Here is a 57671-nt window from a genome sequence, read left to right as displayed (position 1 = left end):
GTATGTGGCTTAGGAGAAAAGGGAGAAAGAGATATATTTAGCTGTGCCCCTCGAGTATGTTTCTGTAGAATTTTTTGTATATCTTCTATGAGATAGATCATCTCATCCATATCATCCATGGTTTCCGTGGGAAGTCCCACCATAAAGTACAGCTTAACTGTTTTCACCCGGGTTTCACAGATCTTTCGTACAATAGAGAGAATCGTCTCGGTGGTAAAATTTTTATTTATCACTCGACGCAAACGTTCGCTCCCGGCCTCTGGTGCTATGGTTATGGAGGAGCTTCCCGCAAGGGAGTCAAACAGAGCAAACTCATCTGAGGTGATAGCATCAATACGAGTTGACGGCAGAGAAAGGGAGGTTCCATGCCGCTGTTTTATATCTGCCACACGACACAGAAGGTCTCCAAACTCGGAATAATCCACCGTGGACAGGGAAAGACACGTGACAGTATTCCACCCCGTTTCATCTACCCCATACTCAATTTGATCGACAATACCAGAAACAGCTCGTTCACGCACGGGACGATAGTACATTCCGGCACTGCAGAACCGGCACCCCTGTGTGCATCCCCGCATCACCTCCACAGCCATGGTATTATGTACCACCTCAGCCAGGGGAACTATTTGTTTACGCGGAACATCCTCTTCACGGAGGGTCGCAATACGCGCAGAGGGAATTGGCCGATCTGTAGCGGTAATAGCAAAGCATCCGTTCTGTCGTACCTCATGGAGCGCGGGCACATAGGCATTTCCATGTTCCCGGGAAAGCCGTGAAAGAATTTCCCTACGCGACATTCCCTTTGACTCTTCAAGGATTCTGCAAAAACGAGGCAAGGACTCCTCTCCGTCACCGGGAAGAAATACATCAATAAAATCAGCAACGGGCTCTGGATTTGCAGTAACCGGTCCACCTGCAATAATAAGAGGATCATCCTCTCCCCGCTGGTGAGAAAAGACGGGGATTCCGCTCAGTTCCAGCATAGTTACAAGATTACTGTACTGCAGTTCATACTGCAAGGAAAAGCCAACCCAATCAGCATCACGCACAGGAACCCGATCTTCCAGGGCATACAAAGGGATATCTTCCCGACGCATGATGGCTTCAGCATCTTCCCACGGCATATAAGCCCGGGAAAGAAACCACGGTGACTCCCGATTAATCAAATGATATAATACCTGGCTTCCATAGTGAGACATACCGATATCATAGACTTCGGGAAAACAAAGTACACCACAAAGGGATGACGCAGCCCGATTTTTTTTGGCAATATTCAGCTCGCCCCCGCTGTAACGGGAGGGGTTTTCTACAAAGGGAAGGAGTAATCGGCCTATTCGTTCAGAAAGTGTTTCCATACCCTACCACCGTCGCTTTTTCTGTTTACGGGGCACATGAGCTAAGGCAAATCCAAGCAGCACCATGCCACCCCCGACCAGAACCCACACCTTGCTACTATCAGCCTTAAGACGGTTGTTTTCATCCCGTAATTCATTATTTTCTTGCAGGGTTTGTTGTAACTCCTTGTGCGCCTCTTCATGCTCATGTTGCAAGGTAAGATACTCCTGTGATCCATCACGAAGGGCATGATATTCTGTATCAAGAGAATCATAGGCTCCTTTCAAGCGGGTAAAAGAGCGTTGCACCGCATCAAGCTCACTGGTAGAAACACGAAGGGAATCACGTACCTTCTCCAGTTGCTTCGCATACCGTTCACGCTGTCGTTGCTGTGCAGCAGCTTGATTCTTCCATGGTGCACGAGAGATAATATATCGATGAAGAACCCACCCTTCGCGTCCTGAAGCAGTTTGCACCCGACTCCATTCATCTTGACGCTCACGTATTTCAAGAGCTTCACCTGATGGCAACATTTGAATAATACGCCCGTTAGAAGCAGGAGTACTCCGCAAGTTTATGGTAAATGAGTCTGTTACATAAGTAGATGCGAAGAGGGGAAACGCCAATACAAAAAAAGAGATATATTTTGGTATACCGTGGAGCATACACACACCTTTCAATAATAAATGTAGGGGAAAATATATCCTCAACGACAGAAAAAGAAAGCGCCATACCGTAGTTTTATAAATTTAGAACAGCACTTCCCATACCGGAAAATCTATTTTTATCCAAAAAAAGGAAAAACCATGAATCAACGCAGTTGGTGGAGCAGCCTCCCCGAGCAGATAGATCCCACCTTTATTACCATAGGTGGAGAAAACATTCTCACCTTTGGCAGCAGTTCCGGCGGAGGATTTCCCGTACAATACTATGGACTTATGTACATACTTGTATTTCTTACAACCTACGCACTCATTGGACAGCTTCAGAAAAAAGAAGAACTCTCCATCTCCCCAAAGCAGTGGGAGGATATCTTTTTCTACGGTATCCTGGGAGTTATTTTGGGGGGACGGCTCGGGTATGTTCTTTTTTATAACTTCTCCTACTACGCCACAAGCCCCGGTGAAATTTTCATGCCCTTTCGCAACGGATCCTTTGTAGGTATCTCCGGGATGTCCTACCACGGTGGACTCATCGGAGCTGCCGTGGCAATTTATTACTATACAAAACGAAACAATCTTTCTTTCCACACCATTTCTAACAACCTTGCCTATGCCTTTCCCCTGGGATATACGTGGGGACGACTGGGCAATTTTATCAATGGTGAACTCTATGGAAGGGTAACCGATTCCCCCCTGGGCATGTATTTCCCTGCTGCGGAAGGAGACCACCTTCGTCATCCATCACAGCTGTATGAAGCGTTTTTCGAAGGCGTGTTTCTCTTTGGTGTATTACACCTGTTCCGCAAAACCAATCGATTTAAAGAAAAAATGCTCCCCCTCTACTTGATCGGCTACGGCCTTGCCCGATTCAGCATTGAATTTCTCCGTGAACCCGATCCGCATATCGGCATGAATATACTCAACCTTTCACGGGGACAAACCCTCAGTGGAGCAATGATTCTATTCGGCAGTATCCTCTTGTTTTGGTATAACCGCCGCCAAGGCACACCCCTCCCCACCTCTTCCCGCCGTACGACATAGGAGATTTCATGGACTGTTTTTATACAGAAAATAGTATTTCCGGTGATTGCCTCAATATGGTCCTGGAAACCATGGCAGAAGCAGTCATCTTGGTTGATCGAGAAAACACGATCCGCTACTGCAATAAAAGCTGCGAACGCCTCAGCGGGTTTTCCCGGGAAGAGATTATCGGAAAAACTGCATGCGACTTTCTCCGATGCAGCAATAAAGAAGACTGCAGCCTTTTTGAAAACGGCAATATCCATAACGCCGAATGTGCGATACAACGACGTGACGGAACCCTCATTCCAATTCGCAAGAGCGGACGGGTAATTAAAAAAGAGGGGAAGATTGTCGGTGCCGTGGAAACCATAACGGACATGTCCGTGGAAAAAGCACACGAAGATAAAATACGTGAACTTGAACGTCGTCTCCAACGGCACAACCACATGGAACTTCCCGATCTAATTGGAAAAAGCAGTGCGATGCAACGCGTATTCCAGCAAATTCAATTTGCGGCGAATTCCCAAGCAAACACCCTTATTCAAGGCGAAAGCGGAACCGGAAAAGAGCTTGTTGCCAGGGCAATTCATACCAATAGCGATCGAAAAGACGGCCCCTTTGTCGCAGTAAACTGCTCAGCCCTTCCGGAAAACCTCCTTGAAAGCGAGCTTTTTGGGCATGTAAAAGGAGCATTCACCGGAGCAATTCGTGATAAACATGGACGCATAGAACGAGCACGGGGGGGAACGCTCTTTCTTGATGAGATCGGCGATATTTCACCCCTGATTCAGGTAAAACTACTTCGGTTTATGCAAGAAAAAGAGTTTGAACCAGTGGGAGACAGTACGCCCATACAGTCCGATGTCCGCATTATCGCAGCGACAAATCGGGATCTTGATAGATTGGTTGAAGAAGAGCTTTTCCGGGAAGATTTTTATTATCGATTAAAGGTCTTTCCTCTCTACATACCTCCTCTTCGTGAGCGAAGAGACGACATTCCCTTTCTCATCAATCATTTCATTGAGAAATACAATAGATATACGGGAAAAAAGATACGGGGTATTACGGACAATGCCCTCGAATTTCTTCTCTCATATTCATGGCGGGGAAATGTGCGAGAATTGGAGAATGCCATTGAGCATGCCTTTGTCACTGCTGAGGGTGCTCATATCGATATTTTTAATATCCCCATGGATATTCGCAAAAAAGGACTTGGGGGAACCTCCAAACCGACACCGGGTACCGCACGACCCGACAAAGAACGGGTGGAGGCAGCTCTGCGACAGTACGGCGGAAATAAAAACGCCGTGGCAGAACATTTTTCGGTAAATCGCAGTACCCTCTGGCGATGGATGAAAAAATACGAACTGCTTTAGAGCATATTCTGCATCTCCGCTAAGGTGTTTAAGGCATCTAAGGGAGTGAGACGGGAAACATCAATCTGACGTATTTTTTCAAGGAGGGGATGCTCTTCCCCAACTCCTTGCAGAAAATCAAGTTGCATCTCCGCACGATCTTCCGCTGCCGAGGGAACTGTCTCAGTTTCCTGAGCAAGGCGTGGACGGTGATATGAATCAAACTCCATGGATTCTAAATTCTGCATAATCTCCTGCGCACGATCGGTCACTGCTGCGGGAATGCCCGCAATAGAGGCAACCTCAATGCCGTAAGAATGAGAACTGCTCCCCTTTTCAATTTTACGAAGAAAGAGAATCTTGCCTTCATGTTTTCGTACAGCAATATGATAATTTTCAACTCGTGTAAGGAGCATGGCCAACTCCGTAAGCTCATGGTAATGCGTGGCAAAAAGGGTACGAGGACGTCTTCCCGGAGTATTGTGGAGATACTCCGCCACAGCCCAAGCAATACTAATACCGTCAAAGGTTGATGTACCCCGGCCAACTTCATCAAGAAGAACAAGACTCTGATCCGTAGCATTATGGAGAATATTTGCTACTTCAATCATCTCAACCATGAAGGTACTCTGCCCCCGCGCGAGCTTATCCGAAGCACCAATCCGCGTAAAAAACTTATCCACCAAGCCAACCTCAGCTTTCTGCGCTGGAACAAAGGACCCAACCTGTGCCATCAGGGCAATAAGGGCATTCTGACGAAGATAGGTAGATTTACCTGCCATATTCGGTCCTGTAATTACAAAAAACTGACTCGTATCTTCGATGAAATGGGTATCATTGGGAACAAAGGCTGCGTCGGTCATTTCCTCAACAACAGGATGACGTCCCCCAAGAATATGAAGATCTCCCGTTTCACGAATAGAGGGACGGATATACTGATTCTCCATGGCGAGATGTCCCAGGGTAGAAAAAAGATCAAGCCGGGCAATACCTTGAGCTGCCCCCTGAATAGCTTCACAGCGCGTGGCAATATACTCACGTAGCTCGGTAAAAAGCGCATATTCAAGATCGCCCCTCTTCTCCTCAGCCGTTAAGACCTTCTCTTCTACTTCTTTCAGCTCAGGAGTAATATATCGTTCTGAATTTGCTAAGGTTTGCTTGCGTATAAAGTAGTCGGGCACTTTTGCAATATTTACTTTTGAAACTTCCAGGTAGTATCCAAAGACCTTATTAAACCCCACCTTTAGTGAGTCTATACCGGTTTTCTCCTTCTCTTCCTGTTGTAAACGTGCAATCCAATCTTTTCCATTATGGGAAATATCGCGATACTCGTCCAGTACAGAATCAACCCCCGCACGAATAAGCCCTCCCTCACGCAAAGAAACAGGTGGATCATCTACAAGGGTGGTACTAATATATTCACATAATTGCTCAAATCCAGACAGAAGAGAGGTACATTTTTGTATTTCTCCACAGGGAACATCCTGTAGGGCATCACACAGCTGGGGAAACTGCTCCAGGGAGATTCGCAAGGCAACAATATCTCGGGCTGACGCACGCCCTAATACAATACGGGTAATACATCGTTCAAGATCATATACTCGTCGTAACAACTCCCGTATTTTCGTCGTTACCATGAGAGTATCCTTAAACCACTCCACCGCATCTAACCGCTCTTCTATTTCACGGGGAATACGCAAGGGACGTACAAGCCACTTTTTTAAAAGGCGCGCCCCAAGAACAGTTACGGTTTTGTCTAACACAGAAAGAAGGGTTCCCCCTTCCTGTCCCCCTAAAAGAGGATGTATAATTTCAAGATTCCGAATAGAGGCAGGATCAAGTTGCGCATAGCGGGAATCACCCATAAATTCAATCTTTGAAATATGCTGTAGAGGGTTCCGTTTCATATCGCGAAGATACTCCAGCAATACTGCAGAAGCGATAAGCAACTCATCACGACCTTCAAAACCAAGCCCATGAAGAGAAGAGAGGGAAAAATGCTCCTGCATAACCCGCTGTGACCGATCTACCCGATATCGTCCTGTTTCTGCAAAGGAAAGTGTGGCCTTGGGAAACCATTCTGTTAATCGCTTCTCATGGGCAGAATCTGCCATTCCTTGTGGAATAAGAATCTCCGCAGGATCGACCCGCATAAGACATTCTTCAAGGAGTGAAAATTCACCGTCTTGGCACTGAAACTCCCCCGTGGAAATATCACAGATAGCACAGGCAAACCCCTTCGTATGAAAATACAGAGAGACGATGTACGTATTCTCCCGATCTGCCACATAGGTCTGATCCATACCCGTACCGGGCGTAACTATCTCAACAACATCCCGCTTTACAACCCCCTTGGCCTTTTTCGGATCTTCCATCTGCTCACATACGGCAATACGCTTTCCCGCTTTCACCAGTTTATGCGCATATCTATCAAGGGCATGGTGTGGAAACCCTGCCAAGGGGGTATCTGTTGTTCCGCCATGATTTCGCTTTGTGAGGGTGATTCCGAGAATACGAGCAGCATCTTTTGCGTCATCACCAAACATTTCATAAAAATCACCAAGACGAAAGAGCAACATAACACCGGGATTTTCCCGTTTTATCTTATTGTATTGAGCCATCATGGGTGTTTCTTTTTTCATATATCCTCGGCAATCAGGGTAGAGTAGCAAAATACATACTTCCCCGCAAAAAGAAAACACCGCTATTTTGTTTACAAAGTGAAAAAACCACGCTTCTCGATAAGAGATTGCTTAAAAAGGCTGTCTTTTTGTACGATATGTTCCAGCACCCAAGCATTTACAAAAGCCCGCATTTTTTCTTGAAGCACTCGTATATCCCGGTTCGTACGAATCAACTCCTTCATAGTATCAATGATATGACGATGTGTTTTTCGATGCTCCTTTATATGCTCCCACTCAATCTGCCGTAATAAATCTTCTTCATGACGAAAGTGCACCTGCGTATACTCCAATATGAGCTGAACATACTGCTTAACTTGTTCAGCCGTGAGGCGCCCCTCTTGTTCACGGAGGTGCTGGGCAAGGGTAAAGAGAATCTGATGTTCAGAATCAATAAATACATCGCCTACACAAAATGAATCATCCCACTTCAACATAAGGGTAGACATGTATCTACTCCCCACGGCGTAAGATAAATTTACCCACCAAGGCCTTTAGCTCCTCTGCCTGAGAAGATAGCTCCTGTGCTGCAGAAGCGGTCTCTTCAGAGCTGGCCGCATTCTGCTGGACAATATCATCTACATCATGCAGAGATGCCCCAATCTCCTCAACCCCCGTAGACTGTTCCTTCGATGCTTCAGATATTTTTCCAATAACCTGAGAAAGCTCTCCTACCCCTGTTACGATCTCGTCAAGCATGGTAGATGTTTTCTCTGCTATCTCACTCCCTCCACGAACCTTTTCTCCAGAGCTTTCTATAAGCTCACGGGTTTCACGGGCCGCTTTTCCACTGCGTGAAGCGAGGCTTCGCACTTCCTCGGCAACCACGGCAAACCCCTTGCCATGCTGCCCTGCACGGGCTGCTTCCACGGCAGCATTAAGGGCAAGAAGATTAGTCTGAAAGGCAATATCTTCGATAATCTTTGTTACTTTTCGTATTTTCTCACTGGAGATTTCTATCTCTTCCATGGAGGAGACCATATCATTCATCCAGCTGCTTCCCTCTTGGGCTTTTGTATTGGTATCTTCTGCAATACTGCGTGCTTTTTCTCCATTTTCCGCATTTGTTTTGGCCTGGGAACCAATCTCTGTGATGGATGAATTTATCTCTTCAATGTTCGCAGCAGAATTGGTGGCTCCTTCGCTGAGATCCTGCGAGGCTTCCGATATCTGCGCAGAGCCGCTTTGTACAGTATCTGCAGAACTTTGAATATCCTCAAAAAGAGCCCTCATACTCTGAATTAATGTCTCAAGGGATTTACTCACCCTATCATCCTGAGAAGCAAAGGGTGCCGAAACTGACCAGTCTCCCGCAGAGAGAGCTTCAATACAGCGTGATTTTTCCTGTAAGGCGGCCTGCATCGCCTTTACTGAAGATATCATTATACCAATTTCATCTTTTTTTCCACTATCGTCAATAGATACCGCAATATCTCCACCGGAAATACTATCTATTGATGTGGAAAGAAGAGCAATTCTTTGTATTATGGATCGTGATACGAAGCGTATAGTCAATACAGCAAGAAAGGGTATAATGAGCATTACAGCTAAAAAACCGCCCCTTCCGTATTCAAGAAACACTGATGAGTAAAATATGGAGTTTTCCACTCTCTGAGAAGAAATATCAAGGCGCCGTTCTATAAGTTTTTCCAGGGGGCGTAAAAGGGCGATCCTTTTCCTGTGTTCTCTCCTACCCTCTCTGCCAAGGGCGATCTCTGACCTGTTAAGCAAAGGGGAGAGTTCTTCCTGATTGTATTCATAGCCCAATTGAGCAGAAACCATCATATTCAGGATATCATGATGCTCTTCTACTGCCGGTATAAAAGACTCCTGCATATACGCTATATATTCATCGCCTTTTTCCAGTACTAAATACAGAAGTATCTGCTCAAGATTCTCCTCTTCATAGCTGTATCCCCTATGAGCTGTTTTTTTATAACTATCTGAAAGTTCTTTTAGATATACGGGAACATCATGGCTGGTCTGATCAACATATTCATCAAGAACACCATTTATGTTTTCTACGGCATCACGTATATCAGTATATTGTTCCAATTCTTCATTGGTTGAATAAATACTATCTATTGCAGTAGACAAATGATACAGGAAAAAAAACTCAGGGCAAAAAAAGACAGGACAAAAACTATTGCACTAAAAAGAAAGACATATAATTTTGATTTGATCGTCTTCATACCTCCCCCTTTTTATCGGCTTCGGGGGGTATGAAGAGGCATATCTGCCGTAATCCAACCGTTATTCATTCCGCCCCGTAATGATAATACCTCATACCCAAGCAGATATAGTACACCCAGAACCTGACCTGCCGACTGACCGGAATAGCACGCAACAACTATTTCCCTGTCACGGGGCAGCTGGTCCAGATGCCTCCCGATATCAAACCACCAAATATTTTCTGCACCGTAAATATGAGATTCCTCATAATCCGATGAACGACGTATGTCGAGAATAAAAATATCATCCCCATTATCAATTCTCTTTTGAAGTGTTTCAGGGGTAATAAGATTATTGCTTTCGGAAGAAAGATTATCAAAATATTCCATAGCATAATCCTCTAGAATATTATCTGCTCCAACAACACGCGAAAGATATGTAAGGATCTCATCTTCAGTAAGAGCCTCATCCCTGTGGATATTGCCGCATGCAACAAAAAACAAACAAAGTATACATAATAATAAGAACCTCATACGTACCCCCATAATCTGTACATCAAAATAGTACCCTCACATACCTGAAAAACTTGAGTCACCGTGCTACACCGTTCTTCTAAAAAAAGGAAGCAACTTACGCCGCTCCCCGTGCATTTACAAAAAACAACCAGTTACGACAATTTAAATTTCCCCACCAGAGCCTTCAGCTCCTCAGCCTGAGAGGATAACTCCTCCGCAGCGGATGCGGTCTCTTCAGAGCTTGCGGCATTCTGCTGTACTATCTCATCAACATCGTTGAGGGAAGCGCCGATCTCTTCCACTCCCGTGGCCTGATCAGATGAGGACGCTGAGACTTCGTCTATGACAGTCAAAAGCTCCTCCACTCCTGTGGTGATCTCCGTAAGCATGGCGGAGGTTTTATGGGCGATCTCACTGCCCTGGCGTACCTTTTCACCGGAACTTTCTATGAGTTCACGGGTTTCCCGGGCAGCCTTTCCGCTGCGGGACGCAAGGCTGCGCACCTCTTCGGCAACCACGGCAAAGCCCTTGCCGTGCTGCCCTGCACGGGCTGCTTCCACGGCAGCATTAAGGGCAAGAAGATTAGTCTGAAAGGCAATATCTTCGATAATCTTTGTTACTTTTCGTATTTTCTCACTGGAGATTTCTATCTCTTCCATGGAGGAGACCATATCATTCATCCAGCTGCTTCCCTCTTGGGCTTTTGTATTGGTATCTTCTGCAATACTGCGTGCTTTTTCTCCATTTTCCGCATTTGTTTTGGCCTGGGAACCAATCTCTGTGATGGATGAATTTATCTCTTCAATGTTCGCAGCAGAATTGGTGGCTCCTTCGCTGAGATCCTGCGAAGCATTAGATATCTGTGCCGAACCGCTTTGCACTTGGTCTACGGAGTTACGCACATGACCTAAGGCATCACGAACTTGTATAATCATTTTATTTAAAGATACAGCAAGTTCATCCTTAGGAGACTTCTGTTCCAACTGAACCATCCAATTTCCCTGAGCAAGTTCACGTACATACGCAACCATCTTACGCTGAGATTCAACAATATCTTTCACGGCAGTACCGAAAAGATGCATCTCTTTTGTTACTGTTTTTCCAGAAAAAGCATGCTCTAAGTCTATGGTTAGATCACCGCTCTCTGATATACCTTGAAGTATACCAACTCCCTTGCGAACGGGAGCAATAACAATGAATCGAAGCAGAAAGTATATTGCAAAAAGAACCACAAAGAGTATTCCTGCAAAGAGACCCAAAAAGGCAATTCTTTGCCGTTGCCGTTCCCGTACAATACGATTCTCAGACGCCCTCCACTGCTCTTCCAAACGATGAGTTGAAAAATAGATTTGAACACTTCCAAGATGCATCTCCACACCAAGCTGTTCTTCATCTGTAATAATATCACGCTCAAAAAGAAGATAATCATGCATTCCCTCTCCCTCTTCATTGGAGAGAGAGAGAAGCGACGCCTCTGTAGTATCAATAAAATCAAGTCGAAACACATCCTCGTCTCGTAGCAATTGTGATGCATAGGTTTGCAGAGTGTACTGATCCATGCTCATTATAGCTACGGGAGATATTTGAGAAATAAGCCCCACAAGTAGTTCTCCCTTTTCTTCATAGGAACGGTTGATTAGTTCCATTTCCCGATTCATGTTTGACTCCATAAGATAGTTATTTCTCTGGAGCAGGCCTACAAACAGCCCCCCCAGTATAAGAGATACGACTATCGTTATGGAGATCAAAAAACGTTTTTGAAGTGACATCTGCTTATTTCTCAAAGATTCCTCCTATTTTAACTCAATTACCTTCACTCGTTCATCAACCTGATCTGCAGGAAGATACCCAATAGCCCCCGGAACAGTGTTAACCATTCCAATAATAGCATCAAAACTACCGTGAACCATGGGGGCAGATCCTTCTCCTCGTATTTGGCGATCCGACCAATCTTGACGATACTGAGCGGGGGAGCGTCGAACAACTTGAGACAAAAATGCTTCGGCAAGCTCAGAATCAAGGGTGAAATTTATGGGAACCGCTCGCTTTCCATCAATCTCATTTGCTCTTCCCGTGTAATAACGACGAAGCATAGCAGGACTAATGCTTTCTTTTGTATTGCCCGGATGTACAACCACAACAAACTCTGTTGCAAAAAGAGAAACACTCAGCATAAGTAAAATAATAATATGTTTCATAGTATACTCCTTAATATGCCACGGTAAACTGAAGACTAAGAACACCAAAGTTCATGGCATCATTATCACTTGAAGAATTCACATCACGATTCATATTTATGTGGGTATACTGACACTTAATATTGCTTCTTCCAAAAATGTTCGCATTTACACCCAAAATGAGTCCGTGAGCCTGATCGGCATATCCGCTTGAAAAAAGACCATAATCATGGAACTGATTTATCTGCCTGCCATCGTAGAAGACTGCATTTGAAGGAAGAGAGGAATCGTACTCATACAAATCATTTGCCTGAATATACTCAAAAAGAGCATAGGGCATGAGGTTGAAATTTGGATCTATATGAAAGGTATATCCACAGAGAAAATATGTTCCAAAAACAGAAGATTCTTCATCACCTGCAAGTTGATTTTTCAAGAGATTGTAATTGAATTCACTCTGAAAAAGGAAATTGTTAAATTCAAATTTTGCATCTACACCAAAGGCATGCTCACGAGTTTGTTGGTGCATCTCTGTATCAAGACGTACGTGTCCATCGGGAATAAAAATCGGTTCATTGGCATCATCAAGAATGGGATTTCCCTGCGGGTCAACCAACATGGTAAGCCCCATATCAGCCCATTGGCTTTGAGCTCGATCAATCCCCGTATACGCTGAGAGGCCAAACTCAAACCCCTCCCCCCAGTCTATGGCTCTAAATTTCACATTTCCACCAATTGAAATATCTGCCAGTTCATCTATGGGTTGTACATCTCTCCCGGATGATACATAGATCTTGTAATCAAGGTCGTACATATCTAGATAAGTACGACCATAGTACATAAGACCTGTCTGTGCCGTGGGAAAGACTTCAACAAAACCCGTACTATAGGGCTGCATGGCGGTGACAATCACAGGAGAGCCATGGTCAACGTTCCAAATACCGACAGGAGTAATAAAACGGCCAATACGAATATTTGAATATTGTGATAAGTTATATTCCATCCAGGCACGCTGGAGCGACACAGAAGTAGCAGGGGTTTCTCCTCTTCCACTTTCCCGCAGATCTAGCAGATTTTCATATTCAACAGGGTCTTGCGCAACATCAACATCTTGACTGTTTAATACCATACGCTGCCCTGTTTCAAACCGACCATGGGGCTGCCAGTGAAACCCCACCTCAGTTAAGACACGCATATTATCATGGGGACGATAATCAAAATATTTATGCAGCCTCCCTTGACGAAACATAAAGGAATTGTCATGAGAGTTGAGCAACATGGGGTTATCATCGTCGATAAAATGTAGATCGGCATCAACATCAAGAAACCCATACAAATTAAAACCATCCTGTGCGGATATAATACTCGTGGCTAAAAAGAACGCAACCAAAGCCACCATACTCCATCGTTTCATAGAAATCTCCTCAGATAAATGAAATACTATCAGTACTAATTGTATGATATGTTTTTTAAATAACAACCTGGACCTTCTCAAAAAAACTACACACACCGCTCCCCTGAAACATTCACAACATCAATTCTACGACAATTTGAATTTTTCCACCAAGGCCTTTAAATCCTCTGCCTGAGAAGACAATTCCTCAGCCGCCGAAGCAGTCTCTTCAGAGCTTGCCGCATTCTGCTGGACAATCTCATCCACATCATGGAGGGATGCCCCAATCTCTTCAACTCCTGTGGCCTGATCTGATGAAGAAACAGACACTTCATCGATAACGGTTAATAGCTCCTCCACTCCTTCGGTAATCTGTGATAGCATGGCAGAGGTCTTCTGTGCAATCTCATTGCCCTTGGACACCTTTTCTCCAGAGCTTTCTATAAGCTCACGGGTTTCACGGGCGGCCTTTCCACTGCGTGAAGCGAGGCTTCGTACTTCCTCAGCAACCACGGCAAAGCCCTTGCCGTGCGTTCCTGCACGTGCTGCTTCCACGGCGGCATTAAGGGCAAGAAGATTTGTCTGAAAGGCGATATCTTCAATAATTTTTGTTACCTTACGTATTTTCTCACTGGCGGTTTCTATCTCTCCCATGGAAGAGACCATATCATTCATCCAGCTGCTTCCCTCATGCGCTTTTGTATTGGTATCTTCGGCTATGTCATGCGCCTTTTGGCTGTTTTCGGCATTCTTTTTTGCCCGCGAGCCAATCTCCGTAATAGAGGAGTTTATTTCCTCGATGTTAGCAGCAGAACTGGTTGCTCCTTCACTAAGGTCCTGTGAGGCATCTGATATTTGCGTCGATCCGCTCTCCACTTGCGTAATCACATCGCGAAGCTTACTTACCAATTGTCGTAGCCCCGCAACCATCTGATTTCCCACAGGGACAATCTGGTCTTCTGGATCATCCACGGGAAATTCCACCGTAAGATCTCCCTTACCAACCGCATCAAGGGCCATCATAAACTCATACAGATTGTTTCTCAACAAATTCACACTTTCAGCAATTCGCCCTACCTCATCCGTTCCATATACAGGACACTCATCACGGAAATTACCTACAGCGATTTTTTGTACAACCTCATGAATGCGAATAATAGGAAGGGTTAAACTTCGTGCGGTTAAAAAGGATACTGCTCCTCCGATCACAATAATAAGCAGAGCAAGAAAGATAAAGTTTCTCCGCATTGCATAGAGGCTGGCCAAAACCTCATCACGCTCTGCACCTATTGCAATAGACCAATCTGTACCCTCTATGGGAGCATAACCAAAAAGACGAAAAGAACCTTGAAACCAGTATTCGTCATACCCGGCATTTCCGGCAATCATGGATCGTTTTTGATTTGCCAAGGGGAGCAAGGACTCATCGTGTTTGCTCTCTTCTATTATATTAAGCCCCTGTCGCACAAAATCTCTGTTAGGGTGAGCGATTACCGCTCCCTCTCCGTTAATAATATAGGCATACCCACGATCTCCAAACCCCATATCATCAGTGTATCCAGAGAGAATAAACCCATCAAGCCGTGCAATGAGAACCGCTCCGATCTCTTCAGTGGTATCACGCACTGGTACCGCAAGCATGACCACGGGATCACCGGTTACGCGACTGATAATTACATCAGACATATTTGCTTCTCCCGCAAAGGCATTTTGCACATACTCTCTATCTGCCAAATCAGCAGTGGTTCCATCTGCATACTGGGTCGTTCCGTCGGGGAACACAATGCCAATCCCTAAAAAACCCCATCGCTCGCGTTGTTCTCTTAAAGCAGGCAACTGAAGCTCCCAATCCATACTGCGAATGTGATTGCGTTCCGCCACTGCCTCAAGGGTGAGGAGATGATTTTGAATGTGCAAGGTAATTTCTTCTGAGTTTTCCCGTGCAAAGGTGGTGAGGGTTTCTGCTAAGGTTGTCCGTACGAGATTTGCTGCAACACTGTAAGCAAGAATTCCCAAGACTAAGCAACTCAGTGTCAGAAGAAAGATAATACCTCCGGCAATTTTCTTCTGTATTCCCATATTTTTTACATACCCCTGTACTTTCTGTATCATTGAAGATCTCCCGAAAAGTTATATATCACGAGTTTCATTCATGGTACCATAGAAGAGAAACACTTTCAATTATTTTCACAACCATTTCAATAAATTAGCGAAATAAGCACTCCCTCCCTCGTTGTACCCCAGCTGTTGTATCTGGAGACACGAGAAGGAAAACCTGTAATAACAGAACATAGCCCGTTTTTTTTCAATAGCATAGAACACTTCTTGCATTCCCGTAGCGGGTATGATAGACTGAGTAAAACCTATCTTCAGAGGAGAACAACCATGAAAAAAATCGCATCCATTCCATTTCGACTCTATGCCATGCTTTCAAGCATCCTGATTATTTTCGGCATACTTTCAATCAGTTCTACCCAACTATGGAATAGAATACACCGTATCAACTCCGTAGTAAGTGATATAATTACCGTAGAAACCCATCTGGAACGGGGACGCATGTATGGATATGCCTACCTCCATGAAAAGGACACACATCTGTTGCAACAAGCACAAAAGCAGTATCGCCACGCCCAGAAAAACATCATACCTATATTTGACTATTTCACCGAGACCGTCTCGAATGAAGAAGAACGTCACGCTGGCGTCTTCTGGCAACTCGGCGAAGGCGTACACACAAAGGCTGATACAGCCATTGCAGCTCTCCATACCATACAGAATAATCACGAAGACAGGGCCTCGTCATCTGCTTCTTCGGCCATCCAAGAGGCGGTACTTCAGGTTGACTCTCTCGCCCATGCCGCAACGAAGCTTACCCAGGAGGGGGTCTCCGGAGCACGGAAGTCAATCCCGGGGTTTGTTAGCCGTATACGGCGCATTACGACCATAGCACTCATACTGCTTATTGCCCTTTCTGTGTTTGCAGGACGCTGGATCATTCGAACCGTGACGGTGCCTATCTCACGCTGCTCAGGCATTCTTCACACCTTGGCAAAGGGGGATTTCTCAAAACGGGTTCCGCAAGAAAGAAATGACGAGATAGGAGAAATGATTCGAGCCTTAAACCATCTTGCCCACGGACTTGAAGAAAAAACGGGACTTACCGATACTATTGCGAAGGGAGACTGGACGCAAAAAGTTCCCCTCTCTTCTTCCGTAGATACCTTAGGAGACTCCCTCAACCGTATGGTAACAACCGTGGGAGAAACCTTGAAAAAGGGAGCATCCCTCGTGAATACCGTAACACGGGGTGCCGAGTCCATACAGGGTGAAGCAGAGAAACTCAGTGAACGTGCTACAAATACCGCGGCAAACCTTGAAGAAATTAGCGCCACGGTAACGCAAATTGGAAGTCAGGCACAAGAAAATGCCCGTATCACCACGACCGCAACAAAACAGGGGCGTGAAACAAGTAGTATTGTTGTAGAAGGACAGCAACATATGCATGAGATGGTTACATCCATGGGAAATATTGAAAAATCGAGCGCGCAGATACGAACGGTCTCAAAACTTATTGAGGATATTGCCTTTCAAACAAATCTTCTTGCCTTAAATGCTGCTGTTGAAGCTGCTCGTGCCGGTCATCATGGCAAGGGATTTGCCGTGGTTGCCGAGGAAGTACGGAGCCTCGCCTCACGCAGTGGAAAGGCCGCCCGTGAAACACGGGAGCTTGTAGAAACCTCGACCAATACTGTTGAAGAGGGAAGTCGTATTGCCAAGGAAACCCAGGAAATGCTGGATACGGTAACACAACAAGTGGAAGGGCTCTTGGCAGAAGTTGAAAAGGTATCACACTACTCCCATGATCAAGCTCAGGGAGTACGGGAAATTAGTACAGCCTTACAGGAAATTGATGAGATTACGCAAGAAACAGCCGCAAGCTCAGAGGATATCGCTTCATCAACGGAAGAACTCTATCAAGAAGTAGAAAGCCTGCACGCCCTTATGGGCAAATTTCAGTTGGCTCCTTGATCAAGGAGCCATAGGAATTACTCGGAAATATCCCGGCGCATTTGCTCAAACTCTTTCCGGGATATTTCACCCAGAACATACCGTTTTTTTAAGAGCTCCAAGGGAGATTGTACGCCCGCAGACTCTCCGTGCTCTTGGTTGACATTTCCATTTTTACACAAGCAGGAATGGTGTCTACACCGTCGAATAATCCCCCCAATCAAAGCACTTCCCAAAAGAAACGATGCGGTTTTACGTATAAGGCAGAAAGAAATACGCCCCTGTTTCATACAAACTCCTCTTTAAGATTCATCCTATTCATCACACTCACAATATAGGTATATTTCTCTGCATACTGTACTACTTGTTTCTCTTTTTGTCATATGCCAAGGGGACACGTAGAGATTCGACACCCACACCCTGCCGTTCTCCAAAAAAAATTCCTTACACTCTCCTGCGAAGAGATACAGAAAAAGGTAGGGAACCCCCTACCTTTTTCTGCACTATGATGTCTGCTCTTATCGCACAATGGTTCTCTTCACCGCCTGGATATTAGAGCCCTGTACACGGACAATTGCCGGGCCACGTGCCATGGTATTGTCTAAGCCAACCGCATTTTCTCCACGAGACAGTTTGACCTCACGCAGTGAGAGTAACTTACCATCTACACTGTGGATTGTCACTGTATATGTTCCTGCAGCTGGAACATTGAGGTTCAATCGAGTTCCACTAATTCCTGCAATGGAAATTTCTGAATCCCGAACTCTCTGGTGATCCGTAGAGATACGAGACGTTTCCTCGTCTGTGAGAAACTCGGCTCCAAAGAGTCTCATGCTTGTCACGGTAAGAGTAAGCTCTTCCCCGTTATCGGTGTGGTAAAAGGTAATACCCTTCACCCCTTCGGGAGATACGGAGGGAAGTCCCTTTCTTACATCTTCTATGGAAAGGGTTGCAGTGCGCTCTTGCCCCGCAGGCAATACAACACCACAGGGCTCCCAGCCACCATCTTCATAGGAGGTGGTATCTGAAAGAACAAGTCGGAAATCCCGATCGGCAGAATAGGTAACCTCCATGCCCGTAGCATCTGAGAAATCAACACTCTCTTCCAGCCAGAGAAGTAACCCAAGATATGAATTGCTTTCTCCACGATTTAAATCAGCCACAAGATCACCTTCTGTACCATCAGAGTGTATCTCTACCGAGGAAGTGGTATCAGCGTAGCCATCCCATTGTGCCCACTCCCAAGGAAGCAGCGCAATATACGAATCATCATCACCACCAATTGATTCCCAGACTGCCTCAATAACAACGTTGGATGTACCAACTTCAAAAGAGTTATCCGTAATAGAAATATCACCTGAAACAACACGCCATTCTAAAAACCGCTTTCCTTCGGGGGCTGTACCCACCGTGAGATCTACGATCTCTCCCTCCTGGGCCCGTACGGCGCTTGCAGATCCGCCATCAACCTGTATTGTGTAGGTTGTAATTTCATCATCGGAATCGCCACTGTCATCATCGAGATCTCGTTCCCATGGGGGAGTAGGGTTGGTCCACCAATCATTTTCCCACCACGTATCATGGTCGGGCCAGAAATCAACATGGCTGTATCTTCCACTATTGTCGTCTGCGTCAAAGGGTACCCGTGGATTGGGGTTCCACGTATCCCGGGGAATAAACAATTCAGGCTGCATTTGTTTCATGGCAAAAAGCTCTCGCACTGTCACAAACACATACCCTCGCTCAACCAGCTGGGGAATAAAGTGTTGCAACGCATCAACCGTACCCTGTCTTCTTCCAGCAGGGGCATCATGCATAAGAATAATGGTACCACAACGAACCCGATCACTGGAAAGAAGCTCCGCAGCCATCCCTTCGGGATCTTCTTGGTTGCTAACACTCCAGTCATTTGTATCATAAATAGCATGTACAAAGGGCATATTGAGCTTTCTGTCAAGGCCTTCCAGCTGGCTTCCCCACTCAAAAAAGGGCGCGCGGAAAGAAAAGGGCCAGTACCCCGTTATGTCATAAATCAATTCGGAATTTCGCTGAATATTCTCCCGAGCCTCTTCGGGCGTTTCCAAGATTACTTGGTTGCCCTGATCATCCCTCGAATCGGAATGAGCTCCGCCATGAGAGTAGTGGTAATAGCCATGATTGTCTACATCATGTCCTTCTGCGGTAGCACGCCTCATTACAGGTATGGTTTCATCATTCACCTGATCACCGTTAATATAAAAGGTTACCCGAGCCTCGGGATCAAGACGCTTCACCTCATCAAGAATCTGAACCGTTTCATTGGTATTAGGTCCATCATCAAAGGTTAAGGCAATATATTTTTTCCTGTGGGTATACTCGAGATAGGTCTTCGGCCCATACTCTCAGCCACAACACTTGCCACAAGGGCTGCCACCAAAATAAGTAGCACCGTACATCTTACATGTCTCATCCGAATCATCCTTTTTAAAGGTCGTTTCTTCGCATTTTGCAGTAAGGTACTATAGAATTTTCGAAAATTCCAAAAAAAATAGTTATCCCCCTATCTCAAGGATACTCGTGGAATTTTGCATATAAAACGACAAAAACGTGACAAGAAAAAACGCCTCTCATGGAATGCAAAGACGACGGATATCTTCACAGCTGTCTTTCCACAGGCTTTGAAATCATCGGAAAATTAAACGAAGATAGACACGAATCAATAATAGTCAAGACTCCCCAATTCCCTTGCGCAGGAAACCACGGGTGAAATTAGTTGTGAAAAACCAGAGATCTTTTTGTAAAGATAAACCTGTACAGTGGAACGATGACTTCTCTTGTTATTTTTGGAAATACGGATGAGGTGGTATAGTGACACGTTCTGTAATATGGTCTACTTTTACATAGCAATCCAGTGACACCGCAGAATAGAGCCATTATGTTCATTGCTTTCATCTATTGATTATTTGAGTTCTACATGCCCCCCTATGCCGATTTTGTAAATAAGGGGGGGGCACAGTACTAACATAGATTGGTAGAGTATCCCCACGAACCTTTTTTTAAGAGTGCAAACATTTTTTTTAATTTAGAGAAAAAAATGTATATCTTATATTCAATCCCGATATGCTTTCATACACCTTCTTTTTACCATCGGGGCAGTTTCTATTTTAATTTTTTAAGGAGTACTATCATGAAAATCATGATCCCTAGGTGGTGTAATCCCGGTATGGCACTATTTCTCATTCTTTGTCTTTTTCCAACGGCTTCTTTGGCCCAATGGGAGCATATTACTGAAGCAGAACCCGGTACGAAGATAACCGCTGTTTCCGGCAACACAAACATGATTCTTACAGCCCATTCAAATCAGAGCGGTTCCATGATACGCCGTTATTCAAGAGAAACAGAACAAGCCAATGCTGTGCTTTTTACAGGAAATCCCGTAGTAGAATTTTCTCTCCTCGATTCCCTGTTTTTTGCGATTGAAGACAAGAGCGACTCGCGAATGTACTACTCAAGGGACGATGGTGAATATTGGTCTGAAGAGTGGTCTCTCTCTCTGAAACCAGGGTCTAAAGTCCTACGAAACGGCTCCACACGAATTCTTTTTTCAAGTACTGGTAAAGGTAACATCTCAAAACTTGATAGACATTTACGACATTTCGACACCCTTGTCGATTCTATCGTAGGAGGAGGAATAGGATTTATCCAGTTTATAGATCCTTTGGTATTTGATGAAGGAGTGCTCTTTCTATTTTCATTATGGGGAGGTGGAGGAGGTCAGGGACATGCATCAATTTCCGGTGGCCGAATCCTTTGGGATACGAACAACACCTCCCTAAAAAAAGCTGACCCCCTCGGTGTAAAACATCCCGAGCGATTGGCAATACATGAGGATACGCTCTATTGTTTTACCACCACAGGATCACTCTACCTTTCCCCTGATATGGGGAACACATGGATTGCCTCGGATAGAGAAACCGACGGGTATATCTTTCTTGGAAAAATGGGTGATACCTTTGTGGCAGCACGAGGGGATACCGATGACGCTCTTTTTCTAAGCAAGGATGGTGCTCGTTCATGGGAAAGAATACCTACTCCGACACCACTGCCTCATGAATCTCTTTATCTAATACGTCGGTTTGGAGTGCATATTCTGGATGATGCAATCTTGCTCAACACAGGAGAACAAGTATACCTTTTCTCTGAAGGTGCGACCAATACCATAGACTCTGATTATGAACCCCGCAGCGATGTTACAAAAATCACCCATGGCCCCGGATTCTTTACGGTTGCTTTGCATGACAAATCCCCCTCCACGGTACGCTTGATGACATCGGCGGGGCGACAGATTGCAATTTCTCAAGGACAAAAAGAGCACCGTATTGCCACAAAAACGCTTTCCCACGGGGTATATTTTGTACGAATTGAATCAGGAAATATTCACAAAAATTTTCAGCTACGCATTCCTTAAATACAGAGCAAACCTGCCCAATTGGGCAGGTTTAAATTACTCTATCTTACTCCAAATCCGTATTACTATTTATAGGGAACCTTGTAGTAGAAGCATAATTCTTACGTAATTCACAACCATTACCGTTATGAAAGTCTCATATTAGAACTCCCCAGTATATATTGAAAAGAAGAACCGATCCCTCCACCCTTTTCCGGAGGTTTTCATGACTTCTGAATTTAGATTTCATACAACGTACACCCATCAGGATCCGGCCCTTTTTTCCTTTGTAACGCCGGCTAAAATGCTCCATCCGAAACCACTGCTCTTTAATACGAATCTCCAAAAAAAGTATGCCCTCCCCGATGAATCTTACCTTATCACGATGTTGCGTCGGGGCGAATATGTAGAACCTCCTTTCGCCCAAGCCTACGCGGGCCACCAATTTGGTAATTTTACAATACTGGGAGATGGGCGCGCAGCCCTCTTGGGGGAACATATTGATCCCCGGGGTATTCGCCATGACATTCAGCTAAAAGGTAGTGGTCCTACTCCGTACTCCCGTGGGGGGGACGGTAAAGCCACAACCAGTGCCATGCTCCGGGAGTATATCTACAGTGAATGCTTGGCACATCTTGGTGTGCGCAGCTCTCGCAGTCTTGCCGTTATCGAAACAGATACGCCAGTATATCGACAAAAAAGAGAGACCGGGGCGGTGCTGATACGAAGCATGCACAGCCATATTCGCATCGGAACATTTCAGTACCGCGCGGCAACAGGAACAGAGCAAGAATTACGCCAATTCACAGATTACGTCATAGACCGACTGTATCCTGAACTAACAGAGAGGAAAGATTCCTACCTCCTCTTTTTTGAGAAAGTGATGCATGCACTCATGGATATGGTGATAGACTGGTACCGTATCGGTTTTATCCACGGTGTTATGAATACGGATAACATGAGCATCTCCGGGGAAAGTTTTGATTACGGCCCCTGTGCATTCATGAATGCCTATGATCCACAAACGGTCTTCAGCTCCATAGACAGACACGGGAGATACTCCTTTAAAAACCAACGACAGATACTTCTCTGGAACCTCGCTCGCTTTGCCGAAACCATTGCCCCTCTCGTAGGAACACACCCCACAGAGGGAGTACACCGGCTTACCAAGGTGCTTCAGTCTTTCAATGCAAAGTTTACCAAAAAGTATTTCCATATGATGCAGGAAAAACTCGGAATACCGCCTGAGATTGACGGACGAAAAGAGGTTGAAGACATTCTTCAGTGGCTGGAATATTCTGCTGCAGACTACACAAACACCTTTCTTGAACTGCGCCGTCCCGGCACTTTTCATGACTCAATCTACGGCACCACTGAGTTTCAACGAATACGTCGTACTATTGCAAAAATAGGGTTGCAGGAGGAACGTATGGACCGAGCAAACCCCACATACATTCCGCGAAATTATCTCGTTGAAGAAGCCTTGGATCAATATACCCATGAAGGTTCTCTTGCAAAGGTGCACCGTCTACTGCAGGTAGTACAAACACCGTGGAGAAAAGAGCCTGCGTATCCAGCATATCAAACACCGCCAGATCCAAGATATGACCGTAGATACACGACATTTTGCAACACCTAACGACTGCCATAACATGTTCGTAAAAGGAGACATAAATACTATAAAACAGTACATTTTGGGCAATGGGAGAGGATGAGGAAGTACACCCTAGAGGATTCGAACCTCTGACCTACGGATTAGAAATCCGTTGCTCTATCCAGCTGAGCTAAGGGTGCAACCAATTTGGCGATAATATATATCAAACTCCCTCCCACAACAAATTCTTTTATAATTTTTATCCACCGTAGAAAAGTGGATTTTTTTGAAGCCCTGTAGTATTTTCGATAAAAAGGAGGAACGCATGAAAATAACTGTTCTTGATGGACACGCTCTCAACCCAGGAGACCTCTCGTGGGACCAACTACGTACATTTGGAGAGGTTGACATATACGAAAACACTACACAGGACATGGTTATAGCACGCCTCAAAGAAAGCGATATCGCTATTATCAACAAAGTAATTTTGTCTCCGGAGATTCTTCAAAAATTGCCTCATCTTAGCCTTGTGGCAGTCACTGCAACGGGAGTGAACAATGTGGCTCTGGAAACAGCAAAGCAACTGGGTATTACCGTATGTAATGTTCCTGCCTATAGTACAGACTCCGTGGCACAAATGGTATTTGCCCACATACTTGCCAGTACAAACCGCGTTCGGGAACACTCAGATTCCGTAAAACAGGGTGAATGGGAACGGGCAGAACAATTCTCCTACTGGAAATACCCACTTATGGAGCTTGCAGGAAAACAAATGGGAATCATCGGTTTTGGAAATATCGGAAAAGCCGTAGCCACCATTGCGAAGGCCTTTGGTATGCACATTTGTTGCCACACACGCACCGTGCCAGAAGAGGATGTACCGAATGTAACATTTATGGACAAAGAGTCTTTATTCGCTCACAGTGACATTGTGGTATTAACCTGCCCCCTCACAGAAGAGACACATCACATCATTAATTCAGAAACCTTGAAACAGATGAAAAAAACCGCCCTTCTTATCAATACAGGTCGTGGAGATCTCATAGATGAAACAGCCTTGGCACAAGCCCTTACCCATGGAGAGATTGCCCACGCCGGCGTTGATGTACTCCATGAAGAACCTCCCGTGTCAGGATCCCCCCTTATCTCAGCGCCCAATACCATGATAACCCCCCATATTGCGTGGGCCAGTTTTGAAGCACGCACGAGAGCTATGGAAATCACCTGCAAAAATATCGAACAATTTTGCGCCGGAACCCCTCAAAACAGCGTCGTATAAGGAATACACTACTTATGACACATGCGGAAAAAGAAATTCTTGTAATCGGAGACAGACTTCTCATTGCACCAGCACGTGACGGAGAAAAGACATCTGGCGGGCTATACCTTCCCCAAAGCGTAGAAAAAAAGAACGCCGTAAAATCCGGTATCGTTGTACAAACAGGTCCCGGCTATCTCATCCCCGCTTCTCTGGAACAGGATGAATGGCATGAACATGAGGACGCTCCCCGGTACATACCGTTACAGGTTCAGAAAGGAGATTTCGTACTGTTCCTTAAAAAACAGGCCATTGAAATAGAGTACGATGAAAAAACATATATGATTGTTCAACAAAGTGATATTCTGACCATTATCCGGGATAAAATATTGGGATCACTCTAAAAGGATTTCTATTTATTTTGAGGTATGATAAACTTTTAATTGAATTATGTACTATCTATGATTATATTTAGTTTTAGATTAAACCAGCGACAGGATTGTCCTACTACAGACTAGAGGAGTATACGTATGAAATTTGGAAAGAACCTGGTGAAGCTTGTTACCATCAGTGCAGCCCTGTCTGCATTTATGTTAACCGGCTGTACGCAACGTCCCGATGAAGAGCAACTCCACCGATTGGAAGAAGCTCGCGGTGCTGCACAGAGTGCAGAACAAACTCGATACGAAAAAGTTGAAGAGCGACGCCTTCTTGAGCAAGAGGTGAGTGACAAAGAGGGAACACTGCAACGCCACGAAGAAGAACGTAATGATATTCAGCAGCAGATGGACCAACGGGAAAACTAATTGAAGGGGTATGCAATGAAATATAACCTAGTCGCACTAGTAGCCGCCCTTTTTATTACTGCCACCAGCGCAAGCGCTGCATGGCAATATGAAAAGGTCCCCGGCGAGTATGACACTATGACCATCGAAACGTACAATCTTGAATTACAAGAAGCGCTTGATGAAGAGCAGCAGCTTCGTCATCAGATTGGGGAAGAACAAGCAAAAATTGATAGCTTACGACAGCTTTTATCTGATCTTGACGAAGGCATTGCGGCGGTTATCCAAGAAAAATATGATATTCTGGGTATCACCGAAACTGACGTTGAAGCTGCCAAGGAAGAAATTGCGGATATTCGTCGCAACCTGGAGTTGCTTCTTGGTATCACACCGGAAGAGCTGCTTCGAAGAAAAAGCGAAATTGCAGAAAATGAAGATCGTATCATGGCACTTAAAGAGCAACCCGTATCCCTCCTCTGGGAAATACGTGACAAAATTGCCGAATTAGACACCTTGCTTGAACGGGTGAAGAATCACCTTCCTGATCAAGTAACAAGCTATGTTGTACAGGATCGTCCCGGTAATCGTGACTGTCTCTATCGTATTGCAGAATTTGAGAAAATTTACTCAGATGCAAGCCGATGGCCTGAAATATATCGGGCAAATAGACAAACAATTGATCGCGACTACGAACGGTATCGTCGTCTTGTGGATGAACCGAAGTATGATCGTCCAGAAGACTTGATCTTCCCCGGCCAGGTTTTTGAAATACCTCGATAAGACAGGTATGTACCACACAGAGATCCCGGTATTTCTTCCGGGATCTTATTCTTCATCATGAAACAACAAAAAAGATCCACCAGAACTATTACACATCTTAACAAGTCGCGTCCCCCCTTTGAAGGACGGAACTATAAGTTTGTCCTTGCAATCGTTCTTTTTATAGCGGCGCTTATTCTCACCTTTCCCTATGAACAGGGTGCACAAAAGAGTAGCTATCCCACCGTGGGAGAAGTTTCTCCCAAAACAATTATTGCCCCCTATACCTTTGAAGTTTTAAAAAATGACACCCTTCTTCGTCTTGAAGAACAACGTCTTCTTGCTGATGCCTATCCCGTATACACCTACGATGAGAAAAAACGACAACGGGCACAAAACCATGCACTCTACATTTTCTCACAAATTGATACCATCCTCTCCTTTGATAGCATTGAACACAAAGAAGCGAAATCATTTCTCGACAGCCTCGGCTTGTTTACGTACAGAGAGGCAAAGGCTCTGCGAGCAAATCAGGATGCTGTAAAAGCTGCGCAACAGCAAATATCTTCAATGATTGACCGTGGCATACGTGCTCCCATGCCGGAAACACTCCCCACCCCTGAAGATGATCGGTTATTAGATAAGTTACGAAAAAACACTATCCATCGAGATATCCGTGTATATACAGGTGATGACACAACCGTAGTTTCAAAGGATTCCCTATACAGCAGGCCAGAAGTGTATGATGCGGTCTTGTCAGAGCTGCCTTCCGTGGACCAATCAAAAAACATGTACTTTACCTCTGCATTGTATAAGATAATGGACCAGATTTTTTTGGACACCTACACCTTTGAACCCGCTAAGACCCTGCACACAGTGGAAGAAGCACTTGAAGAGATAGATTCAGTAAAAACAAAGGTCATTGAAAATGTTGAAATAGTTCGAAAACATCAACGGGTAGATCATCATACCCATGAAATCCTTTCTACGCTACAATCCATGGAGGAACAAACAAGGGCAGAAGATTCACGGCAGCAAATATTGAAAAATATATCTGCCTTGCTCCTCTTATCTCTTCTCTCCGTGCTCATAATCACCTTTCTTCGCCAATTCATCCCCTTAGACCTCACCGCCGACACCTATTTTCTTCTGCTATCGTGCATGACTGCTCTCCAGCTTTTTATTATCCGCGGTGCCTACCTTTTCTTTCCAACCCTTTTTCTTGAAAACAGTACCACAGCAACAACCTCTTTGGAAATTCTTTTTAACGGTGTTCCCATGTTAGTGGGAGTATTTCTTGCATCAATGCTCTTTAATCGTGAAACAGGACTTCTTATCAGTGTTTTTTTTGCAGTCTACCTTGGTATTGCCACGGAGTTCAATTTTATTTCAGTCATTAAAATCCTTATCACGGGAGGAATTGCCTCACATATGGCTCATTCCATCCGATACAGGAAAGATTATCTGCGCATTGTACTTCTTCTCACCCTCATCAATACGGTTGTGGTATCTTTAGCCATCTACTACAATTATGAATTAACTCCTCATCTTACCATGATCGCCGCCGCCTTTGCCTTCTCCGATGTATTCTTTTCCGTAATTATCACCATTCTTCTTCTTCCTCTCATTGAATCTCGATTCAGTATCACCACGGATATGAAGCTCCTTGAGCTTGCTGATATGAGTCATCCCCTTATGAAACGGCTCTCCATTGAAGCACCTGGTACATACAACCACTCCATACTAGTAGCTAATTTGGCAGAATCTGCCTCAGATGAAATTGGTACAAACTCACTGCTCTGTAGAGTAGCAGCGTACTACCACGATATCGGGAAACTTGAAAAGGATCCCCGTAATTTTATTGAGAATCAGGGTAATTGTGAAAACCCCCATGACCATATGCCTCCCCATGAGAGTGCACGTCTGATAATTGACCATGTAGAAATGGGCGTACGCCTTGCAAAAAAACATCAATTACCGGGAAGTATTATCTCTGCCATACAGGAGCATCATGGAGACGCCTGTATGCAGTATTTCTACAATAAGGCCCTTCATACAAATCCTGAAGAGATCCCTGCACGGGAAACCTATTATTACACCGGTCCGAAACCGCAGACGGCAGAAACTGCAATTCTTCTTTTGGCAGACTCTCTCGAAGCTGCCTCACGCAGTTACTCTGGTGATTCCATGGCCAATCTTGATGGGTTTATTAAGAAAATCATTTATGAAAAAATTCGTCTCGGTTTATTAGAAGAATCAACCCTGACCTTTGATGACATACACAAAATGACCCGGGGATTTTCCCGTATTCTTGAAGGAGTCTCTCACAATCGTCGATAAAAAATGTTTCTTTCTTCTCCTTATGCTTGTGTTGCAGATGCATGCCGAAGACCTACGTATTGTCTCCTTATCCCCTGCCATTGATAACTACTTGGCATCCTTAGGAAAAACTGAATACATCGTAGGTACCACCTCGCACTCCACAGTGGAAGATGCACAGGTTGTGGGGGATGTGCTCTCCCTCAATGTTGAAACGGTCTTACGCTTGCAACCGGACTATATCCTAACTACGCCCATCACCCCCCAAAATAAACGTACTCTCTTAGAACAAGCCGGAGCAACTGTGCATGTTTTTGATACTCCTCGTTCTTTTTCAGATCTCTGTCGACAGTATATTGCCGTTGCCTCTCTTGTGGGAGACTCCCTCAGTGCTGAAAAGCTCTGCGACTCTCTCTTAGCACAAACAGACTCTCTCAACAAAGTAAGTGCTACGCACGATGGCCCCACGGTTTTTTTTCAAATTGGGAAAGATCCCCTTTTTACCATTACACAGCACTCCTTTATCCATGACTACCTATCCCTTTGTGGTGCCAAAAATATTGCTGCCGACGCGGTGCGGGGAAACTACTCCATGGAAACTCTCTATCGGCATAATCCCGATGTTATTATCGCCACAACCATGGGGCAAAGCCAGGAGAAAATACGGCAGTATTGGCAGGACCACCCTTCCCTGAAAGCTGTTGCAACGGATAATGTTTTTATTATGGATGCTGATTCTGTTTGCAGTCCCAGCCCGCCCATGTTTATGGATGTGCTATTTCGGATTAATCGTATTTTGGAGACACACCAATAGTATGGTCCGTCAAAACTCATTGCTTCTGATTTCTGGCAGCATTCTGCTCCTCCTTGTCACGGGGATCGTACTTCTTTGGTCTCTCTCTTCTGGAGAGTACCCCCTTTCTCTTAGAGAAATCCTCTTTCATAGAAACAGCTTTTCGGAAATTGATACAACAATTCTTTATACCCTTCGAATGCCCCGGAGTATGCTCGCCTTTTCCGTAGGTTCTTCCCTGGCTACTGCTGGAGTAATTCTTCAAGCGGTGTACAGAAACCCCATGATTGAACCCTACACCCTGGGCATTTCCGGTGGAGCCTCTTTTGCCGTGGCCATGGCGGTTATCCTCCCCATACCCCTTATTCCTCCTCAGATACTGCTCCCTGTAGCTGGATTTATCGGCGCCATGGGAGTAACCCTTCTTCTGTATATTCCAACCCCGGGCCAAAGCCTTGTACAGCGACATACAACAATTCTCCTGCGGGGCATCATGATTAGCTTTCTTGCGTCATCCCTCGTATTGCTCATTATCTCTCTTTCTCCCGCCCACACAATCTCAGAAATACTCAACTGGCTTATGGGGTCCTTGGAGCAACCCTTTCGTCCCCTTGTATATCTTTCGGGAATTACCTCGATACTTGGTCTCCTACTGGCCCTTCTCTCTACAGCATCAATCAACGCCCTCTACCTTGGCTTTGATGAGGCTCACACCTTGGGTATTTCTCCGCAACGAATTCTCCCGCTTCTCTTTTTTCTCGCAGCAATTCTCACGGGAGTTTCCGTAGCTGCAACAGGTATTATCGGATTTGTCGGTCTTGTTATTCCTCATACCGTCCGAATAGTTACGGGAAATGACCACCTGCCGCTTCTGCTCTTTTCGTGGTTTGGAGGTGGTATTTTTCTTCTGGTATGTGACACCTTAGCACGAACACTCTTTGTTCCCATAGAGCTTCCAGTGGGAGTACTTACGGGCATTATCGGTGCAGTGGTCTTTTTGTTCCTCCTCAAAGACACAAAGGGAGAGTATTCCCTATGAATAGGGGGATTTTCGCAACCAATCTCTCCGGAGGCTACGGAGCACATACGGTACTGCATAACCTCTCTTTCTATGCCCATCCCGGTGAAATAGTTGGAGTCATTGGTCCCAACGGCTGCGGTAAATCAACACTTCTGAAAATGTGTACGGGCATACTCCCCCATACGGGCACACTGCTGCTTGGCGGAAAATGCCTCACCAGCCTCACGCCGAAACACCGAGCACAAACAGTGACACTGATTCCCCCGCGTATGGCAGCGCTCAATCTTACGGTGTTTCAATACGTCTCTCTTGGAAGAACCCCCTATCATTCCTCCCATGCCCCCCTATGGCCTCGAGGAGAAAAAAAACGAGTAGAGAAGATCCTCACAGAAGTGGGTATTCTCCACTTGGCACATCGAAAGACAACAACCCTTAGCAGTGGAGAACAACAACTTGCCCAATGCTGCCGCGCCCTCTGTCAAGACCCGGATATCTATCTATTTGATGAACCCTTGGCCCATCTTGATATTACCCACCAAGGAGATATTCTCTCCTTAATGCACACCATGGCCCATAGAGGGAAAACAGTGGTTGTGGTTATTCATGATCTTACCGTGGCCGGACTCTTTTGCTCACGCCTTAACCTCCTCAATCATGGACGTATTATTGCCGAAGGACCTGCGGAGGAGGTCTTACAGGAAAAACATCTTCATCAGGTATATCAGGGAAATGTCTCAGTCGGGAATCCTCACATGACGACCCCCGTAATCCTTCCACGAATACCGTAAATACACGTCTTGGCACTCTAAAAAAGCTTCCAAGGGATTGGGAGCTGTCCAGAGAGCTCCCATGAGAGCGACTCCGTTGAATCCCAGAGAAGCCATGGATGGAATATGCGCAGAGGTAATCCCCCCAAGGGCGATAAGAGCAGCCGATCGCTTTCTACGAAGAAAGTCCTGCACGGACGCATCGTCAAATTGTTGCTCATACCCTTTTTTAGAGATACTATCTCTCATGGGACTGAGAAAAAGATACTCCATTGAATGCTCTAAGACACTCACTTCTCGAAAGGTATGACAAGATGCACTGCGCCCTTTTTTCCCGTCCTTTACATCCCGTCCAGTCAAATGTAAGGAGATATCCGGAAAAAGAGGCAGAAGATCTGCCTTCCCATGTACAGAGATATGGGGATATGTCTCTCTTGGAAGAGCGCGCAAAAGATGTGCCACCGACTCCGTAGAAACGTTAGGTTTACGGATATGATAACGACTTAACCCTGCTCTAAGGAGCGCTGTAATCAGGGAAGCCTCTTCGGCAAAAGAGGTCTCCTTAGAAATTGCGACGATCACGCACACCCCACTGCAAAATCTTCTCTCGAAGCATATTCGGTTTCACTGGCTTTGCAATATAATCATTCATGCCGCTCGTTACACATTTTTCACGATCACCCTGCATGGCATTAGCAGTCATGGCAATAATGGGTATCTCACGCTGCAACACCTCAGGATCACGGCGAATGGCGCGCGTTGCAGCATAGCCGTCCATAACAGGCATCTGCACATCCATAAAAACCACGTTCACCCGGTTTTCTCGTAAATAGCACAAAGCCTCTTCACCATTACTGGCAACATCGGCTGTAACACCAATTTTCTTACACATCATTTGGGCCACCTTCTGATTCACCGGATTATCCTCCACAATAAGAACAGAGAGGTCTTCAAAATGACGAGCCGCTCGCTGCTGCGGCGCTGGTTCCTCTGGCACCGAAGTGTCTTGGTTTCCCACAAGATCTATGAGGGAGTTACATAAGTTTGTTGCCCGGAGAGGTTTCAGTAGCACCGCAGAAAAAAGATCTGACCATGTCCCTTCCTGCTCTTTCTTCCTGTTATAATTAACGGAGGTCATGAGAATAAGAGCAAGGCTGTCATATTCTGAACGTTTACGAATCCATCGAGCAAATTCAACGCCTGTTTCGTAGGGCATTTGCAAATCAAGAATTGCCACGGTAAAGGGAGTACGCCGTGTATGAGAACGTGCCAGGATCTCACGGGCCTCCTGAGGGTTTTCCGCACACTCCACAGAAACACCACAGCTTTGGAGATTTTTCTTTACCACCATTCGATTAGTACCGTTATCATCAACCACCAAGGCATATACGCCCCGCAGATGATACTCTTGAAAACTCTTTGTATATGTTTTACGTGACTTTTCCAGAGCGATGGTAAAACTAAAGGCAGTACCCTCTCCCACGGTGCTCACAACAGAAATGGTTCCATCCATAATTTCAATAAGCCGTTTTGAAATAGCCAAACCAAGGCCTGTCCCTCCAAACTTACGTGTTGTAGAAGCATCGGCTTGGGAGAAACTGTCAAAAATTGCCTCCTGTTTCTTCTTTTCTATGCCAATTCCTGTATCAACCACATCAAAATCAAGAAGGATGGTTTGTTCCATATCCTTTTGCACCCGACAAAACACAGATACTTCACCCGCATCGGTAAATTTTATGGCATTTCCCGCTAGATTCAGCAAAATCTGCCGAATACGGCCGGGGTCCCCCACTAAAAAGCCCGGAACCCCCGGGGCTACGGAAAGGATGAATTCAAGCCCTTTTTGTTCTGCCTTAAAGGCAATGGTTGCCGCAAAATCATCCAGCATTTCCCGTATATCAAAGGTAATATTTTCAAACTCCATCTTCCCCGCTTCTATCTTGGAAAAATCCAAAATATCATTAATAATCGTCAAGAGTGCTTCCGTACTGTTACGTACCACCGTCACATACTCACGCTGTTCGGGATGGAGTGCTGTTTCAAGAAGTAAGTCATTCATACCAAGAATGCCGTTCATGGGGGTACGAATTTCATGACTCATATTTGCCAGAAAATCACTCTTTGCACGGCTAGCTGCATGAGCTCGTTGTGCCATCTCCTGTGAGCATCGACTTTCTTCGCTCAGACGCTGGTTCAGTAAAAGCACCTTTTCTTTCGATTTTTGCGACTCTGCAGCAACACGCTGTGACTCGCGAAGAGCCCAGGCAAAATCCTTTTTAAACTCCTCATATGATTTGATGAGTGAATTATATGCTTCTATCATATCAGCAATATCGTCCCCCCCTGTATCTGAAACAAGAAGGGCTCCATGGGGATTGTCCTTCGCTGACAAGAGAGAGGAAGAAAGTTTACGGAGCCGTTGAAAAAGAATACGACGGAGAAGAACAACGGTATATACCCAAAAAAAGCCTCCCATACCAAGGATACATACCAAGCCCCCCATTGTCGAGCCTTCGGAAAAAAGGGGCGGCTGCACAAAGAGATAGGCAAGAACACCTACGCCAAGTGGAGCAAGAAGAAAAAGGGCACAACGGGTTTCAACAGTTCGAACGGGAAAAATCATGTGGTCTCACTCATCAAAGAATCCCCCTCATTCTACCATGATGTTATGGTAAATTCAATCCAAGCTCCACAGAAATTTCAGTGGAAGCTCCGCATGAGGCAGAAATGAACAGAGAGAGTTTCTGAGAAAGAAGCTCGTGCTGCTCTCGCCCTTCTGCAAGAAAGTGTGCAAAATCTGTTGCACAGTGTACCACCCACGTAAGGTTTTCTTCTGCCAGAGTAACCGCTTCATCAAGAAGCGTATAGCGGGGGCCGTATGCGACGGGCAGAGCATAGACAGCCGGCTCTATAACAGAGTGAACCCCTGCTCCAAACCCGGCTCCAACATAGGCCCAATCACCATATGCATACAGCTCAGCAAGAATTCCCACTGAATCAATAATAACAGCGTCACTTCTACCAAAACAAGGAGATTCACTATAGCGATGACTGGTAAAACCATGATGAGAAAGAGCTTTTTCCGCTTCTCTCAGGGCTGCGGCATCTACCTCGTGAGGGACCACGATAATATGGGCCACCTCACCACCGTTTCTGCGGTACTGAGACACCCCCGTGAACACCGGAACATAGTCTGAGGAAATAAGAGAACCCAGGACAAGCACCGTTCCCTGTGGCTCATCGTTGAAATGCCTTCGAGAATTTTGTTCCGCCCGAGCACGAACCCGCTCAAAACGAGTATCCCCCACCACAGAAACTGCCATGCGTGGTTGTACCTCATGGAGAAGATGCCTTAAACGATCTGATCCCGTAAAAACAGTATCAAAAAGACGAAACACCGCTGCATAAAACGGGCGGGCAATCCGCGCATATCGCACCGACTCCGGATATATATTAGCATTAACATAGGCGGTGGTACAGTTGAAAAGCCGCGCAACCCAAAGATGCGCCGGCCATACGTCATGACGATTTGTGATATAGAGTCCCGGACGAAAAAGAAGAAAAAAGAGCACAGCAGAACAGAGTGAGTCGGGGGGGTGGTAGAAAGTCACGTCACTCATGTCAGAAGCATGAATTTTTCGGAATATGGTCGGCGAGAAAACTGTTTGGATAATAATATATTGGGAACGATCAATTCGCGCAAGAAGCGGAGCAACCTGTTCGTACTCTCCTCCCGAGGCAGCATGAATTACCACGGGAGTCCGTCCATCCCGTCGCAGCTTTGAGACGGTTCTCCACGAAGATACAAAACAACCATACTCCGAAAAGAAACGCTCACGACCCTTGCTGGTTATCAATGAGAAAAGGCGAAAAACACCCCAGATAAGAGGAGATACAACAAGGTAGATCCTCAGAAGTATCATCCCCTGCTCCGAAAGCTCAATAAATAGTCAGTAAACTCACGAAACGCCCCGGCACCTCCCCCGCAACGAGTGGTGTAATGGGGAGTAAAAATATTTTGAATAGGACTTGTATGAGGCATAGCAGCACATCCTACCGCCTGCAGAAGGGCAAGATCATTGAGATCATCGCCAATGTAGGCCACTTGATCAAGGGAGATACGAAGATCTTTACAGATGCTTCTCATTCTCAAAAGCTTCTCTTTTTCACCGGGATAATAGTGCACAATCCCCAACTTCTTCATTCGACCATGTACCGCCGAAGAATTTTCCCCTGTTAAAACAGCACAGTGAAGCCCATGCTCGCGCAAACGGGCCACGGCCATTCCGTCATAGGTAGAAAAACGCTTCATCTCCTCGCCAGATGAACCGTAATACATACTCCCGTCAGTCCAAACACCATCAATATCTGTTGCTACCAACACAATGTGACGGAGCGTCTCCATGGAACAAATCATTCTCTCCCCCGTTCTTCTTTTGCCAATGACTCGAGGAAGAGAAAATCTGCCTCTGTATCTATTTCATAACTGTACTCTTCTCCCATACAATAATACCCGATCGTGCCACCAAGACGATTTTTTTTCTCTTCAAAAAGGGCTTGAGTGAAAATATAGAAGGACCCATTCTCCACATAGGAGAGGTCCTCTTCCTTCATATCCTGTCGACGAGGACGCCGAGTGTAGTCATACTGGGCAACAGCACGATCATCCTCAGTAGTCCAAAAGAAGCGATGCGTAGGAGACAGGGATACCAAGCTATCATACCCATTTTGATGAAACTGCTCCAATGCAGCATCAAGGCATGCGGGAGGACGAAGGGGGCTGGTGGCTTGCAATAAAACGACTCGATCAACCCCAACACCCCGCTCCTGCAGGTATGCAAGGGCGTGCTCCACGGCACTTTCTGTGGTTGCTGTATCACCGGCAAGACGCTCTGGACGGTGAATAACAGAAGCTCCCGCATCACGGGCAACTTTTGCAATAGCAGCATCATCAGTGGATACCCACACAGAGCAAATGTGATGGCTCTCTTGCGCCGCCTTTATAGAATGTACAATAAGGGGGACACCGCAAAAGGGACGTATATTTTTACGAGGAACTCCTTTACTTCCTCCGCGAGCAGGAATAAGAGCTATGGTATTCATAGACAGATCCTTACAGTATTTTTTCAAAGAGGATTTTCTCTTTCTCCATCCCGATAATGGCATACTCTTTTTTAACAAGCAGACGTATCATGGAGGGGAAACAGTTTTTCGATTTAACAAACAGAGTCGTTGCTCCTGCTTGGGTAGCCTCCTGGGCAAAAGCGTCTAAGAGAGCAGAGCCAACCCCGCAACCACGAAACTTCGGCACAACCGCCGTAATATGATTGTACCACGTGTGGGCACGCGTAGGATACCCAAAAAGCACACCGGCACAGTGATTGTCCACACGGGCCTCCAAAACAACCCCGCCAAAGTGATCTCCCCGAAACAGGATATCATGGGGATCATCACAGCAAGACGCAAATTCAGGTATGGTGGCCTGAAAATCTGCAACATGGGCAAAGTCGGATTCGCTCCGAATAATTTTCACACACCCCCCATATTAAAAGGGGAGGTCATCATCAATTGGCATATCTGATGGTTGAGACGCCGGAGCAGATTGTTGCGGCTGTTGAGAGTAGCCGGAACCAAAGTCCTGCGGTGCTTGCGTATAGGATTGGGCTCCACCAAAAGATCCACCGCTCTGCTGATTTTGTCCGGAAGTATTGTCGTTGCGACTATCAAGAAAATTAAATTCACGAACTACAATTTCCGTACGGTACTTACGTATGCCGTCGCTCTCCCACGAACGCGTCTGTAGAGAACCTTCAATGTACACTTTACTGCCCTTGCGCAAATACTGACTCATAATCTCAGCAGCCTTATTCCATGCCACAATATTATGCCATTCCGTATCTTCACGCATTTGGCCGTCTTGGGTTTTAAACCTCCGCGTTGTAGCCATGGTAAAATTTGTCACCGCTGCACCGTTGGGAGTTCTTCGCAACTCCGGATCAACCCCAAGATTTCCAATGAGAATCACTTTATTCACCGAGCCTGAAGCCATATATCCTCCTCACTCATACTGATAGTTGAGAGATGTGGTTTTGTTTCCTGTAACAATATATTATTTTCCCCTTTTAAAGAACAGGGGTTTACCTCATGAGTCAGAAAAGAAAAAAGAAGTTATGCTCACTGCATACGACTACCAGACTGCCCGCTATGCCGTAGAAGCCGGGGTTGACATTCTTCTCGTGGGCGATAGCCTCGGTACAAATGTTCTCGGGTACTCCTCTGTTCACGATGTTACCCTTTCAGATATGCTGCATCATACCCGTGCCGTAAAACGCGGAGCGGGAACCGCAATTGTTGTAAGCGATCTACCTTACACGTCCATGAAAACCCCGGAAAAATGCCGAGACCATGCACAATCTCTTCTGGAAAATGGTGCAGATATGGTAAAAATTGAAGTGGAAACCGGACGAGCCCCTTATCTTGATCTTCTCAACAGGGAGAAAATCCCCTTCTGCGGCCACATCGGATTCACGCCCCAAACACCAGGGTTGTCCGTTTCCCTGCAGGGAAAAACAGCTCGACGCGCCACGGAGCTGCTCTCCTTAGCCAAACACATAGAGCATGCCGGCGCAAAATATCTTATTCTTGAGCTTATCCCATACAATATTGCCGCCCATATCACCTCCTCTGTACAAACGCCCACCATCGGTATTGGGGCTGGTCCGTACTGTAATGGCGAGGTGCAGGTGTGGTATGATATCTGTGGAATTTCGGAAAAAACGTACCGGCACACGCAGGTGTTTGCTCCCGTGGGAAGAGAAATCCGCACCGCCTTTACGGAGTATGTCCACGCCGTGCAGCACGATCGCTTTCCCACCATAAAGAATGCCGGTGTTGCCCCAGAAGAAACCCTGCTCACCCTGACTGGAGAAATACACCCGTGAACACCTATGAAACAGAACTTCGCCATGCCGCTGACATAGCCCGAGAGGTTGGGGAATACCAACGCAGGGCTCAAAAAGAGATTGGCCGTATCCACATTAAGGAAGACTCTTCCCCTGTGACAGAGGTAGATACGACCTGTGAAAACATTATCTACCGTGCTCTCAGCAGAGCCTTTCCCGAAGATGGTTTTTTCGGTGAAGAAGGAGGTATTCGAGCGGGAACATCGGGGCGACGATGGATTGTTGACCCCATTGACGGAACACGCCCATACATACGCGGCATCCCCACCTACAGCACGCTCATTGCTCTTGAAGATCATGGTGAGATAACCGTGGGAGTCGTAAACCTCCCCGCTTTAGGAGAATGTTATACCGCCCGTCTTGGTGGTGGTGCCTTCTGCAATGATACTCCCATATCAGTGTCAAACACCTCCTCTCTTGAGGCTGCCATGGGGGCCTTTCTCGGCACCGTTGAAACAGCCCGTGAGCCACGAGGAAAAAAGCTTTTTTCTCTTATGGAACATATTGATTATCCCTATGGATTTATGGATGCCTATACCTACATGGCAGTCGCCTCGGGAAAACTCGATCTTGCCGTAGGGATGATTGATTTTCCGTGGGATCGTGCTTCCGCAGCAATCATTGTAAAAGAAGCAGGGGGGAAATGCACGGACTCGCTTAATAAAGAGACGATCTACGGAGATACGTTCATACTCTCAAACAAAAAGATTCACCCGGAAATAGTACCGTATTTAAAATAAAGGAGCACCTATGGCAGAAGCAATTACCCTTACAGCGGGGACCATGAATGTCCCCAATACTCCCATAATCCCGTTTATTATCGGCGACGGCGTGGGGCCTGATATCTGGCGGGCTGCGGAGAAAGTTATCGCTGCAGCTGTGGAAAAAGCCTATGACGGCGAACGTTCTATCTCATGGAAAGAAGTGTTGGCAGGTCAGAAAGCCTATGATGAAACCGGCCAGTGGCTTCCTGAAGAAACCGTTGAAGCAATTAGAAAATACCACATAGCCCTGAAGGGCCCTCTCACGACTCCCGTTGGCGGGGGTATTCGCTCTCTGAATGTAGCCCTTCGCCAAAAATTGGATCTCTACACCTGTCTTCGCCCGGTAAAATACTTCACCGGGGTTCCCTCTCCGGTAAAACGTCCTGAAGATATCGATATGGTGGTGTTCAGAGAGAATACCGAAGACATTTATGCGGGAATAGAGTTTAAGGATGGTGATGCTGACACAGAAAAGTTTAAGTCACTGCTTAAAACTGAATTTCCCGAAAGATACCAAAACATCCGCTTTCCCGATTCATGCGGACTCGGCATCAAACCGGTATCCCGAGAAGGAACAGAACGTATTGTACGAGCAGCTATACAGTACGCCCTTGACAACAATCGTGACTCTGTTACCTTGGTACACAAGGGGAACATCATGAAGTTTACTGAAGGCGGATTCCGTGATTGGGGCTATGCACTTGCAAAAAAAGAGTTTGGTGCTGTTGAGCTTGACGGGGGGCCATGGCTCACACTCACTCACGAAGGACGTGAGATTATTATTAAAGACTCAATTGCAGACGCCTTTCTTCAACAAATTCTCACCCGTCCCAAGGAATACGATGTCATAGCAACCCTGAACCTAAACGGTGACTATGTTTCCGATGCTCTTGCAGCACAGGTTGGGGGTATCGGTATCGCTCCCGGTGCAAACATAAACTACACTACCGGCATGGGCCTTTTTGAAGCAACCCACGGAACAGCTCCCAAATATACCGACAAGGATATGGTAAACCCCTCTTCGGTCATTCTTTCATCAGAAATTATGTTACGATACATGGGGTGGACCAAAGCGGCAGATCTCATCAATGCCGGTGTAGAAGGTGCCATTGCATCAAAAAGAGTCACCTATGATTTTGAACGGCTCATGGATGGTGCTACAAAAGTTTCATGCTCTGGTTTTGGAGATGAAATTATAAAAAACATGTAGTTTCATTCGTTTCAGCGTGTAAAGCCTTCCCAAATGGGAAGGCTTTTTTACTTCTTTTGATAAAACCCTTTTCAAAAAGCGACACCTATGATACTATTGTAAAAAACTGTGTTATCACGCTGAGGAATACCAATGAAATGCATTCGGCCATACCTACTGTTAGTACTACTATGCCTCTGGGGAAAAACAGGGGCGTATCATATTTCCTTTGAAGAGGAATCATCCAGCTTGACAAGTACAGCCTACGCACAACTCACGGCTCTGTATGAAACCTATCAGGAACAACTACACGCACATGATACGGCTCTTCATCTGAGAGGTATCAGTCATGCCACAGCCGATACCTCCTTTATTCGTCTCTCCGAAGAGCGCCTGGCAACCATACGCACCTTTTTTACTGACAGAAACATCTCTCCCGAGGTAATTCAAGACTCCTGCTGTAGTATCAGCCCTATCCTCCACACAACGCGGCAAGGAAGAATACTTAACAGCAAAGTACATCTTTTTCTGGAACCACACGTCCCTGAAACCTTTTTTCTCATAAAAGCAGCACGGGGTGATACCCTTTGGCCAGATACGACACACTCGCACTCTTTCAAAACCGAGAAGACAGAACTTGTCAGCTCCCGTGGAGACACCCTTCGGCTCCTCGATACCAGTTCTCTCACGATACATGAAAAGGGAGTTGACTTTTCCGCCCGCGCCGGTGAGATGATATCTTCAGAAGCACGCCCATTATGCCGCATGGTGACCATAGGACCAATATGCCTTCAGGGTCAGGCTCACTTTACCCAAGACCATACCTCGTTCCGCCTCATACCTCAGACACCACAGGATACCCTCCACATCATTCATGAAGACACCCCCTATGAGATACTCCCATCCCAAGGATTTTATAGTACAGACACTTCCGTTTCGGTGGTTCATCTCCCAGAATCTCCGAAATTGCTCACCCCCTCGACGTTTTACAAAATTCCGGGAGAAAAAACAATACTTCGCTGGAGTGAAAGTGCGCCGTCCTACGACGTATCCCTCTATCATAACGACACCCTACTCTACAGTATACACACCTCAGAAACCGTGCTGGAAAAAGCGCTCCCCTATGGAGAAGTTACCCTGCACCTGCGCGGCCGCACCCCTCACGGCTTTCTTTCCAGAGATAGCACAACCACCCACCTGGGAATACAGCGAAAAACCGGACTTGCCAAACTTCATGATTTCCATGGCAAAGACACCCTCACCTCTCACAATAGGTTCTATACATTTCGCGGAACTCTTCGACCAAATACGTCCCTCCATATTGATGCAGACTCAATCTCTCTCTCTGATGATAAGACCTTCGAATATCCTCTTACCCTAGAAGAGGGGGCGCAAACATATCCCTTTGTGCTTACCTATGATGATGGATCAGAGGATACCCTTTTTCGCACCATTACCTACACCGGATATGATGAACGGTATTATCTTGAAGACTCTCTCATGGGATTACCAGCCTTTACTCCCACGGGAAGATATATTTTAGAAGGAACCATACCGAATGCGGCATCCCTTGCAATTCGTGGTGAGGCAGTGGATCTTGATTCAACGGGGCGGTTTTCTCACCCCCTTCGCTTTGGAACATATGGAACCCACACAGTGAACCTTGATGTGGTCTACACAAGCGGATATGAGAAAACTCTCTCAACAAAGGTAGAACGGATTCACGTTACCAATGAACTTGAACGGAATCTATTTCACCTTTTTACCACGGCTGTCATCAGCGGAATGGTATTTCTTGTTAGCTTTGGTATCGACGAACAATAGCGAAAGGAGTTCTCTCGAATGAAAAAAACAGTCTTCATCCTACTAATGGTAAGTGTCCCCCTCTGGGCAGCTAGAACAATTTCTCTCTCCATAGGTCCACAATGGCCCGGAAACAACCCCCTGATAAAAGAATCTGAATCAGGTACCGCATGGAATGCCTCGGTTGAGTGGGGGATGGGCTTTGATGACTTTATCAGATTGGGAGTAAAGGGAGATTTTATGTGGCATATATCAAGTAATCCCGGTATTGATGATGATGATGAGGATGAACCTGATACAGATGACGGCGTTCTTGAAGGGATATCGGAGATCAAGAGTGAACAAAAGATTTTCATGTTTCCCCTCTCTCTTTTTCTTGAAATCAGTCCCTTTCCCCAATACCGCTTTCATCCTGTATTCCGAGGACAGGTGGGGTACAACTCCATGACAATCCGCCATACAGATTATAATGATGAAGAGGAAAGCGAATGGGCCGACCTCATTGATGATGTGGGCGGCTATTACAATGGGGTTATTACGAAGTTTGGAGTTGACGGTGTGTATGATATCGGCCCCCAGTCATCGCTTTTTGTGGGCTTTGAGTATCAAGTTGCAACCTTAAAAAACGATTATGAAATTGACATGAATGCCCCATCCATTCGAATGGGTATATCAGTCTACTACTAGAAATGCTCAGGGGGGAGATGACCTCTCCCCGTGTAGCACTTGGTATACGGCAATTCCCGTCACCACCACCAAAGCCAAAACAGCAATACCGTCTACAAAATAACGGTGCATATGTATACCGGTCACTCGCATCAGCAAAAAATGAATAAAGGAGTCTGTGGGAATGGCATACCCAAGCTCTCGACGAATATTCCAATGCCAATCTGTCAGGAAGCAGTAGCCAAAACCATAGCGAATCCCCCCACCAAACCATGAGAGCCACGTAAGAAGAATCACAATCCGATGAATCCATCGAGTTCGCCGGTCGATCCACCCCAGAAGGGTGCAGAGAATAATTGCACTATGAAAATACCAGAAAAAAAGATTGAGCAGTTCAGCCATGAACACCCTCCGATACAATTATACTCTCTGGTAATATATTTTATCTGCAAAAAGGAGGAACATATGCGAGCTGTTATACAGCGGGTTTCACGAGCTCATGTATCTGTTGAAGGCACCTGTTGCGGAAAGATTGGCCAAGGAATCTTGGTATACTTGGCTGTACACGCCCATGACACAGATGAAATACGAGATTGGATTACAACAAAAATCCGCTCCTTACGTATTTTTGAAGATGAGTCTGGAAAGATGAATCGTTCTCTCGAAGAGATCGGGGGTGCAGTGCTTGTCATATCGCAATTTACTCTGTACGGCGATTGTCGAAAGGGTAGAAGACCATCTTTTTCGAATGCTGCTCCACCGCACCATGCAAAAAAACAATATGAAGCAGTTATTGCAGATTTAAAACAAACTCTTCCCGTAGTGGAATCAGGAACGTTTCAGGCGCATATGCATGTTGTATCGGAAAATGACGGTCCAGTTACCCTTATTCTTGAGAAGGAAGGGGATCAAGCTCCCGAATAAACAAATGGAGATGAAACCGGCGGCGAAGAGAAAAAAAACCGAGGATATCTTCGTATAACGCCTTTTCTATGGCCTGAACTGAGGGATCTCGGTCTGTCACCTTTTCTAATTGACGATGCACCGCCATGGCGATAAAAAGAGAATCCTGTTCTATTCGTTTCTTCATGAGAGAATCGGGGACGAGTAGGGTAAGTTCAACCTGCGCTGCGTAATCGAGAAAGGGAACCTGGGCATAGTCGAAAGAAATTCGATGCTGAAGTCGGGTTGTATCAACCTCTGCCATGGAAAACCCGCGCCGTTCTCCTGCCGCCAGGATGCTCGTTCCCAGAGCAATACATAGAAATATGTATACAACACGCATTAGAAAAAAATCCGATCAAACACGAGATGTCCCATGTATGCACATATTCCTGCAAGGGTGTAGGGCATACACTGTACCAGTGAGTCTCTTCCATAAAGAAACACCGGAATTGCTGTAAGCAACAAGGGTATGAAGAAAGCACAGAACAGAGAGTGTGTCCACCCCCGATGTCGAGAAAGAACAGGAATCAGGGAAAAGAGGCCAAGAAATGCTGCCTCTTCGTAGTTTCCAAGGAGAATCAGTAGAAAGAGTAATATAAAAATGAGAGAATACAGGAAGTGACTCCCAACACTATTTGTATCAATATCGGGAAAAAGTCCGAAAAACAATACCGTAGCAAACAACCTCAAAAGGCCTTCATGAGAAAAGAATTCCTGAGGAACTAACGACACGTAACGAGAAAACACATACGCTGACAGATAGAAAACAAGGCCAAGGAGAATTGAAACAGCCGTATGTGTTTTATACCCCGCCACACCTGCTCCTACAGAAGGTATACAAGGGCGGTATAGAGTCAGTATATATATGGCTGCCCTGGTTAATATTGATATGCTCACGGAGATCTTCCTCTTCAAACCATCCGAGTCGAGGCCCCACAAAAAGGATACAAGCTAAGAGTATCACAATGGGAAGTAACAGGCGCAATACTCCCTTCAATATGGAGATCGCTAAGAGAAGAAGAAAGATAGTACCTGCAATAATTAATAAATCCTCTGCCATTATCCTAATCCTGAAAACGGGTTCGAATGTCAATAAAAACAGCTTGATTTTCTAAAAATATATCCGTTATCCGTGGGTCAAACTGTTTTCCTCGTTCTTTCTCAAAAAGAGCAATAATCTTTTCATGAGGCCACGCAGATTTGTAACATCGTTTACTCGCCAAGGCATCAAACACATCCGCAACGGCAACAATACGGCCATACTCATGGATATCGGTACCACTCTTTCCTGCTGGATACCCTGCTCCATCCCACCGTTCATGGTGTTCCAAGGCAATCCATGCCGCAGCCTGTAATAACGCTCTATTAGAATGCTTTAACATATCATAGCCTAAGCGCGAGTGCCGTTTCATAACACCGAACTCGTCAGCCGTAAGACGGCCATTCTTAAGTAGGATTTTATCTGGAATCGCAATTTTTCCAATATCATGGAGGGAAGAAGCAACTCCGAGAACATCACATTCTTCACGGGAATACCCCAAGTGTTCGGCAATAAAGCGACAATATTCAGACACACGCTTTACATGATACCCCGTTTCGCGAGAACGCATTTCCGCAGTTTCGGCGAGAGTAAAAACAATTTCATTTTGCGTCTGGGTCAACTCATCTCGAAGAAGGTGAGCGTCAATCTCACGGGCAATGTAAACAGTTACAATATTTAAGTAGCGAATATCCTGTTCTTGATATCCCTTTCTTGAAATGGTTCCCTTGGGACTCAGGCGATTAAGAGCCTGAAAAACTCCAACAATCTCACCATTACTTGTCGTAAGGGGCAAAGCAATAATACTCTGCGTAGTGTAGCCAGTTTCTTTGTCAATGGAAGCATTAAAACGGGAATCATTGTAAGGGTCATTAATAATCACAGGTTCTCGCCTCTGAAAGCATAAACCAACCACGCCTTCCGTATCAGACACACGAATTGTTTCAATGCCATCAGCAAGACGGGTCCATAAACGGCGCTCTTTCACCGAATGAACCCAAATCGTACATCGATCAGAAGGAACAATGCTGTGGGCAAGAAGGGAAAATTCCTTCAGAAGAACAGAGATATCATCCTTCTCAGCCATAACATGAGCAATGGATGTGAGCAGATTTTTTAAAATTTTTCCGGACTCTTTCTCCCCTAAGTGCGCAGCGTCCTCATACATTTTTGAGTCCTGTCTGTTTAATCTGAGACAACAAAATTATACCTAGAGCTTTGCAAAAAGTCAAGAAAAAAACAGGTTACGAAGAGAGAATCATATTCCACACAAGCCCCGCTGCGCCCAACACCGCCGCGTCAGACTCTTTTAATTCTGAATTGGTGAAGACAACAGTGTCATGAAAATTCTTCATACAATATCGAGCATAATACTTGCGAAATGGAGCCATCAGATACTCACCGGAATGGGTAAGGCCTCCAAAAAAGACGATCATCTCAGGACTCAGGAAAACCACCACATCCGCCATGGCCTGCGCCAACCAATCACCCGTTTTATCAAAAGCCTCTAAGGCAATGGGGTCACCGGAAACAGCTGCGGTATACACATCTTTAGCGGTAAGTTTTTCAGCTGAGATATTACGCAAAGATGACTCACCACGCCGCAGAGAAAGAAGCTCAAAAACCGTACGACAAATACCTGTGGCTGAGACATACGTTTCCACGCATCCCTTGCGGCCACACCCACAATCACGCCCCCCAGTAATGAGGTTGGAGTGCCCCAGTTCTCCGGCAAAACCCGTTTTTCCCGTAAGTATCTGCCCATTGATAATCACCCCACTCCCTAAGCCGGTTCCCAAGGTTATTTGCACAAAATTCTTCACCCCCTTGGCAGCACCATACATCATTTCACCATAGGCAGATGCATTCGCATCATTTGTCACCACCACAGGATATCCCAGGGCATCAGCAAAGCCTTGGCGAAGATCAACAGGACACTCCCATTCTAAATTGGAAGCCGATTCGACCACACCGGTGTAATGATTTGCATCGGGAGCACCAATACCAACCCCAACAATCTCTAAGCGGGGGTGGGCTTGCTGTAAAGCTACTGCCTCACGACGGACATTTTCTAAATATTCTGCAAATGAAGCATATCCACACGTGGGAATAGACCGGACGTCCCGCACAATCCCGCCATACTCAACAAGACCGATAACCGTATTTGTGCCGCCGATATCAATGCCCAGGGCAAATTTCATAGATTCTCCTTTGTAGGTGTACTGGAAAATATGATCTGCCCCAAATATTTACAAGAAAAACACACTTCACGGCATGTGCTTTGGTACCCCATTAATAACACAGCTTACTTATCCGTAAAGGAGAGTATGGGCAACAGGGTGCCCTCACTACCTGCACCCTCCAACCCACCATATCCCCTATATATGGCAGATTATTTCTTACCGAGCAATTCTAAAGTGTATAAAACTCTGAGAAAGCGGGTTATTTTGGTGGTTTGCCCACTCCAGATACATTTGAACAGCCCTTGTACGGAGGGATAAACCTGTTCCATACGAAAATCGAGATCGCCACCCCTCACGGGTAACGTGCCCAAATGTTCCGTGGGAGGTATCAAAAAGAAGATACACCATGGTTGTTGCATCTGGAAAATAGCGTAGTTCTGAACGTGTAAGGAGATGAGCTGTTTGAGGAATACTTTTCCGTGCATATCCCCGTATTGTCTGTTCTCCGCCAAGACGAAAAACTTCACTCAAGGTAAGATCATCATAGGACCCCACATACAGATACCACGGATGTATTTCAGAATACAAAGCAAATCTCCCCAAAGGATGTTGGCCTCCTCCCCCAGAAGTAAATCGGGACATTAGTTGCCCCGCCCCTTCGGATCTTACCTGTCCGGTTTCAGACTGAATATACCAAAACAAGCCGCGCTCCTCTGCCCGAAACAGTCTCTGTACAGAAGAGGCACCAAAATCAACCCCCCGAAAGGTTCGGCGCACGGTATCGTCTTGCACCTCATACGCAGAAACGGCGAGGGAGATCTCGACGCCATCGGTATACACGGGGTATACACCGCCAAGGGAGTATTGAAAGAAACTGTAGGAGTCCCCTCGCAACTCAAGGGAAAAACTGCTGCGCAAGTGAAAGGGTCCTTGAAATAGATGCGGAACTCTCAGACGTGTGGAGAGTTCTCGCACCTCATCACTCCCCACATATTCTAAGAAAAATTCCTCACCAAAACCAAGAAGATGAAGAAGAGAAAGGGAAAGATCTCCATGAAGTCCTTCTGATGTTTGGTTTGAATAAGCAACCCCTCCCTGTACCATAAAAGACGAGGTGCTGGTAATACTGGTGGGAAATAGAAGCAACGAGTCTTCACGATACGGCAACCCTCGATATACCTCTTCAATATATGGAATAGACGCAGCTGTTTGATCAAGCTGCCGAAAATCATCGCGGAGGAATGCCCGGTTTTCATATGGACGTAGCCAGTACTCGTAGAGCCATGGAGGTAGGTTCTCGGAAGGCTCTACAACGAAGCGTGGGGCCTGTATATACGGCCCCGGCGTATAAGAAAGTAGAAATGTATCAGAGGGTGTTACGGGGTCTGTCTCCACAACAGCCAAGGGATATCCTGCAATAATAAGGGAGTCAAGTAACTGTTGTGAACGCCTCTCGACCTCATTTTGTTCTACCGCAACCTCAGCATACACAGAGGATGAAACAGAGAATACACTTAAGAAAAACAAGAAAAAAAACGTGTGCGTTTATCCGTGACGCTTCTGTTTATTTTTAATATTCTTACCCTCAATAGAATACTTTGCAACAAGAACTGCCTCCAAACGCTCCGTGGGAATAAGCTTTCCCGTCACCATACACACGCCGTAGGTCCCGTCTTTAATGCGTAAGAGCGCATCATCAATTTGTTCAAGATATTTAGCCTGTCGTTCTGCCAAATTCATAGAAAATTCACGATCATACGACGCTGCTGCGGCATCACCTATATGATTGGAGAAGTGCGTGCCCTCACCTGAAGCAGATTCTACGGTCTGTTTTAAATTCTGCTCGTCCAGCTTCCGCTGATCTTCACACACTCGATCCCGCTCCTCCAGTAAAAGATTTTTAAAATACGCCAGCTCTTCTGGTGTCAACCGCTGTTTTTCAGCCATACATTTCCCCTGATAAAAGGTAATAGTCACCGATAATATGTATTTTATAGAGTAAATACGCAAATCTTATTTGTATATATAGCGCTCTGACACACTCTTTGCAAATAAAATCTCTCAATTTGTTTAAAAAAGAAGAATTTAAGCATTCCAGATCAGCGTCATATATTTTTCTTTATTCTATACGAAGGAGAAAAAATGACACGAATGCTTGAAGCCCAAAATGGGCAGATAACTGAAGAAATACGCGCGGCTGCAAAACTAGAAAATATGGACGCGGAACAATTTCGCGAAAAGGTAGCCCAAGGACATATTACGATTGTACGAAATTCGAAACGCTCCATTACCCCCCTCATAATTGGTGAAGGAACCTCCATAAAAGTAAACGCAAATATTGGTACATCCTCCTCTCAGGAAGATTTATCACAGGAACTTGAGAAAGTTCGTCTTTGTGAAAAATATGGAGCTCACGCTCTCATGGATCTTTCCACCTCAGGAGATTTAGCAGCGATTCGTAAAAAGATAATGGATACGACCTCCTTAGCCCTTGGAACAGTACCACTCTATGAAATGGCCTTCCGAGCACAAGAAAAAAAGAAGTCAGTCCTTGACCTTACCGCCGATGAAATGTTTGCAGTTATTGAAGATCATTGTGCTCAAGGCGTTGATTTTCTTACCCTTCATTGCGGCGTGACCAAACAAACGGTACAACGATTTAAGGAAGTTAAGCGTCTGGGAGGCGCAACAAGCCGAGGCGGTACCATCATCATGGAATGGATACACCACAACAAGGAAGAAAGCCCTCTCTATGCTCAATACGACAGACTTCTTGATATTCTCGCTAAATACGATGTGGCCATAAGTCTTGGTGATGCATTTCGCCCCGGAGCAACCAGTGATGCCACTGATCGTGCACAAATTGAGGAGCTTTCTATTTTGGGAGAGCTTGTAGACCGTGCGCGCAAGCGTGGTGTCGGTTCCTTTGTAGAAGGCCCCGGCCATGTGCCGTTGAACCAAATTGTTACCAATATACAAATACAAAAACGGCTCTGTCGAAATGCCCCCTTTTACGTATTAGGCCCTCTCACAACAGATACCTCCTTAGGGCATGACCACATTTCCGGTGCTATTGGTGGGGCCCTCGCGGGTATGGCGGGAGTTGACTTCCTCTGTTATGTAACTCCTGCAGAACACCTCCGATTGCCCTCTCTTGATGATGTAAAGGAGGGAGTGATAGCGTCTAAAATTGCCGCTCAAAGCGCAGATCTTGCCAAAGGTGTACCTGCAGCCATTGAACGGGATGATGCCATGACTCGTGCAAAAATTGCCTTTGATTGGGAAACCATCTACAAGCTCAGTGTTGATCCTGAAAAGGCACGGGCCTACCGCGAGTCTCTGCCGCCAAGCATGAAAGCAGAAGAGTGTTGCAGTATGTGTGGTGAGTTCTGTGCCGTCAAACGATCAAACGAAGTGCTTAAGTAGGTTTTTCATGTTACTTCGTCTCTTACTGTTATTTATACTTATACCGCTTTTTGAACTCTATGCCTTATTAACCCTGGGAGCCCACTTTGGGGCTCTCCCAACCCTTGCGATAATCCTGGGAACAGGTGTCATTGGTGCATTTCTGGCACGCATACAAGGGCTGTCTCTTTTGGGAGAAATACAAGGGGATCTACAGGCAGGCCGAGTTCCTGCGGTAAAGATGATTGATGGACTGATTCTTTTCTGCGCCGGTGTTATTCTACTTATCCCAGGGCTCTTCACAGATATTCTGGGACTGCTGCTCTTAACCCCCATGGGAAGAAAGGGGCTTCGAGCCTATCTCAAGGGAGTATTTATGCACCATCGTGGGCATCCCAAGGGAACTTTTTATACCATTCTTTCCGATGAGCATGAACGACATATTCCCTAAGGGTATACACCCTGCATTAGAAGAACGACTCCTGCGCGATTCGCGAAACTCTCATAGACGGCGAAGCCACTACGAGATTCATGACTCCTTGCAAGATAGCACCCAGCGATTTCTCAATATTATGCAACGGGATAGTTATATTCCCCCGCATACACATACATCCCCAGGGGCGTGGGAACTTTTTACGCTCTGTCGGGGTGCTGCAGAGGTGCTCCTTTTTTTCGATGAAACCAGTACAATATCTCAACGCATATCGCTTCGCTCCCAAAGGATGCCCTATTTTTGTGAAATACCAGCGGGAATTGCCCACTCCGTATACGCCCAAGAAGATGATACGATTCTTTTAGAGATAAAACCAGGACCATACACTCCTAAGACGCGCGCAGACCAATGTGCGTGGGCTCCATCAGAAGAGTCTCCCCAGGCAAAAAAGTTTCTGCAGTGGCTCAAGACTGCCACAATTGGAGATTCGTATTAAGAACTTATCTTGTTCAGCTCATCAAAGAACCATTCATACTGTTCATCCCGCTCCTTATCATCCCATTCAACTTTTATAGTAAGAATTTCATCTTTGATAGAGAAAAAGATATCAACGAGACGGGGATCAAAATGTGTTCCTCGATCATGTTTGATCAGATCAAAGGCCTTATCAAGAGGCCATGCATCTTTATAGGGACGTTTCATTGTGAGGGCATCAAAGACATCTGCAATAGCTGCAATACGAGCAGATTCAGGAATATCTTCTCCCGAAAGTCCTCGTGGATAGCCACTCCCATCCCACTTCTCATGATGACTGATAGCAATATCCGCTGCCATAGCAAAGAGTTTTGACTGAGCTCGTTTTACATGCAAAATATCATATCCAATGGTGGCATGCTCTTTCATAACCGCAAACTCATCCGTGGAAAGTCGCGCAGGCTTACGAATAATTGTGTCGGAAATACCAATCTTTCCGGTATCATGCATGGACGCAGCCAATTCGAGGATATTTGCATCATCAATATCCCAACCGGAGGCACGAGCTATTGCACTGGAGTATGCACCCATCCGCCAAACATGCACCCCCGTATCAGTATCGTTATAATGCCCGGCATTTGCAAGCATGGCCACGGCAGCTTTGTTGCTGATATTCAATTCTCGTGTTCTCTCGCGTATTGCTTTCTCGCATTTGAGCTGCTGATTATACAGCATAATATGGGTTTTTATTCGTTTCTCAACCAAAATACGGGATGTAATGGGCTTTTTGATAAAATCGACCGCCCCAGCCTCAAAACCTTGTATCTCGCTATCAGAATCTTTCAAGGCTGTCAAGAAGATAACCGGTATCTTTGCCGTACTCTCCGACGCTTTAAGGCGCTTACACGTCTCATAGCCATTGAGATCGGGCATCATAACATCTAATAGGATTAAATCAGGCTTGATTTTTCGAGCAATATCTAAGGCTTTTTTCCCGGACGTCGCAAAGGAGAGACGATACTCATCCCGCAACATATTTTGAATAAGATTCAGATTTGCCGGTTCATCGTCAACTACTAAAATTTTATACATATACCACCCTATTTTTTCCCGATTTCTTGACGATATAGTTCATAGGCTTCGTCGAAATTATACACACGTAACGCCTTTTTTACCAGAGAAAAATTACATTCAGGCATTTTTTGTGCCAACGCTGACAGATATGGAAGTATTTCATCAGGATTATATGATTCAAATTGCTTTTGAATGAGCCGTTCCAAAGTTCGACGATCATGATGAAGATATTCCGACACTTTTGACTCTGCATGAGAACGATCATGTAATTTCTCTTGAGAAAGCCCCGACAACTCACCGGGTAATATTGTTTCCAGCTTTCGCACAAGTTTTGGATAGTCCAACGGTTTAGAAATCACGTAATCAAACCCCTGATTTGTCAAATCTGCATACTCTTCTTTAATGATACTTGCAGTCATGGCGATAATAAAAGGACTCGTCCTTTTATCTTCTGCAATATCATGGAGATAACGAACCGTCTCCGCTCCATTCATTAAAGGCATATGTAAGTCCATGAAAATAAGCTCAGGCACATGATTTTCATACAGCTCAATTGCTTCTATCCCGCTTTGTGCTAAGAGTATTGTATGACCAAATTTCTCAAGATTAGCACGGGCTAGTTCAAGATTCAAGGATACATCATCAACCACGAGAATTTTATACGATCGACTCGATTCTGCGTGTATTGCTGAAAGAACTTCTGATTCATGCTGTTCAATCTGTGAGGCATCACTTTTTTCAAGGGGTATCTGGATAGAGACAGCGCTCCCCTCTTCATACTCGCTGGAAAAGCGTATGGAACCATCCATGAGAGAAAGGAGTTCTGAAACAATACTCAGGCCGCTCCCGATACCGCCAAAACGCCGTGTAGAAGAGTTATCCACCTGAGAAAAGGGTTTGAATATTAAGGCCATATCCTTTTCACGGACCCCAATCCCTGTATCATTCACATTGATAGTGAGATAGGACCATCCTTTTTTTTCAGGGTGATCTCTACTTTCTAGATATACCGTAATTGCGCCTTTCGGCGTAAATTTAAAGGCATTCCCCACTATTTCGCTCACAATCTGTTCTATCCGCACAGCATCACCCAAAAAGAAACGATCATAGTTATTTTTTATCACCTGGAGAACAACTTCATCACCTCCATAGCCCTCGTAACTATTGCGAACGGTTTCAATAATATAATTAATATCAAGGGGACGATTTTCCAGTGTAACCACACGGGCCTGCAGCTTTGATAAATCAAGAAGGGTATCGATCATATGGAGCAGTTTATCCGCAGAATCTTGTGCCTGTTCCAGATATCCACCCAAATCGGAAGAAAGACGCTCATCACGCAAGACAAGCTGTATAAATCCAAGAATTGAATTCATGGGAGTACGAAGCTCATGACCGATATTTGATAAAAAAGCTAACTGCGCCGTACTGTCATCACTTGTATGTGCCTCATGAGTATGCATATTTGCATCCTTTTGAAATCATGAAAAACAAAGCATTCTGAAAAAAATGACGGGCACCCTGCATTTGCAGGCTGCCCTGTAGAGATGTCGTACTCGAAAGACTACTCAAGACATGCACCGTCCATAAGAGCATCATATTCAGCAACGGAAGCATCTTGAAAAACCGCCTCAATAATTTTCTTTCCAAGAGGGTCAAGAGCATCTTCGTGACGATACAATTCAAGCTGCTCTTTGAAAAAATTCACCAGTTTCTCCGCACCGATATCATACGCAGCCTCACCAACTTCCGGCTGTGTTTCTACACGAAGCAACTCTTTGCCGAAAGTTTGTCCTTCAAGATTTACTTCTTTCATGCTATACCCAAGAAGGGGGCACCGTGAAGGAACAACCTCATCACGTGTAATAGCACTACCACTGCGACGAGCAAGGTACTCACGGGAAATCCATTCAGAGTTAAATTTAACTTCCCACGCTCCAATATGCTGGTTCGGAATAAGAACATACTTTGTTTTCGTATATGCCTTTACCTGATCAAGGAGAAGGTTTGCATAACGTACTCGTTTCCCCGTAACAAAGGGCCAAAATGAACCGACGCCCTCAGATTGCATACCTGCTTCATCGACAATACTGGGGTTACCGAATCCACGTGGCGCAACAAGGCGCCATAACCATGCAATAGCCGGCGGAAGCACATGAAAGAGCCCAACAATACCATAGGTTGGAAAATCTTTTGTACATACAGGAGCACGAAGGCCAAAGCTTCTTACGTCAACAGCAACAGGTTCTTTTACAACGGAGTCTGACAAATGACGAGGATACACGTACCGAGGATTGGGGCATTTTTTTCCCGGCTCATCCTCGATATGATCCCATACAAGGGCTGTTCCATTGGGTTGAGCATCAATATTAAGGAATAAGAGAGGTTCTTTGGGAGAGATTGTCATAGCCTCAATATCGGGATCACACCCGTAATGAGTAATATGATCTGTACGGATAAACCAGCCTGATTCAGCATCAGTAATATATAACTTACCGTCATTTTTTTGATGATGGTTTAGGCAGAGTGTCATATCATCGGTATTTGGTTCAAGAGAACACACTTCTGGCAGAACAACTTTCTTCCGCTCACCGGTCACACTATTTGTTCCAAAGATAATACTTCCATCATGGTTACGATGAATGTGCTCCAGCATCTCGCTTTTTCCACCACCGGAAGCACCTTCATGCATAACTACCGTTTTATTGCCATAGGGCGTTGAAACCCGAACAGAAGATGCATGGGCTGTCAGCCAGTTTTCAAGCTGTCCAAAGTGAAGAAGAATCGAGTAGACACCTTTTTTAGCACTTGGCCCTGGATAGAGATTAAAGCTAAAAATTTCATGGTATACCTCAGAGCGATTGTGAACGACAACCTGCTTTCCATCGTAATGGGTGTGACGAAAAGGAGGAGCAATAAAGAGAATGCCCCGAATATCAAACTCATCTGTTTCTTTTTCGATATCAATAATTCCCTGGAGCTGTGACAGACCAAGGGCGAAAAAACCCGCATTTGCTGGTGCTATCACCATGGAAGGATATCCACACTCTTTCACACCGGAATGAAAGAAGAATACTGCAAGATCTTGTTGCTTAAGCCATTCAAAAGTTTCGGTACGGATAGAAGAAAAGTCAGTATTAAAACGCTCCTGATGCGTCACTTTATCGGTAGGAAGAGTATCTGCAATAACCATGGCATTGGGGTCACGACGACGCATGTACGGGTCAACGTAGTTTGCAGAAACACCGTTTTTCACCTGACATGCTTTCGCCTCAAGAACACGCCCTTTCCCAGGAACATCATACTCCACATAGTGCCACCCGTCTTCACGGGCGTCTCTTGTGGCAAGTTCAACCAGTTCTTTCGTATTTACAGCATAAGTTACGCTTTTGCAATTCTCAAGGATATCGCGAACTTCATCCTTGACCTTAACGTGCGGGGGTAAGGCTGATAGGGCCATTTAGAAACCTCCAATAAAAATACTAATATATGAATTTATACAAATTGAATATACTAAGCGTCAGGAGCATGATGACGTTTTTTTTCGAAATATACACTCTGAAACTACCGACAGAATTGTTAAAATTAGAGTAGGGAGAGCTTGCGAAGCTGCTTTAATAGCTTTGCTCGTTCAACTGGTTTGACAATGTAAGAATCACAATTCTTTTTAAACGCCCCAACCACGCTCTCACTATCTGAGAGGGCTGTGGTCATAATAATTTTTGCACGATCACCAGGACGCAAGGAAAGAGAATCCTCAAGACTACGGATATTTTCAAGGGTTGTATGGCCATCCATTTCAGGCATCATAATGTCAAGGCAGATAAGATCATACCAGTCGCTGGGAACATGTATATCTTTAAGAATACCGAGGGCCTCACGGCCATTCTCCGCAACATGAACCTCCCCATAGGGTGAAAGCATTTTGTGCATAAGAATGCGAGAGCTGAAATCATCTTCAATTATTAAGGTTCTCATGGACCTGCCTTTTTTTCTGCAAGTATATAATTAATATATTATATCTTCCAATTTTTTTATAACTCGTATAATTTATTCATAAGTATCGAGGTGGCAACTGCGGCATTAAGCGACTCAACCCGATCTGATTCGTAGGGGATAGTATATACAGTATCTGCACTTTTTCGCAATCCTGGGGAAACACCCTGTCCTTCATTCCCAACAGAGACCACACAGGGGGTTTGCAGTGATGGAGCTGCTTCCCCATGAAAGTCAAGGACCACATGATGATATCCACCACGGCGCAGGGTCTCTATTTGTTCTTGGGTATGAGAAGAACGTCGGATCCAAAGAGATCCCAATGCCCCCGCGGCAGACCGAACAACCTTTGTTGAAAGAGGGTCAGCCCCGCCATCAGTTAATATCACCCCTGAGAATCCGAACGCAGCAGCACTCCGAATAAGCGTTCCCACATTACCCGGATCCTGAACATCTTCCATATAAAGAATACGATTCCCCGGAGTTTCAGGCAACGTTGCAGTATAAGTACTCCCCGCAGAAAAAACAGCCATTACTCGCGGCGGCGTTGCAGTCGTAGCAATCTTGCTCATTTGCGATTGAGAAAGATTACGCCCACACTCCTGTAACAAAGGAATATCTCCCGCTCCTTCTGTATACAAAATCTCTTCGGGAACACAACCAGCATCTATTAATTGTCGAACAACTCGCGCTCCTTCAGCAAGGAACACCCCCTCTGCACGCCGATACTTCCCCTGCTGCAAACGTGCATACCATTTCAAGGGACGTGGTTTTATAGACAATGAGAACCTCCATCAACATGAAGAATTTGCCCCGTAACTGATTCTGCTGTAATAAGATAAAAGAGAGCATTGAGAAACTCTTCCACTGTGGCAGAACGAGGAATGAGCTCCTTTTTCTGTGCTCCGGAAAAACTTTCTCTCGATTCATGGAGAGGCGGAAGTATTGTTCCGGGAGAAAGTCCATTTACTCGCACTCGAGGTGCACCGGTATAGGCAAGCTGGCGGATAAGTTCTTTTAAAAAGAGCTTACTCACACGATAGGCTTGATAAGTCTGGTTCAAACCTTCTATCTGCGCATCGATCATGGGAATCAAAAATGTGGGAGAAGCAGTTTTCGTATACAGTAATTTTCCCAGTCTAATCGAGATACGACAGTGAATATCATATAACGATTCAAAAGAATCCTCATCAAAAAGTGAGGCAGGATAAAATTGAGAAGCAGAATGAATACATCCAACGAGAGAAGTGGCATAGGAATCTACAGCATCTAAGATACAATCAAATTCGTTTTGGAGGTCTGCCTGACACGGAATCAGAAATGATGTATATTCGGGATGGTCCTGTAGCCATGCAAAAAGCTGTTGCGAGGTGGTACGATAATTTGCAATAACACGATACCCTTTTTTTAAAAGAGCCGTGGTTGCATAAAATCCGAGGCGCCGCCCTGCTCCGGTAACTAAGACAGTCTGCTTTTCCGGGAGTGATTCATGCATTGTATTCCAACCTATTTATCGAAAGATTCATCCTATCCATACAAAAATACCTCCTTGGGAGAAGTCCTGCAACAAAAAGGTATAAATGCACTTTGGGAAGAACGGGGCACGGCCATTGATACCCTTGTGATACATGCCATTAGTGCCATAGAACGGACAAAAACAAGCCCCCACGACCGAGAAGAAATTCTATCCCTCTT

Annotated in this window: 55 protein-coding genes, 1 tRNA gene and 1 pseudogene (2 of these 57 cut by a window edge); 23 read left to right on the top strand and 34 right to left on the bottom strand. The window is 45.4% G+C overall.

The window, feature by feature from the left end:
* On the bottom strand, nt 1-1355 hold the 5' portion of the coding sequence (locus CALK_RS01755) for a TIGR03960 family B12-binding radical SAM protein (protein ID WP_022635918.1). Its footprint begins 1177 nt before the window's first position; 1355 of the gene's 2532 nt are visible here — the first part of the coding sequence; the start codon lies at nt 1353-1355; the stop codon falls past the left edge of the window.
* A gap of 3 nt (nt 1356-1358) precedes the next feature.
* Nucleotides 1359-2000, bottom strand: a complete 642-nt coding sequence (locus tag CALK_RS01750; RefSeq protein ID WP_022635917.1) for a TIGR04211 family SH3 domain-containing protein — start codon at nt 1998-2000, stop codon at nt 1359-1361.
* Between the two features lie 141 nt (nt 2001-2141).
* On the opposite strand from CALK_RS01750, the gene lgt reads away from it, so the two are divergent.
* Nucleotides 2142-3038 carry a prolipoprotein diacylglyceryl transferase gene (gene lgt, locus CALK_RS01745; RefSeq protein WP_081697942.1) on the top strand — a complete coding sequence of 299 codons (897 nt, stop codon included), beginning with the start codon at nt 2142-2144 and terminating at the stop codon, nt 3036-3038.
* Between the two features lie 8 nt (nt 3039-3046).
* Complete coding sequence (locus CALK_RS01740; protein WP_022635916.1) at nt 3047-4396, top strand: sigma-54 interaction domain-containing protein; 1350 nt, start codon at nt 3047-3049, stop codon at nt 4394-4396.
* On the opposite strand, the gene mutS is transcribed toward CALK_RS01740, so the two are convergent.
* The 8 genes from mutS to CALK_RS01700 form a co-directional block, all read right to left on the bottom strand.
* On the bottom strand, nt 4393-7017 hold the full coding sequence (gene mutS / locus CALK_RS01735) for a DNA mismatch repair protein MutS (RefSeq protein WP_022635915.1): 2625 nt from the start codon (nt 7015-7017) through the stop codon (nt 4393-4395). The two genes, CALK_RS01740 and mutS, sit on opposite strands and share 4 nt — an antisense overlap.
* Before the next feature lie 71 nt (nt 7018-7088).
* The gene (locus CALK_RS01730) at nt 7089-7505 is read right to left on the bottom strand and encodes a bacteriohemerythrin (RefSeq protein WP_022635914.1); all 417 of its coding nucleotides are present in this window, start codon (nt 7503-7505) and stop codon (nt 7089-7091) included.
* Nucleotides 7506-7509: 4 nt separating this feature from the next.
* On the bottom strand, nt 7510-9153 hold the full coding sequence (locus CALK_RS01725) for a methyl-accepting chemotaxis protein (protein ID WP_155851763.1): 1644 nt from the start codon (nt 9151-9153) through the stop codon (nt 7510-7512).
* Between the two features lie 107 nt (nt 9154-9260).
* Nucleotides 9261-9761 (bottom strand): rhodanese-like domain-containing protein, encoded by a 501-nt coding sequence (locus CALK_RS01720; protein WP_052569154.1) that lies wholly within the window; start codon nt 9759-9761, stop codon nt 9261-9263.
* Between the two features lie 134 nt (nt 9762-9895).
* Complete coding sequence (locus tag CALK_RS01715) at nt 9896-11527, bottom strand: methyl-accepting chemotaxis protein (RefSeq protein WP_155851762.1); 1632 nt, start codon at nt 11525-11527, stop codon at nt 9896-9898.
* Nucleotides 11528-11536: 9 nt separating this feature from the next.
* Nucleotides 11537-11941 carry a type 2 periplasmic-binding domain-containing protein gene (locus CALK_RS01710; RefSeq protein ID WP_022635910.1) on the bottom strand — a complete coding sequence of 135 codons (405 nt, stop codon included), beginning with the start codon at nt 11939-11941 and terminating at the stop codon, nt 11537-11539.
* Nucleotides 11942-11951: 10 nt separating this feature from the next.
* Nucleotides 11952-13334 carry a hypothetical protein gene (locus tag CALK_RS01705; RefSeq protein ID WP_022635909.1) on the bottom strand — a complete coding sequence of 461 codons (1383 nt, stop codon included), beginning with the start codon at nt 13332-13334 and terminating at the stop codon, nt 11952-11954.
* Between the two features lie 126 nt (nt 13335-13460).
* Nucleotides 13461-15425, bottom strand: coding sequence for a methyl-accepting chemotaxis protein (locus tag CALK_RS01700; RefSeq protein ID WP_022635908.1), 1965 nt, complete (start codon nt 15423-15425; stop codon nt 13461-13463).
* 273 nt (nt 15426-15698) lie between these two features.
* Here CALK_RS01700 and CALK_RS11885 point away from each other — a divergent pair, with 273 nt between their 5' ends.
* Nucleotides 15699-17342, top strand: a complete 1644-nt coding sequence (locus CALK_RS11885; RefSeq protein ID WP_022635907.1) for a methyl-accepting chemotaxis protein — start codon at nt 15699-15701, stop codon at nt 17340-17342.
* Between the two features lie 17 nt (nt 17343-17359).
* Here CALK_RS11885 and CALK_RS01690 read toward each other — a convergent pair whose 3' ends face one another.
* Nucleotides 17360-17611, bottom strand: a complete 252-nt coding sequence (locus tag CALK_RS01690) for an SHOCT domain-containing protein (RefSeq protein ID WP_022635906.1) — start codon at nt 17609-17611, stop codon at nt 17360-17362.
* A 228-nt stretch (nt 17612-17839) separates the two neighbouring features.
* Nucleotides 17840-19660, bottom strand: a pseudogene (locus tag CALK_RS01685) (polysaccharide deacetylase family protein); the annotation flags it as partial.
* An 827-nt stretch (nt 19661-20487) separates the two neighbouring features.
* On the opposite strand from CALK_RS01685, the gene CALK_RS01680 reads away from it, so the two are divergent.
* Nucleotides 20488-21768 carry a T9SS type A sorting domain-containing protein gene (locus tag CALK_RS01680; RefSeq protein ID WP_022635904.1) on the top strand — a complete coding sequence of 427 codons (1281 nt, stop codon included), beginning with the start codon at nt 20488-20490 and terminating at the stop codon, nt 21766-21768.
* Between the two features lie 205 nt (nt 21769-21973).
* Entirely contained in the window at nt 21974-23386 is a 1413-nt protein-coding gene (locus tag CALK_RS01675; RefSeq protein ID WP_022635903.1) for a protein adenylyltransferase SelO, read from the top strand.
* Between the two features lie 81 nt (nt 23387-23467).
* On the opposite strand, the gene CALK_RS01670 is transcribed toward CALK_RS01675, so the two are convergent.
* Nucleotides 23468-23541 (bottom strand) — tRNA-Arg (locus CALK_RS01670).
* A gap of 125 nt (nt 23542-23666) precedes the next feature.
* On the opposite strand from CALK_RS01670, the gene CALK_RS01665 reads away from it, so the two are divergent.
* The 8 genes from CALK_RS01665 to CALK_RS01630 all read left to right on the top strand — a co-directional run bounded on the left by CALK_RS01665 (nt 23667) and on the right by CALK_RS01630 (nt 31064).
* A complete protein-coding gene (locus CALK_RS01665) occupies nt 23667-24620 on the top strand; it encodes a D-2-hydroxyacid dehydrogenase (RefSeq protein ID WP_022635902.1) in 954 nt (317 codons plus the stop codon).
* A gap of 14 nt (nt 24621-24634) precedes the next feature.
* Complete coding sequence (locus CALK_RS01660; RefSeq protein WP_022635901.1) at nt 24635-25003, top strand: co-chaperone GroES; 369 nt, start codon at nt 24635-24637, stop codon at nt 25001-25003.
* Between the two features lie 126 nt (nt 25004-25129).
* Nucleotides 25130-25405 (top strand): hypothetical protein, encoded by a 276-nt coding sequence (locus CALK_RS01655; RefSeq protein WP_022635900.1) that lies wholly within the window; start codon nt 25130-25132, stop codon nt 25403-25405.
* Between the two features lie 15 nt (nt 25406-25420).
* Nucleotides 25421-26164 (top strand): hypothetical protein, encoded by a 744-nt coding sequence (locus CALK_RS01650; RefSeq protein ID WP_022635899.1) that lies wholly within the window; start codon nt 25421-25423, stop codon nt 26162-26164.
* Nucleotides 26165-26221: 57 nt separating this feature from the next.
* A complete protein-coding gene (locus CALK_RS01645; RefSeq protein ID WP_022635898.1) occupies nt 26222-28483 on the top strand; it encodes an HDIG domain-containing metalloprotein in 2262 nt (753 codons plus the stop codon).
* Nucleotides 28455-29276, top strand: a complete 822-nt coding sequence (locus CALK_RS01640) for an ABC transporter substrate-binding protein (RefSeq protein WP_022635897.1) — start codon at nt 28455-28457, stop codon at nt 29274-29276. Before CALK_RS01645 ends, CALK_RS01640 begins: the two co-directional genes overlap by 29 nt.
* A gap of 1 nt (nt 29277) precedes the next feature.
* Nucleotides 29278-30294 carry a FecCD family ABC transporter permease gene (locus CALK_RS01635; RefSeq protein ID WP_022635896.1) on the top strand — a complete coding sequence of 339 codons (1017 nt, stop codon included), beginning with the start codon at nt 29278-29280 and terminating at the stop codon, nt 30292-30294.
* On the top strand, nt 30291-31064 hold the full coding sequence (locus tag CALK_RS01630; RefSeq protein ID WP_022635895.1) for an ABC transporter ATP-binding protein: 774 nt from the start codon (nt 30291-30293) through the stop codon (nt 31062-31064). The genes CALK_RS01635 and CALK_RS01630 overlap by 4 nt, the downstream gene beginning before the upstream one ends.
* On the opposite strand, the gene CALK_RS01625 is transcribed toward CALK_RS01630, so the two are convergent.
* The 7 genes from CALK_RS01625 to CALK_RS01595 are packed head-to-tail and all read right to left on the bottom strand — an operon-like array spanning nt 31011 to nt 37092.
* On the bottom strand, nt 31011-31625 hold the full coding sequence (locus CALK_RS01625) for a thiamine phosphate synthase (RefSeq protein WP_162146687.1): 615 nt from the start codon (nt 31623-31625) through the stop codon (nt 31011-31013). The genes CALK_RS01630 and CALK_RS01625 overlap by 54 nt on opposite strands.
* Complete coding sequence (locus tag CALK_RS01620) at nt 31606-33666, bottom strand: response regulator (protein WP_022635893.1); 2061 nt, start codon at nt 33664-33666, stop codon at nt 31606-31608. The genes CALK_RS01625 and CALK_RS01620 overlap by 20 nt, the downstream gene beginning before the upstream one ends.
* A gap of 43 nt (nt 33667-33709) precedes the next feature.
* Nucleotides 33710-34966, bottom strand: coding sequence for a 3-deoxy-D-manno-octulosonic acid transferase (locus CALK_RS01615; protein ID WP_022635892.1), 1257 nt, complete (start codon nt 34964-34966; stop codon nt 33710-33712).
* Nucleotides 34963-35460 (bottom strand): KdsC family phosphatase, encoded by a 498-nt coding sequence (locus CALK_RS01610; RefSeq protein ID WP_022635891.1) that lies wholly within the window; start codon nt 35458-35460, stop codon nt 34963-34965. The genes CALK_RS01615 and CALK_RS01610 overlap by 4 nt, the downstream gene beginning before the upstream one ends.
* Nucleotides 35457-36146 carry an acylneuraminate cytidylyltransferase family protein gene (locus CALK_RS01605; RefSeq protein ID WP_022635890.1) on the bottom strand — a complete coding sequence of 230 codons (690 nt, stop codon included), beginning with the start codon at nt 36144-36146 and terminating at the stop codon, nt 35457-35459. Before CALK_RS01605 ends, CALK_RS01610 begins: the two co-directional genes overlap by 4 nt.
* Before the next feature lie 10 nt (nt 36147-36156).
* Nucleotides 36157-36576: a GNAT family N-acetyltransferase gene (locus CALK_RS11880; protein WP_022635889.1), complete on the bottom strand. Its 420-nt coding sequence runs from the start codon at nt 36574-36576 to the stop codon at nt 36157-36159.
* 12 nt (nt 36577-36588) lie between these two features.
* Nucleotides 36589-37092 carry a single-stranded DNA-binding protein gene (locus CALK_RS01595; protein WP_022635888.1) on the bottom strand — a complete coding sequence of 168 codons (504 nt, stop codon included), beginning with the start codon at nt 37090-37092 and terminating at the stop codon, nt 36589-36591.
* Nucleotides 37093-37126: 34 nt separating this feature from the next.
* On the opposite strand from CALK_RS01595, the gene panB reads away from it, so the two are divergent.
* The 5 genes from panB (at nt 37127) to CALK_RS01570 (ending at nt 42448) form a co-directional block, all read left to right on the top strand.
* Nucleotides 37127-37984 carry a 3-methyl-2-oxobutanoate hydroxymethyltransferase gene (panB, locus tag CALK_RS01590; RefSeq protein ID WP_275574359.1) on the top strand — a complete coding sequence of 286 codons (858 nt, stop codon included), beginning with the start codon at nt 37127-37129 and terminating at the stop codon, nt 37982-37984.
* Complete coding sequence (locus CALK_RS01585) at nt 37981-38745, top strand: inositol monophosphatase family protein (RefSeq protein WP_022635886.1); 765 nt, start codon at nt 37981-37983, stop codon at nt 38743-38745. Before panB ends, CALK_RS01585 begins: the two co-directional genes overlap by 4 nt.
* Before the next feature lie 10 nt (nt 38746-38755).
* Nucleotides 38756-39979 carry an NADP-dependent isocitrate dehydrogenase gene (icd, locus tag CALK_RS01580; RefSeq protein WP_022635885.1) on the top strand — a complete coding sequence of 408 codons (1224 nt, stop codon included), beginning with the start codon at nt 38756-38758 and terminating at the stop codon, nt 39977-39979.
* Nucleotides 39980-40111: 132 nt separating this feature from the next.
* On the top strand, nt 40112-41782 hold the full coding sequence (locus CALK_RS01575) for a hypothetical protein (protein WP_022635884.1): 1671 nt from the start codon (nt 40112-40114) through the stop codon (nt 41780-41782).
* 18 nt (nt 41783-41800) lie between these two features.
* Nucleotides 41801-42448: a hypothetical protein gene (locus CALK_RS01570; RefSeq protein WP_022635883.1), complete on the top strand. Its 648-nt coding sequence runs from the start codon at nt 41801-41803 to the stop codon at nt 42446-42448.
* 6 nt (nt 42449-42454) lie between these two features.
* On the opposite strand, the gene CALK_RS01565 is transcribed toward CALK_RS01570, so the two are convergent.
* Complete coding sequence (locus CALK_RS01565; RefSeq protein WP_022635882.1) at nt 42455-42829, bottom strand: DUF2784 family protein; 375 nt, start codon at nt 42827-42829, stop codon at nt 42455-42457.
* Nucleotides 42830-42892: 63 nt separating this feature from the next.
* Here CALK_RS01565 and dtd point away from each other — a divergent pair, with 63 nt between their 5' ends.
* Nucleotides 42893-43351 (top strand): D-aminoacyl-tRNA deacylase, encoded by a 459-nt coding sequence (dtd, locus tag CALK_RS01560; protein ID WP_022635881.1) that lies wholly within the window; start codon nt 42893-42895, stop codon nt 43349-43351.
* Here the strand turns inward: dtd and CALK_RS01555 are convergent.
* The 7 genes from CALK_RS01555 to CALK_RS01525 all read right to left on the bottom strand — a co-directional run bounded on the left by CALK_RS01555 (nt 43314) and on the right by CALK_RS01525 (nt 48541).
* Entirely contained in the window at nt 43314-43712 is a 399-nt protein-coding gene (locus CALK_RS01555) for a hypothetical protein (RefSeq protein ID WP_022635880.1), read from the bottom strand. The genes dtd and CALK_RS01555 overlap by 38 nt on opposite strands.
* On the bottom strand, nt 43712-44188 hold the full coding sequence (locus tag CALK_RS01550) for a metal-dependent hydrolase (protein ID WP_022635879.1): 477 nt from the start codon (nt 44186-44188) through the stop codon (nt 43712-43714). The genes CALK_RS01555 and CALK_RS01550 overlap by 1 nt, the downstream gene beginning before the upstream one ends.
* The gene (locus CALK_RS12990; protein ID WP_022635878.1) at nt 44175-44432 is read right to left on the bottom strand and encodes a hypothetical protein; all 258 of its coding nucleotides are present in this window, start codon (nt 44430-44432) and stop codon (nt 44175-44177) included. Before CALK_RS12990 ends, CALK_RS01550 begins: the two co-directional genes overlap by 14 nt.
* A 4-nt stretch (nt 44433-44436) precedes the next feature.
* Nucleotides 44437-45579, bottom strand: coding sequence for an HD domain-containing phosphohydrolase (locus CALK_RS01540; protein ID WP_022635877.1), 1143 nt, complete (start codon nt 45577-45579; stop codon nt 44437-44439).
* A 76-nt stretch (nt 45580-45655) separates the two neighbouring features.
* Nucleotides 45656-46612, bottom strand: a complete 957-nt coding sequence (locus CALK_RS01535; protein WP_022635876.1) for an ROK family protein — start codon at nt 46610-46612, stop codon at nt 45656-45658.
* A 198-nt stretch (nt 46613-46810) separates the two neighbouring features.
* Nucleotides 46811-48121 (bottom strand): BamA/TamA family outer membrane protein, encoded by a 1311-nt coding sequence (locus tag CALK_RS01530; RefSeq protein ID WP_022635875.1) that lies wholly within the window; start codon nt 48119-48121, stop codon nt 46811-46813.
* 18 nt (nt 48122-48139) lie between these two features.
* Nucleotides 48140-48541 carry a TraR/DksA family transcriptional regulator gene (locus CALK_RS01525; protein ID WP_022635874.1) on the bottom strand — a complete coding sequence of 134 codons (402 nt, stop codon included), beginning with the start codon at nt 48539-48541 and terminating at the stop codon, nt 48140-48142.
* A 195-nt stretch (nt 48542-48736) separates the two neighbouring features.
* Between CALK_RS01525 and thiC the strand changes: the two genes are divergently transcribed.
* From thiC to CALK_RS01510, 3 genes are read left to right on the top strand one after another with little or no spacing between them, the layout of a single operon-like run.
* On the top strand, nt 48737-50020 hold the full coding sequence (thiC, locus tag CALK_RS01520) for a phosphomethylpyrimidine synthase ThiC (RefSeq protein ID WP_022635873.1): 1284 nt from the start codon (nt 48737-48739) through the stop codon (nt 50018-50020).
* A 7-nt stretch (nt 50021-50027) separates the two neighbouring features.
* Complete coding sequence (locus CALK_RS01515) at nt 50028-50450, top strand: FxsA family protein (RefSeq protein WP_022635872.1); 423 nt, start codon at nt 50028-50030, stop codon at nt 50448-50450.
* The gene (locus CALK_RS01510; RefSeq protein WP_034636190.1) at nt 50431-50928 is read left to right on the top strand and encodes a WbuC family cupin fold metalloprotein; all 498 of its coding nucleotides are present in this window, start codon (nt 50431-50433) and stop codon (nt 50926-50928) included. The genes CALK_RS01515 and CALK_RS01510 overlap by 20 nt, the downstream gene beginning before the upstream one ends.
* Here CALK_RS01510 and CALK_RS01505 read toward each other — a convergent pair.
* The 6 genes from CALK_RS01505 to CALK_RS01480 all read right to left on the bottom strand — a co-directional run bounded on the left by CALK_RS01505 (nt 50925) and on the right by CALK_RS01480 (nt 57471).
* Complete coding sequence (locus tag CALK_RS01505) at nt 50925-51998, bottom strand: HD-GYP domain-containing protein (protein ID WP_022635870.1); 1074 nt, start codon at nt 51996-51998, stop codon at nt 50925-50927. The two genes, CALK_RS01510 and CALK_RS01505, sit on opposite strands and share 4 nt — an antisense overlap.
* An 8-nt stretch (nt 51999-52006) precedes the next feature.
* The gene (locus CALK_RS01500) at nt 52007-53443 is read right to left on the bottom strand and encodes a hybrid sensor histidine kinase/response regulator (RefSeq protein ID WP_022635869.1); all 1437 of its coding nucleotides are present in this window, start codon (nt 53441-53443) and stop codon (nt 52007-52009) included.
* Between the two features lie 101 nt (nt 53444-53544).
* Entirely contained in the window at nt 53545-55440 is a 1896-nt protein-coding gene (locus CALK_RS01495; protein WP_022635868.1) for a DUF4914 family protein, read from the bottom strand.
* A gap of 125 nt (nt 55441-55565) precedes the next feature.
* Nucleotides 55566-55958 carry a response regulator gene (locus tag CALK_RS01490; RefSeq protein ID WP_022635867.1) on the bottom strand — a complete coding sequence of 131 codons (393 nt, stop codon included), beginning with the start codon at nt 55956-55958 and terminating at the stop codon, nt 55566-55568.
* 56 nt (nt 55959-56014) lie between these two features.
* Nucleotides 56015-56758, bottom strand: coding sequence for a TrmH family RNA methyltransferase (locus tag CALK_RS01485; protein ID WP_022635866.1), 744 nt, complete (start codon nt 56756-56758; stop codon nt 56015-56017).
* On the bottom strand, nt 56749-57471 hold the full coding sequence (locus CALK_RS01480) for an SDR family oxidoreductase (RefSeq protein ID WP_022635865.1): 723 nt from the start codon (nt 57469-57471) through the stop codon (nt 56749-56751). Before CALK_RS01480 ends, CALK_RS01485 begins: the two co-directional genes overlap by 10 nt.
* Between CALK_RS01480 and CALK_RS11875 the strand changes: the two genes are divergently transcribed.
* Nucleotides 57466-57671, top strand: partial view of an N-acetylmuramoyl-L-alanine amidase gene (locus CALK_RS11875; protein WP_022635864.1) — the 5' end (the start) only. It continues 409 nt past the right edge of the window; 206 of the gene's 615 nt are visible here — the first part of the coding sequence; it begins with the start codon at nt 57466-57468; its stop codon lies off the right edge, out of view. The genes CALK_RS01480 and CALK_RS11875 overlap by 6 nt on opposite strands.

The organism is Chitinivibrio alkaliphilus ACht1 (assembly GCF_000474745.1).
Classification (GTDB): Bacteria; Fibrobacterota; Chitinivibrionia; order Chitinivibrionales; family Chitinivibrionaceae; genus Chitinivibrio; species Chitinivibrio alkaliphilus.
The sequence above is the reverse complement of the archived record's forward strand: the minus strand, read 5'-3'. Positions and strand labels throughout refer to the sequence as shown.

Coding starts and splice junctions, on each gene's coding strand:
- CALK_RS01750 (WP_022635917.1), bottom strand. CDS start 2,000: ATGCTCCACGGTATACCAAAATATATCTCTTTTTTTGTATTGGCGTTT.
- lgt (WP_081697942.1), top strand. CDS start 2,142: ATGAATCAACGCAGTTGGTGGAGCAGCCTCCCCGAGCAGATAGATCCC.
- CALK_RS01740 (WP_022635916.1), top strand. CDS start 3,047: ATGGACTGTTTTTATACAGAAAATAGTATTTCCGGTGATTGCCTCAAT.
- mutS (WP_022635915.1), bottom strand. CDS start 7,017: ATGAAAAAAGAAACACCCATGATGGCTCAATACAATAAGATAAAACGG.
- CALK_RS01730 (WP_022635914.1), bottom strand. CDS start 7,505: ATGTCTACCCTTATGTTGAAGTGGGATGATTCATTTTGTGTAGGCGAT.
- CALK_RS01720 (WP_052569154.1), bottom strand. CDS start 9,761: ATGAGGTTCTTATTATTATGTATACTTTGTTTGTTTTTTGTTGCATGC.
- CALK_RS01710 (WP_022635910.1), bottom strand. CDS start 11,941: ATGAAACATATTATTATTTTACTTATGCTGAGTGTTTCTCTTTTTGCA.
- CALK_RS01705 (WP_022635909.1), bottom strand. CDS start 13,334: ATGAAACGATGGAGTATGGTGGCTTTGGTTGCGTTCTTTTTAGCCACG.
- CALK_RS01700 (WP_022635908.1), bottom strand. CDS start 15,425: ATGATACAGAAAGTACAGGGGTATGTAAAAAATATGGGAATACAGAAG.
- CALK_RS11885 (WP_022635907.1), top strand. CDS start 15,699: ATGAAAAAAATCGCATCCATTCCATTTCGACTCTATGCCATGCTTTCA.
- CALK_RS01690 (WP_022635906.1), bottom strand. CDS start 17,611: ATGAAACAGGGGCGTATTTCTTTCTGCCTTATACGTAAAACCGCATCG.
- CALK_RS01680 (WP_022635904.1), top strand. CDS start 20,488: ATGAAAATCATGATCCCTAGGTGGTGTAATCCCGGTATGGCACTATTT.
- CALK_RS01675 (WP_022635903.1), top strand. CDS start 21,974: ATGACTTCTGAATTTAGATTTCATACAACGTACACCCATCAGGATCCG.
- CALK_RS01665 (WP_022635902.1), top strand. CDS start 23,667: ATGAAAATAACTGTTCTTGATGGACACGCTCTCAACCCAGGAGACCTC.
- CALK_RS01660 (WP_022635901.1), top strand. CDS start 24,635: ATGACACATGCGGAAAAAGAAATTCTTGTAATCGGAGACAGACTTCTC.
- CALK_RS01655 (WP_022635900.1), top strand. CDS start 25,130: ATGAAATTTGGAAAGAACCTGGTGAAGCTTGTTACCATCAGTGCAGCC.
- CALK_RS01650 (WP_022635899.1), top strand. CDS start 25,421: ATGAAATATAACCTAGTCGCACTAGTAGCCGCCCTTTTTATTACTGCC.
- CALK_RS01645 (WP_022635898.1), top strand. CDS start 26,222: ATGAAACAACAAAAAAGATCCACCAGAACTATTACACATCTTAACAAG.
- CALK_RS01635 (WP_022635896.1), top strand. CDS start 29,278: ATGGTCCGTCAAAACTCATTGCTTCTGATTTCTGGCAGCATTCTGCTC.
- CALK_RS01630 (WP_022635895.1), top strand. CDS start 30,291: ATGAATAGGGGGATTTTCGCAACCAATCTCTCCGGAGGCTACGGAGCA.
- CALK_RS01620 (WP_022635893.1), bottom strand. CDS start 33,666: ATGATTTTTCCCGTTCGAACTGTTGAAACCCGTTGTGCCCTTTTTCTT.
- CALK_RS01615 (WP_022635892.1), bottom strand. CDS start 34,966: ATGATACTTCTGAGGATCTACCTTGTTGTATCTCCTCTTATCTGGGGT.
- CALK_RS01610 (WP_022635891.1), bottom strand. CDS start 35,460: ATGATTTGTTCCATGGAGACGCTCCGTCACATTGTGTTGGTAGCAACA.
- CALK_RS01605 (WP_022635890.1), bottom strand. CDS start 36,146: ATGAATACCATAGCTCTTATTCCTGCTCGCGGAGGAAGTAAAGGAGTT.
- CALK_RS01595 (WP_022635888.1), bottom strand. CDS start 37,092: ATGGCTTCAGGCTCGGTGAATAAAGTGATTCTCATTGGAAATCTTGGG.
- icd (WP_022635885.1), top strand. CDS start 38,756: ATGGCAGAAGCAATTACCCTTACAGCGGGGACCATGAATGTCCCCAAT.
- CALK_RS01575 (WP_022635884.1), top strand. CDS start 40,112: ATGAAATGCATTCGGCCATACCTACTGTTAGTACTACTATGCCTCTGG.
- CALK_RS01570 (WP_022635883.1), top strand. CDS start 41,801: ATGAAAAAAACAGTCTTCATCCTACTAATGGTAAGTGTCCCCCTCTGG.
- CALK_RS01565 (WP_022635882.1), bottom strand. CDS start 42,829: ATGGCTGAACTGCTCAATCTTTTTTTCTGGTATTTTCATAGTGCAATT.
- dtd (WP_022635881.1), top strand. CDS start 42,893: ATGCGAGCTGTTATACAGCGGGTTTCACGAGCTCATGTATCTGTTGAA.
- CALK_RS01555 (WP_022635880.1), bottom strand. CDS start 43,712: ATGCGTGTTGTATACATATTTCTATGTATTGCTCTGGGAACGAGCATC.
- CALK_RS12990 (WP_022635878.1), bottom strand. CDS start 44,432: ATGGCAGAGGATTTATTAATTATTGCAGGTACTATCTTTCTTCTTCTC.
- CALK_RS01540 (WP_022635877.1), bottom strand. CDS start 45,579: ATGTATGAGGACGCTGCGCACTTAGGGGAGAAAGAGTCCGGAAAAATT.
- CALK_RS01535 (WP_022635876.1), bottom strand. CDS start 46,612: ATGAAATTTGCCCTGGGCATTGATATCGGCGGCACAAATACGGTTATC.
- CALK_RS01525 (WP_022635874.1), bottom strand. CDS start 48,541: ATGGCTGAAAAACAGCGGTTGACACCAGAAGAGCTGGCGTATTTTAAA.
- thiC (WP_022635873.1), top strand. CDS start 48,737: ATGACACGAATGCTTGAAGCCCAAAATGGGCAGATAACTGAAGAAATA.
- CALK_RS01515 (WP_022635872.1), top strand. CDS start 50,028: ATGTTACTTCGTCTCTTACTGTTATTTATACTTATACCGCTTTTTGAA.
- CALK_RS01510 (WP_034636190.1), top strand. CDS start 50,431: ATGAACGACATATTCCCTAAGGGTATACACCCTGCATTAGAAGAACGA.
- CALK_RS01505 (WP_022635870.1), bottom strand. CDS start 51,998: ATGTATAAAATTTTAGTAGTTGACGATGAACCGGCAAATCTGAATCTT.
- CALK_RS01500 (WP_022635869.1), bottom strand. CDS start 53,443: ATGCATACTCATGAGGCACATACAAGTGATGACAGTACGGCGCAGTTA.
- CALK_RS01495 (WP_022635868.1), bottom strand. CDS start 55,440: ATGGCCCTATCAGCCTTACCCCCGCACGTTAAGGTCAAGGATGAAGTT.
- CALK_RS01490 (WP_022635867.1), bottom strand. CDS start 55,958: ATGAGAACCTTAATAATTGAAGATGATTTCAGCTCTCGCATTCTTATG.
- CALK_RS01480 (WP_022635865.1), bottom strand. CDS start 57,471: ATGCATGAATCACTCCCGGAAAAGCAGACTGTCTTAGTTACCGGAGCA.